This window comes from Paraburkholderia sp. RL17-347-BIC-D, assembly GCF_046027915.1.
Classification (GTDB): domain Bacteria; phylum Pseudomonadota; class Gammaproteobacteria; order Burkholderiales; family Burkholderiaceae; genus Paraburkholderia.
This window is the reverse complement of record NZ_JARESS010000026.1, coordinates 1-57671: the sequence shown is the minus strand read 5'-3', so window position 1 is coordinate 57671 and position 57671 is coordinate 1. Positions and strand designations below refer to the sequence as shown.

The 57671-nt window shown below is 57.0% G+C and carries 47 protein-coding genes (1 of these 47 running past the window's edge); 11 read left to right on the top strand and 36 right to left on the bottom strand.

Translation table 11 applies throughout. The features are described from left to right. Positions 1–1353, top strand: the 3' portion of a protein-coding gene (locus P0D96_RS29185; protein WP_408316931.1) for a SidA/IucD/PvdA family monooxygenase. 102 nt of this gene lie to the left of the window's left edge; 1353 of the gene's 1455 nt are visible here — the last part of the coding sequence; its start codon lies beyond the left edge, outside the window; the stop codon is at positions 1351–1353. A gap of 873 nt (positions 1354–2226) precedes the next feature. Then, positions 2227–3456 (top strand): porin, encoded by a 1230-nt coding sequence (locus tag P0D96_RS29180; RefSeq protein WP_408316929.1) that lies wholly within the window; start codon positions 2227–2229, stop codon positions 3454–3456. Positions 3457–3944: 488 nt separating this feature from the next. Here P0D96_RS29180 and P0D96_RS29175 read toward each other — a convergent pair whose 3' ends face one another. The 9 genes from P0D96_RS29175 to P0D96_RS29135 all read right to left on the bottom strand — a co-directional run bounded on the left by P0D96_RS29175 (position 3945) and on the right by P0D96_RS29135 (position 14170). Beyond that, positions 3945–4187: a hypothetical protein gene (locus P0D96_RS29175; protein ID WP_408316927.1), complete on the bottom strand. Its 243-nt coding sequence runs from the start codon at positions 4185–4187 to the stop codon at positions 3945–3947. 198 nt (positions 4188–4385) lie between these two features. Further along, entirely contained in the window at positions 4386–5207 is an 822-nt protein-coding gene (locus P0D96_RS29170) for a TetR/AcrR family transcriptional regulator (protein WP_408316925.1), read from the bottom strand. Positions 5208–5721: 514 nt separating this feature from the next. Beyond that, complete coding sequence (locus P0D96_RS29165; RefSeq protein WP_408316923.1) at positions 5722–6765, bottom strand: porin; 1044 nt, start codon at positions 6763–6765, stop codon at positions 5722–5724. Between the two features lie 283 nt (positions 6766–7048). Continuing rightward, entirely contained in the window at positions 7049–7972 is a 924-nt protein-coding gene (locus P0D96_RS29160) for an ABC transporter substrate-binding protein (RefSeq protein WP_408316921.1), read from the bottom strand. Positions 7973–7982: 10 nt separating this feature from the next. Then, entirely contained in the window at positions 7983–9722 is a 1740-nt protein-coding gene (locus P0D96_RS29155) for a CocE/NonD family hydrolase (RefSeq protein WP_408316919.1), read from the bottom strand. A gap of 16 nt (positions 9723–9738) precedes the next feature. Then, the gene (locus P0D96_RS29150; protein WP_408316917.1) at positions 9739–10476 is read right to left on the bottom strand and encodes an ABC transporter permease; all 738 of its coding nucleotides are present in this window, start codon (positions 10474–10476) and stop codon (positions 9739–9741) included. Positions 10477–10505: 29 nt separating this feature from the next. Continuing rightward, positions 10506–11063, bottom strand: a complete 558-nt coding sequence (locus P0D96_RS29145) for an ABC transporter permease (RefSeq protein WP_408316915.1) — start codon at positions 11061–11063, stop codon at positions 10506–10508. 196 nt (positions 11064–11259) lie between these two features. Further along, positions 11260–12126 (bottom strand): ABC transporter ATP-binding protein, encoded by an 867-nt coding sequence (locus P0D96_RS29140; RefSeq protein WP_408316913.1) that lies wholly within the window; start codon positions 12124–12126, stop codon positions 11260–11262. Positions 12127–12430: 304 nt separating this feature from the next. Further along, positions 12431–14170, bottom strand: coding sequence for a GMC family oxidoreductase (locus P0D96_RS29135; protein ID WP_408316911.1), 1740 nt, complete (start codon positions 14168–14170; stop codon positions 12431–12433). A 593-nt stretch (positions 14171–14763) separates the two neighbouring features. Here P0D96_RS29135 and P0D96_RS29130 point away from each other — a divergent pair. Beyond that, a complete protein-coding gene (locus tag P0D96_RS29130) occupies positions 14764–15354 on the top strand; it encodes a malonic semialdehyde reductase (protein ID WP_408316909.1) in 591 nt (196 codons plus the stop codon). A gap of 93 nt (positions 15355–15447) precedes the next feature. On the opposite strand, the gene P0D96_RS29125 is transcribed toward P0D96_RS29130, so the two are convergent. From P0D96_RS29125 to P0D96_RS29105, 5 genes are all read right to left on the bottom strand, one after another. Beyond that, positions 15448–16140 (bottom strand): TetR/AcrR family transcriptional regulator, encoded by a 693-nt coding sequence (locus P0D96_RS29125; protein WP_408316907.1) that lies wholly within the window; start codon positions 16138–16140, stop codon positions 15448–15450. A gap of 127 nt (positions 16141–16267) precedes the next feature. Continuing rightward, a complete protein-coding gene (locus tag P0D96_RS29120; RefSeq protein ID WP_408316905.1) occupies positions 16268–17914 on the bottom strand; it encodes a purine-cytosine permease family protein in 1647 nt (548 codons plus the stop codon). Between the two features lie 125 nt (positions 17915–18039). Beyond that, the gene (locus P0D96_RS29115) at positions 18040–18873 is read right to left on the bottom strand and encodes an alpha/beta hydrolase (RefSeq protein ID WP_408316903.1); all 834 of its coding nucleotides are present in this window, start codon (positions 18871–18873) and stop codon (positions 18040–18042) included. Next, on the bottom strand, positions 18870–19265 hold the full coding sequence (locus P0D96_RS29110) for a RidA family protein (RefSeq protein ID WP_408218746.1): 396 nt from the start codon (positions 19263–19265) through the stop codon (positions 18870–18872). Before P0D96_RS29110 ends, P0D96_RS29115 begins: the two co-directional genes overlap by 4 nt. 6 nt (positions 19266–19271) lie before the next feature. Next, positions 19272–20366: a 2,5-dihydroxypyridine 5,6-dioxygenase NicX family protein gene (locus P0D96_RS29105; protein WP_408316901.1), complete on the bottom strand. Its 1095-nt coding sequence runs from the start codon at positions 20364–20366 to the stop codon at positions 19272–19274. Between the two features lie 481 nt (positions 20367–20847). Between P0D96_RS29105 and P0D96_RS29100 the strand changes: the two genes are divergently transcribed. Together P0D96_RS29100 and P0D96_RS29095 are read left to right on the top strand one after the other, a co-directional pair. Beyond that, entirely contained in the window at positions 20848–21264 is a 417-nt protein-coding gene (locus tag P0D96_RS29100; protein WP_408316899.1) for a winged helix-turn-helix transcriptional regulator, read from the top strand. A 325-nt stretch (positions 21265–21589) separates the two neighbouring features. Beyond that, complete coding sequence (locus P0D96_RS29095; protein WP_408218751.1) at positions 21590–21850, top strand: transposase; 261 nt, start codon at positions 21590–21592, stop codon at positions 21848–21850. Positions 21851–22519: 669 nt separating this feature from the next. Here P0D96_RS29095 and P0D96_RS29090 read toward each other — a convergent pair. Beyond that, positions 22520–23788 (bottom strand): MFS transporter, encoded by a 1269-nt coding sequence (locus P0D96_RS29090; protein ID WP_408317028.1) that lies wholly within the window; start codon positions 23786–23788, stop codon positions 22520–22522. Between the two features lie 106 nt (positions 23789–23894). Between P0D96_RS29090 and P0D96_RS29085 the strand changes: the two genes are divergently transcribed. After that, positions 23895–24779 carry a LysR substrate-binding domain-containing protein gene (locus P0D96_RS29085; RefSeq protein ID WP_408218754.1) on the top strand — a complete coding sequence of 295 codons (885 nt, stop codon included), beginning with the start codon at positions 23895–23897 and terminating at the stop codon, positions 24777–24779. Positions 24780–24864: 85 nt separating this feature from the next. On the opposite strand, the gene P0D96_RS29080 is transcribed toward P0D96_RS29085, so the two are convergent. Beyond that, complete coding sequence (locus P0D96_RS29080; protein WP_408316897.1) at positions 24865–25761, bottom strand: LysR family transcriptional regulator; 897 nt, start codon at positions 25759–25761, stop codon at positions 24865–24867. A gap of 110 nt (positions 25762–25871) precedes the next feature. Here P0D96_RS29080 and P0D96_RS29075 point away from each other — a divergent pair, with 110 nt between their 5' ends. Beyond that, the gene (locus P0D96_RS29075; protein WP_408316895.1) at positions 25872–26795 is read left to right on the top strand and encodes an alpha/beta hydrolase; all 924 of its coding nucleotides are present in this window, start codon (positions 25872–25874) and stop codon (positions 26793–26795) included. An 839-nt stretch (positions 26796–27634) separates the two neighbouring features. Here P0D96_RS29075 and P0D96_RS29070 read toward each other — a convergent pair. Together P0D96_RS29070 and P0D96_RS29065 are read right to left on the bottom strand one after the other, a co-directional pair. After that, on the bottom strand, positions 27635–27844 hold the full coding sequence (locus P0D96_RS29070; protein ID WP_408316893.1) for a hypothetical protein: 210 nt from the start codon (positions 27842–27844) through the stop codon (positions 27635–27637). A 94-nt stretch (positions 27845–27938) separates the two neighbouring features. After that, complete coding sequence (locus P0D96_RS29065; RefSeq protein WP_408218765.1) at positions 27939–29024, bottom strand: zinc-binding dehydrogenase; 1086 nt, start codon at positions 29022–29024, stop codon at positions 27939–27941. 380 nt (positions 29025–29404) lie between these two features. Between P0D96_RS29065 and P0D96_RS29060 the strand changes: the two genes are divergently transcribed. Together P0D96_RS29060 and P0D96_RS29055 are read left to right on the top strand one after the other, a co-directional pair. Next, on the top strand, positions 29405–31111 hold the full coding sequence (locus P0D96_RS29060; protein ID WP_408316891.1) for an acetolactate synthase catalytic subunit: 1707 nt from the start codon (positions 29405–29407) through the stop codon (positions 31109–31111). 45 nt (positions 31112–31156) lie between these two features. Beyond that, on the top strand, positions 31157–31930 hold the full coding sequence (locus P0D96_RS29055; RefSeq protein WP_408316889.1) for an IclR family transcriptional regulator: 774 nt from the start codon (positions 31157–31159) through the stop codon (positions 31928–31930). Positions 31931–31979: 49 nt separating this feature from the next. On the opposite strand, the gene P0D96_RS29050 is transcribed toward P0D96_RS29055, so the two are convergent. The 3 genes from P0D96_RS29050 to P0D96_RS29040 all read right to left on the bottom strand — a co-directional run bounded on the left by P0D96_RS29050 (position 31980) and on the right by P0D96_RS29040 (position 34858). Then, the gene (locus P0D96_RS29050; RefSeq protein ID WP_408316887.1) at positions 31980–32582 is read right to left on the bottom strand and encodes a VOC family protein; all 603 of its coding nucleotides are present in this window, start codon (positions 32580–32582) and stop codon (positions 31980–31982) included. A 114-nt stretch (positions 32583–32696) separates the two neighbouring features. Next, positions 32697–33521 (bottom strand): alpha/beta fold hydrolase, encoded by an 825-nt coding sequence (locus P0D96_RS29045; protein ID WP_408316885.1) that lies wholly within the window; start codon positions 33519–33521, stop codon positions 32697–32699. A gap of 938 nt (positions 33522–34459) precedes the next feature. After that, on the bottom strand, positions 34460–34858 hold the full coding sequence (locus P0D96_RS29040; protein WP_408316883.1) for a hypothetical protein: 399 nt from the start codon (positions 34856–34858) through the stop codon (positions 34460–34462). On the opposite strand from P0D96_RS29040, the gene P0D96_RS29035 reads away from it, so the two are divergent. Beyond that, entirely contained in the window at positions 34839–35069 is a 231-nt protein-coding gene (locus tag P0D96_RS29035; protein WP_408316881.1) for a hypothetical protein, read from the top strand. The two genes, P0D96_RS29040 and P0D96_RS29035, sit on opposite strands and share 20 nt — an antisense overlap. A 9-nt stretch (positions 35070–35078) precedes the next feature. Here the strand turns inward: P0D96_RS29035 and P0D96_RS29030 are convergent, their stop codons facing one another. The 6 genes from P0D96_RS29030 to P0D96_RS29005 all read right to left on the bottom strand — a co-directional run bounded on the left by P0D96_RS29030 (position 35079) and on the right by P0D96_RS29005 (position 43898). Next, complete coding sequence (locus tag P0D96_RS29030; protein WP_408218781.1) at positions 35079–36251, bottom strand: porin; 1173 nt, start codon at positions 36249–36251, stop codon at positions 35079–35081. 812 nt (positions 36252–37063) lie between these two features. Continuing rightward, on the bottom strand, positions 37064–38911 hold the full coding sequence (locus P0D96_RS29025) for an ABC transporter ATP-binding protein (RefSeq protein ID WP_408316879.1): 1848 nt from the start codon (positions 38909–38911) through the stop codon (positions 37064–37066). Between the two features lie 11 nt (positions 38912–38922). Then, a complete protein-coding gene (gene argH / locus P0D96_RS29020) occupies positions 38923–40431 on the bottom strand; it encodes an argininosuccinate lyase (protein WP_408316877.1) in 1509 nt (502 codons plus the stop codon). A 7-nt stretch (positions 40432–40438) separates the two neighbouring features. Beyond that, positions 40439–42007, bottom strand: coding sequence for an ABC transporter substrate-binding protein (locus tag P0D96_RS29015; protein ID WP_408316875.1), 1569 nt, complete (start codon positions 42005–42007; stop codon positions 40439–40441). A 96-nt stretch (positions 42008–42103) separates the two neighbouring features. Next, positions 42104–42898: an ABC transporter permease gene (locus P0D96_RS29010; RefSeq protein WP_408316873.1), complete on the bottom strand. Its 795-nt coding sequence runs from the start codon at positions 42896–42898 to the stop codon at positions 42104–42106. 79 nt (positions 42899–42977) lie between these two features. After that, positions 42978–43898, bottom strand: a complete 921-nt coding sequence (locus P0D96_RS29005; protein ID WP_408316871.1) for an ABC transporter permease — start codon at positions 43896–43898, stop codon at positions 42978–42980. Positions 43899–44044: 146 nt separating this feature from the next. Here P0D96_RS29005 and P0D96_RS29000 point away from each other — a divergent pair, with 146 nt between their 5' ends. Continuing rightward, positions 44045–44998 (top strand): LysR substrate-binding domain-containing protein, encoded by a 954-nt coding sequence (locus P0D96_RS29000; protein ID WP_408316869.1) that lies wholly within the window; start codon positions 44045–44047, stop codon positions 44996–44998. Between the two features lie 2073 nt (positions 44999–47071). On the opposite strand, the gene P0D96_RS28995 is transcribed toward P0D96_RS29000, so the two are convergent. From P0D96_RS28995 to P0D96_RS28955, 9 genes are all read right to left on the bottom strand, one after another. Beyond that, complete coding sequence (locus tag P0D96_RS28995) at positions 47072–49687, bottom strand: GAP1-N1 domain-containing protein (RefSeq protein ID WP_408316867.1); 2616 nt, start codon at positions 49685–49687, stop codon at positions 47072–47074. Between the two features lies 1 nt (position 49688). Next, complete coding sequence (locus P0D96_RS28990; protein ID WP_408316865.1) at positions 49689–50654, bottom strand: TRAFAC clade GTPase domain-containing protein; 966 nt, start codon at positions 50652–50654, stop codon at positions 49689–49691. Continuing rightward, the gene (locus tag P0D96_RS28985) at positions 50651–51703 is read right to left on the bottom strand and encodes a TRAFAC clade GTPase domain-containing protein (protein ID WP_408316863.1); all 1053 of its coding nucleotides are present in this window, start codon (positions 51701–51703) and stop codon (positions 50651–50653) included. Before P0D96_RS28985 ends, P0D96_RS28990 begins: the two co-directional genes overlap by 4 nt. Further along, positions 51703–52731, bottom strand: coding sequence for a GTPase-associated system all-helical protein GASH (locus P0D96_RS28980; protein ID WP_408316861.1), 1029 nt, complete (start codon positions 52729–52731; stop codon positions 51703–51705). The genes P0D96_RS28985 and P0D96_RS28980 overlap by 1 nt, the downstream gene beginning before the upstream one ends. Next, positions 52728–54053, bottom strand: coding sequence for a metallophosphoesterase (locus tag P0D96_RS28975; protein WP_408316859.1), 1326 nt, complete (start codon positions 54051–54053; stop codon positions 52728–52730). The genes P0D96_RS28980 and P0D96_RS28975 overlap by 4 nt, the downstream gene beginning before the upstream one ends. Before the next feature lie 1319 nt (positions 54054–55372). Beyond that, the gene (locus P0D96_RS28970; protein ID WP_408317026.1) at positions 55373–55813 is read right to left on the bottom strand and encodes an SET domain-containing protein; all 441 of its coding nucleotides are present in this window, start codon (positions 55811–55813) and stop codon (positions 55373–55375) included. A gap of 182 nt (positions 55814–55995) precedes the next feature. Beyond that, positions 55996–56202, bottom strand: a complete 207-nt coding sequence (locus P0D96_RS28965; protein ID WP_115779613.1) for a hypothetical protein — start codon at positions 56200–56202, stop codon at positions 55996–55998. Between the two features lie 192 nt (positions 56203–56394). Next, the gene (locus tag P0D96_RS28960) at positions 56395–56706 is read right to left on the bottom strand and encodes an HU family DNA-binding protein (protein WP_408316857.1); all 312 of its coding nucleotides are present in this window, start codon (positions 56704–56706) and stop codon (positions 56395–56397) included. A gap of 722 nt (positions 56707–57428) precedes the next feature. Then, positions 57429–57671: hypothetical protein (locus P0D96_RS28955; protein WP_408316855.1), on the bottom strand; the 243-nt coding region annotated here is incomplete at its 5' end.

Here is a 57671-nt window from a genome sequence, read left to right as displayed (position 1 = left end):
GTGGTCGTTGTAGGCGCTGGTCAAAGTGGCGTAGCAGTCGCTGCGTCTTTGCGCAGAGCAGGTGTTCACAACGTCATAATTTTTGACGACTCTGAACCCGATGCTCCGGGAATGTGGCGGGACAAGGCCTATATGTCGACCCTCCGAACGCCGAAAGCCAACATCGGTCCCGAGATCGGGATTCCTAACCTCTCCTACAGGAGCTGGTTCGAAGCGCAGTTTGGTGAGGACGCCTATTCAGCTATCGAGCTGATCGACCGGATCTCCTGGGACAATTATCTCCGTTGGCTCCGTCGACTTCTGGGAGTCGAGATACGCTTCCAGACGAAACTCACCTCGGTCAAAGGGGTCGGCACCGCGCTCGACCTTTCCCTTGATACGCCAGGAGGTCACCGCACGATACGGACGAGGAAGCTCGTGCTTGCTACGGGAGTGGCAGGCATCGGCAAACCCGATATCCCGGACGTCATACGCAAAGGGCTGCGGCCCGATCGTTACGCACATGCCTACTCCGTTCTCGACGCTTCAAAAGTCGCCAATTCCCGGGTAGCCATTCTGGGTGCCGGCTCGTCAGCATTCGACGCTGCTGCTTTCGCTCTCGAGAACGGCGCCGATGAAGTGAAGCTCTTTTGTCGTGCGGAGGACCTGCCAAGGTCAACCAGTCTCAGGGCCATCTCTTACCCAGCCATTGAGCACTTCCACCTTCTTCAAGACAGAGACAAATGGAGCATTGCGCAGTTAATCAAAGCACGCGGCTCGGTACCGACTGCTGCTTCCATTGCTCGCGTCAAAGGTTTCGACAATTTCGGCATCTACCTTAGTTCACCGTGGGACGCGGTATCGGAAGAAGATGGAAGTATCCTAATACGAACTCCGAATAGTTCCTTTTCATTCGATTTCGTTATTCTAGGGACCGGCTTCCGCATTGACCCACAGCTGCCACCCGAACTTTCAGAGATAGCCTCAGAGATTGCAATTTGGCGGGACCGCTTCGATCTTCCTGCGAACGAAAGAGACGCGAATCTGGGTTGCTATCCGTATCTAGGGTCGGGCTATCGGTTCCTGGCTCGCAATCCAGACCGGTCTCGTTTCGTTGAGAATATACACTGCTTCAATGCCGCCGCGCTGCCTAGCTTTGGTCGGCTGCTGGGCGATGTCGCCAGTCTTCGGACAGGTGTTCCGCGCCTCGTTGAAGCGATCTCATCGGATCTCTTTTCCGCTGATGAAGCACTTCACGTTGCCAGATTCAGCGCAACGCCGCCGGATGATCTCACCGGTGAGGAATATCGGCTTCTTGTCCGAGACCCGGTCAACGAAAAAGGGGATAGCGTCTCCACGATGGGAGGCGACTGAGCAGAAACGAATTCCTAAAGATCCTATCTAAATTCGCGAGTGGCGTTCTGGTCTCTCGCTGCGTAATCAGCCTATGAGGCACGGCGATTCGAACCGATACTCTCTCTGGCATGCTGCTTCGAGCCGTGGCATTTCTAAAAGAAGCGCCGCGGAGCCGCCTCACGCACGTGACTCTGCCAATAGAACGGATTGTATCGTTCGCTTGTTTCTACGCCGGGTAGTCGTACCTACACTAGGCTTTCATATGGATACACGCCATAACCTCCGATCGCCCGCCTGATAGGCTCCTTTGAATGGGACCTCTTGTCGAGCAACAACGACACCTGATGACCCAGTGATGCAGGGTCGGACGAATGATTGCGATTGGGCGTAATTACATCATCTCGTGAAATGCATGATTACCAGCCCACAAGTCTCGTGCCATGTCGCGCAAGCCGCGCATAACATCATGCGAATGGTCAAGCTGCCAGAAAATTTCGAGTGTCCGGTTCAGTGCTGGTTTTTGGTTTCGCAAACCTATTGATCGCGGCCAAAACAAGGTCAGCGGCATCTCTCTCTATCGATGGACATCTTCAAGAGCACCTCGCCGCATTGGAAGATAGTTCGTTTCGCATTGATTTTCTAACAACATCAAGCATATGGATATCAGGATCAGATAAATAACCTGACCTTGAATACATTGATCCGATTTACGAAATAGTCTTGACCAAATACGTCAAGGATTAGGAAAATATTATGCAAGCAGCTGCTGACATCTCTGTCGTTAGCGAAATTTGACGTCGTTCAGGACACCAATTCTCCGCTGACGGACCAACTGTCTCATCTGCAAACATTTTATCCCGATCATCTCATTTCCCCTTATTTCGTATTCCTATGAAGAAGATTTTTTTTGCTTTCAGCATTCCCTGTTTCTTGGCCGGAACCGCGAGCGCACAGAGCAGCGTCACGCTATACGGCATCGTAGCCGGCAACGTCACATATGCAAATAACGTACAGATTGGGGCAACGCCCAGCTCGGGGAAGCCCATCGGGGGAGCACAGGTGGCCCAACTCGACGGAAGCTCCTCGGGACTGGGAACAAGCCGTTGGGGTGTGAAGGGCAGCGAGGATCTAGGCAGCGGAATAAACGCAATTTTTCAACTCGAGAGCGGACTTAATATCAACAACGGCACGTTGGGGCAAGGTGGCACCGAATTCGGGCGGCAGGCGTGGGTCGGCTTTTCCGAAAGCCGTTACGGCAGGCTCACTTTGGGACGCCAAGGCGACACGTCCGTCGAATTCGTATCCCCGTTGCTGTACGCATTTTCCTGGGGCAACCTCGCGATCCGTCCGGACGACTATGACAATCTGAACTTTACACATCGCATCAATAATTCGATCAAGTATCTATCAGCCTCATACAACGGCCTTCGGTTTGGCGCGCTGTACAGCTTGGGCGGTGCCGCAGGCAGCCCCGGACAAAATCAGGTGTGGTCGGCGGGTACCAGTTATACCGGTGCTGTCTTTTCGTTTGCAGCGTCAGTCAGTAGCGCCAGGAATCCGAACAACTCACTGTATGGCACCAACGCGAATGCAAGCGCCACAGGCAATAACTTTGGTTCAGCGGGGTCTTCGACGACTGCTGAATCCAACCCAGCGATTGCCGGATTTGCATCTGCCGAGAGGCAGCAGACTATCTCGGTCGCGACGACCTACACGGCAGGCGCGGTAATTTTCGGCGTCAACTACTCGAATACGCAGTTCCGTGGACTTGGCTCCATGGCCTCCCTCAACACGCTTTCCTATAGTGGCTCGACAACGCTCAGCACTGCTGGCATCAACTTACGCTACCAAGCGACGCCGTTCCTGCGCTTCGGGACGTCATTCGATTACACGTACGGTGGGAGCGCCGGTGACAGGACCGGAGCAAAATACGAACAGTGGAATCTCGGCGCCGCCTATTCGTTGTCGAAGGCAACAGACCTATATTTAACCGGTGCGTTCCAACACGCGACTGGCATTGACTCGCTAGGAAGGTCGGCGGTAGCCCAAATCGGTTACCTGTCGCCCTCTTCATCGGATAAACAGGTGGCATTCTCCGCGGGCATCAAGCGTCTTTTCTGAGCAGGGCATTGGACTATGGTACCTCGAGACAGCGAGGTACCATAGTCCGCATGCAGTCGGTCGGCAGCTAAATTTCACCCTGCCACTCCGAGCGCCACACAAAAAATGAGATCGTGGCAATTTATTCGCCGACACGCCTTTTGCGTCTTCTCTGGGCGAACGTCCGCCGGAAGGTTTAGCAGGCTTGACGAGAGACTTGTCCACGCGACGAAGTGCATCGGTGTAGATGCCTCGAGGAAAGTTCGCATCCGTAACGCACGCCTCATGCGCCGCTCGTCACGCGCTTTCCGTCGTAATTTACGGCGTAGTGCGCCCTAACCAACCGTGCAAAAGACATCCACGAGAACGCTCGACACAACCTCGCGGCTGCCAACGGCCTCCCCGACCAATGAGACCGCGCGCGTAAACGGATACCACTTACTTCCTCACCAAGTCTTATCTGCCCATCCAGGGAGCGCAACAATTCCTGGCTCACCTCCCGACAACGATTAGTCGATTGCCATTAATCGGTCGAACGTGTGACGGCTATCGATGTCGGAGGTCATCGCTGCGGGTTCTGTCTGGACACCAAAGAAATCCGGAGCAAGCAATGCCTGATTGCCCAGGAATGCGCATTGTTGTGCACAACCCCAACCAGGCGTACAAAATAGTTCCTTTGGGTTGGCGGACTGGAAGCCGGTGGCGTAGAAGGTCAACGTTTTTGGATTGAGACGATAGCCGGATCGTTGCACCCGCCGACCTGCTTGCCATTTCCATTGAAAAGGCACGTCTCAACGAAGTCCCACAGATAGCAGACGAACAACCGATTGGGGCGAATTTGCACCCGCACCAGAAGCTTGGCCGCGGCGATTCAATACGCATACTGCAGACGCCGCTACCCGGCGAGGGTCTGGCCGGGACGCAAAGGTTTCACATACCCTCCACCGTTGTCATCTCGTCCGCTTTTGGCGCGGAGCTCGCTGCCGGGATAGGTCAGAACCCGGCCGGGGAGCAGTCTGGTTGTTGGGTGCGGAGCACACTGTGGCGTTTGCATGCACGTCGGTGCCCGCGCTCACCGGGAGCAGACCCACCAGTCGCTCCGGCGAGAGCGCAATATCCGGGTATCGGCTCCGGAGATATTGCTCGACAGACGCCAGCGCACCGACCAGACCGTGTCTGATGATGTCACCGGAAGAAACGGTCAGCGTCAGCCCATATACATGCTGCCTGAAAGGGTGATAGTACAGGCCATAATGAAAAAGCCAGAGCAGCTCGATTTCCATATCCGACACCCGCCCGATCAGATTTGAGGAAAAACCGAGTTCCCTTCTGATTTCCCTGGCGATCAGCCTAAGCAGCGGCTCCGTGACTTTTTGAATGTATTGCCGGTTGAAATCTCCGCCCTGCAAAGACGCGTGCATATGGATGCGAATCCACTGGAACGTGTACGTCGAGGCCGAATAGTGTTCGAAGAACAATAGCAGCCTGTCGAAGAGCGGGGTGGAACGGTCGGAGATGATTTTTTCCCATCGGCCCACGTCTTGCTGCGTCGTTAGCCGCTCAAATACTGCCGCAATCAGCGCGTCCTTGCTCTCGAAATGTCGATAAAGGATTGCCTGACTTACACCGACACGCTCCGCGAGCGCCCGAGTGTCCGCAAAAAAACCAACTTCTGCAAAATATGCGATCGCATGATCCAGAATGACTTTGCGCCGCTCCTCCCTAGGCATTCTTCGTGAAGTTGTTGCGCTGGACTCAGGACGCGAAGCCATATTGCGAAATATCCTAATAGCAGGGTCGAAATAAAGATCAAAATATTGAAATTCCCGCCATGTGAACCGCCGGACCGCATCGAAGCACTTCCCAACAGCTGGCGACACGGCAGACGAAACCCATGGAAAGATTGTCAAGCAGCCTTTTGGCCCACTTATACGCTATCGTAGTCCATAAACGATATTTGTAGAACAATCCATGTAGTGAGCGAAGGGAATTTTTGTCGGTCGTCGCACGACGACGGTAGCCCCCAGGGCCCTATCAATGCAGCGCCGCCGCTACCCGACGCCTGGCGAGGAACCAGCGACCTGATAAAACTTCAGGAGTGCCGCGGCAAGGGAGCGGGAAATCCCTCAGAATAGGGCCAGCGCGACGGGTGCCACGAATTTCGGCGCGACACCCAAGATATGGCGATTCCCACTGCTTCATCGCCGCCCTTTGTGCGACATACACAATGATCGGACCGAGCGGCCGGACAGTGGCACTCCGCCCGCAGCACAGTATCACCGTACCCTAGAACAAGTGATTGATACCAATCATTGCGCCCGCCTGATTGAAGCCACCCGGAGAATTAAAGTCATAGGTATTCAGAGTGAACGACGTACCGCCGTGGTTCGCAAGAACACCGGCATAGGCATAAAGGCTGGTGGACTTGGAAAGCAGATACGTCGCACCGGTAAGATACCAGGTTGGTTGTCCCTCATTGTCGCTGGTATGATAGTGGGCGACCTCCCCAGTCACGAAGAGCGCTGGCGTAATCATGTATCTCAAGCCGCCAAAGTAGGTATAACCCGGTGGTGAGAGATGCAAGTCGCCACTCACATGAGTATATGAGGCAAAGAGCGTCGCATCACCAATGGCATAGCGCAACGCAAGGTTCACGCGCCGATCGACCTTGGATGAGAGGTCGCTGCCCGCTGCTTCTGTTCCGTGCGACTGCTCATAGACCACAACTGCGCCGAGCGACGCCCCTTGGTACCTCAGCGCGCCACTGGAAAAACGACCAGCGTTAAAATTTCCGGCAACCTGCTGCCCGAAGCCATACATGGCGACAGCGGATATGCCGGCGTAAGTCGGACTAGTCCACTTAATCGAGTTATTTTGGCTGAAACTCGCCACGGGAACATAGTTCGTGGCGCCAGCCGAGTATTCAGCAACATACGTGGGCTCAAAATCGATCGCCTGCTCGGCCAGAATACTTCGCTGAACTCCCGCTGTCAGAGTCCCGAGGCGCTTGCTGTCCAATCCAACGTACGCGTAACGATCGAAGAGTGTTCCGGCAATGTCGGAACTTCCGTTTGCCATGCTGAACCCCGACTCCAGCCTGAAAATCGCGGTGTAACCATCGCCCAAGTCTTCCCGCCCGACCATACCAAACCGACTAGGTTGCTCGTTGCCCGACTGGAACCCAATGGTTCTGCCACCGTTGCTGCCAGCATGCGTCAGATATTGAACGCCCACGTCGACATCGCCGAACAAGGTCACCGACGACTGTGCATGACCTGCCGCACAGGCCACAATACCAAGTAGTGGCAGAAAATGCTTCAAATTCTTCATCACTTTATCTCCTCTCAAGTATTGCGATTTCGTATGAAATAAATTTCAGGCCGTCATAGACACAAATTTCTTCAATACAGTCACATTTATTTTGTTTTCTACTAATTTATTAGAGTCTCTCAGGTTCTGAAAAATCACCAAGCTGCGACTGTCGGGATGTTGATTCAAATGAAAACCCGACAAACGATCAGAGGAATACCGATCCGGGTTTTCCGTGTCCCGTTATCTTTGATAAGGCATCCGAATCAACACGAACGAATAAACCTGGCTTAATGAAAATATCTCAAGGCGCAACCAGATTTGTCTTTGGCTCTGAGTGGATCTGCCCCTCCTCAAGGTCAAGCTTCACCCAGTAACGCATATCCTCTTCCGTCACTTTCGCGACGTAGTGTGGAAGGACGGTGTTAGCAATGACCTCCGGAGGCAGTTTGGTGTACTTGGCGAGATCCACTTTGGCAGCTTGAGGATTCTTCTCGATGAACTGAATAGCCTCACCGATTGCTGCACGGAATCCCTGTACCGCGGCCGGATTGCGCGCGGCCCATTCCCTGGTCGCAGTGAATGGCGTGATCTGGGTGCCTTCCGGCATGATGCTGTCGAAGTATGCCAGGACGCTCGCCCCGCTATTCTGGACCGCGCGCTGAATGAACGGTGCCGCCGTCACAGACGCTTGAACACTCTTTGACTTCAATGCATCTCCAGCCTGCGGCATTCCAACTTCGATAAAGCTAACCTGATTGGGTGCAAGGCCGCTGTCAGCCACGTACTTGCGAGTCAATACATAGGACATTCCACTAATGGCCGGAACGCCAATCTTCTTCCCAACCAGATCTTTACCATTCTTGATGCCGCTATCGGCGGCGACCACGATACCGAAATTCTTCCCGGCTTTCGACGACACGGACGCTCCAGCGATCGCAACCAGATCGAGCCCTCCCTCGTTCGCGGTAAGCATAGCCGCCGGTGGGACGCCCGCCACTTGCAACGATCCGGACTGAAGGCCAGCAAGGATGGTTGAGCTCATTACCGTCGTAGTTGTCGAGTCAAGGCCATGCTTCCTGAAAAAACCCTCCTCCTGCGCGACCCACGCCGGAAGATAGTCTGCCGAGGGTGATGAGGCGATCGCAACTTTTGTCTGGGCGCAAACAGGTACTACAGAGACGGCGAAGCACATAATCGAACAGACCAGCGAAATGCTCTTGCGCATGATTAATCTCTTACAGGTTGTGGTTGGGAATGACAGGAAGAAGTACCGACGACGGGAACTCGCCGCCGGTATGAATGGTTGTCATGCCGCCGAAGACGTCAGCGGGCCGATCAGAATCGACATCATGCAGATGAATCGAACAACCGTGCATCGGCGTGCCCCACATGGAAGGCAGCGGTTCTGGCAAGCGATGATCGAAGTCCTGCCCAGCGACCGTCAGCGCGAGCCGGTAACCCCGTGGCAGGATGATCGAGGTCGGCCAGATCTCGATATCTAGTTCGTACACGTCGCCCGGGAGCAGCAACTGATCCTCGTCATGGACATGCCACGGGCGGTACGGCAACGACCGAGCCAGGTCGAGCTTCCGTCGTGACGCACGCAGCCACCCGAAGCTCACCGGGTTATTAGGATCGGTCGCTCCCGCGAATAGCACCTCGCGACCGTTCGGACCGAACGCACGCAGAGTCAAGAAAACGTCGGCATTTACGGTCGATGAGGACACAAATAGCGTGGCGGACACGGGCCCAGTGATCTCGCCCTCCTGCTCCTGCTCAGGTCCCCAGAATGTCACCCCATGAGACAAGGCATGGAACGCCGCCTTGGCGGGCGCAGCAGACTGACTTCCCAACGACAGCGATGCGGCATCGAGGAAGCTGCGCGTCCAATCCGTTCGCGCCAACGGCCACTCGTGCTCTGTACGCTGAATGAAACCATCGGGACGCCGCAGGTTCAGCATAAGCGGTGGTTCGCGATCCCACCCGTTGTCCTCATCTTTAAGAAAGTGGTCAAAGAAACGTCGCATCAGCGCACGTCCTCCTGTCGTGTAGAACTCGGTCCAGTGTTCGAAATTGTGCATCTCGAGCCACTTCTTCTTCGAGCCAGACCGCACAAACGCCTCGATGTTTCCGCGCAGATGATTCGCGAGCCCACCCCAGTTTCCACGTGACAGCATAGGCACCTCGATATCCTCCAGCACCGGGGTTCGTTCCAGATAGTACGAGTCGGTGGCATAGACGTTCTCGACCTGTTGCTGCGTCAAGTCAGCACGCCGACCTTTCAGCACCTCTGGAGCCTCGGTTTCCGGGCCAGCGATCGAATCCCCTGTATTGGGGTTGATGGGCGCTCGATCACCCGCCCCATGCTGGATCGATTCGACTTGAATCGGATACCAACGCAACATGAAACTACAGAGAATCCCCCCGTGACGGACTGTGTCTCTGTAGAGATCGGCAAAGCCTTCGAACGGACAAATGGCGTGCAGATGGGGAGGCTTAAGAGCCGCCACTTGCCACTGGTTAACCGCGTAGTAAGAAATGCCCGTCAGGCCGATCTTTCCACTGCTCCACGACTGAACGGCCGCCCATTCGATGCAGTTGTAATAGTCCTTCGTTTCCCGGGCGGAGAGACAGTCCAGATATCCCTGTGAACGGCCGGATCCGCGCGAGTCGACGCGAATGCAAATGTAGCCATATGGCACCCAACACTCCGGATCGGCGACTTCAAAAGATTGGTACTTGTTAGTCGATTCTGCCACTGCATCCGGGTGATCGCGCGTCAATTGCCGCCAAACGGGCGCGTAACCGGTCTGCATCGGAAGGCCCTTCGCATAGGGGCCGTGACTCATCAGAACTGGATAGCGGCCCGGGCCAATTGGTCTATAGACGTCGGCACGTAGAACGATCCCGTCTTCCATGGGAATGGGTACATCCCATTCGATGATCATGTCGTCGCGCTGCTCTGTCTTGTGCATTGTGGGTGCCTTTAAGTTATTGAGGTTGCTGCCACCGCAAGAGTCGCCTCTCGGCCATCCCAAGTATCGCGTTGCTCGCGAGGCCAATCAATGCCACGAGTGCAATTCCCGCGAATAGGTCGTCGGAGCGAAAGTTTCTGGCGGCGTAAAGCATCGACAGGCCGAGACCGTCCTGCGAGGCAATCATTTCTCCCACGACGGAAAGCGTGAGTGATGTCGTCATCGACAACCGCATGCCAGTCAAAATGTCGGGCGTCGCATTAGGGATGCCGATCTTCCAGATGAACGCTTGTTTCGACAGCCGTAGGCAGTCGCCTACTTCGAGTAGACGTGGCTGCACATTCGCAAATCCATGCACGGTAGTCAGTAGTACCGGCCACATGGCGCCGAAGGCCACGACTGAAAGCACCATGTTGGCGTTCAAGCCAAAGATCGCGATAGCGAGAGGCAGCAGTGCTGACGCAGGTAGTGGTCGAACGAACTCGAGCATCGGCTGCAACATACGGCGCGCCCCTGGCGAGATACCGATCACGGCTCCCAGCCCGATACCGACAATCGATGCGAGCAGCCAACCAACCAGCATTCGAATAACCGTAGCCAGCGCCTGCGCGCCCACTGTGCCATCCCGCAATCCCGCGGTCAGGACAAGTATTGTCGCTTCGGGCGTCGGAAGAAACAGTCTGTTCACAGCGCCGGAATGGCTGGCAAACCACCAGATAGCCAGCAGCGCGAACAGGAGCGCCAGCGAGTCCACGCCAGCGAATAGCCTGGAACACCAGACCCTCATATGATCGCTCCCATGCGGCGTGCCAGTGCCGTTTCGAGCCTGATGGTCGCGAGATGAATCGCGTATCCGAGAAGGCCGATCCAAAGGAGCCATGCCTGCATCAAGGACGGATTCAGGCTTTGCTGTGCAAACATCATGGCGAATCCCATTCCGAACGGATTGGCTACGATCTCCACTGTGACCGAAGCGATGAGAGCCATACCGATGGCGAAACGCATTGCCAACAGCAGACGTGGGACGATGGCCGGCAAGATTATCTTCAGGCAACGCTGTAGCGGTCCCAACCGCAACAGCGCGCTCAGTTCAAAAAGCTGGTGATCGATCTGTAACACTGCAGCCGTGGTGAAAATCAACGAAGGCCAGAATGTGGCGAACGCGGCAATGCTAATCTCCATGCCCATGCCGAATCCGAGAAGTAGCATGGAAAGCGGGATCAGCGCGATTGCAGGAATAGCCCGAAAGACCTCCACCGAGAGAAAGGCCGCGCGACGGCCACGGCGCCACATCCCAAGGCACACGCCGGTCGAGACACCGAGGAGCGTTCCGATCGCCATTCCGGCCGAAGCCGTGGCAAGCGTGAACAGCGTGGCACCCCAGAGCGATCCATTCGCTCCTGCCCTAAACAAGGCCCAAACTGCGGTAATTGGCGGTGCCAGGGTGTCGCTGCCGACTCCGAGGGTCCTGCAGTACACCTCCGCCGTCACGAGACTGAGCGTGGGCACTATCCACGGGATTGATAACCGTGTGAACCTAGTCATGGCCGTGCTCCAGAAATGCAAACAGTTCGTGGCGCAGCGAAAGGAACTCAGGGTGCTCCTTGGTAGTAAGTTGATCGCGTGGCCGGGGCAGGTCTACCTCCAGCATCTTCGCGATACTTGGTCTGGTCGGTGTAGGGTTGGCCTGCAGCACGATAACTCGATCGCCTAGATAGATGGCCTCCTCCAGATCGTGCGTCACGAAGATCACCGTCAGACGCTCGTCCTGCACAAGGCGAGCAACTTCGTCCTGCAGGCTTTGTCGCGTGAGCGCGTCCAGCGCGCCGAAAGGCTCATCCATCATGAGGACCGTCGGTCGTTGCGACAGACAACGAGCAATCTGTACTCGTTGCTGCATGCCGCCGGAGAGTTGCGCGGGGAACTTTCCGGCGTGACTCAAGAGTCCGACTCGCTCGAGAACATCCGAAATGCGGCTCTTCCGCTCGCCAGAGCGCACGTTCAGCGCCTCGAGCGCGAAGCTAATGTTGCCCGCGACCGTTCTCCACGGCAGCAACGCCCGTCCGTAATCCTGAAAGACAAAGGCAACATCCGACGAAGGTTCGACCACCTCGCGGCCTGCTATACGAACGACTCCCGCCGACGGCTTCGCGAGACCTGCCGCAATCCGTAGCAACGTCGTTTTGCCGCATCCACTGGGCCCGACCACGCACACGAACTCCCCACGCTTGATGGTGAGGCTCGTTGGTGACACGATCTGACGACCGGCAAGCTCGATCGTTACCTCACGAAGATCCACCAAGACTGACGCCGACTCGGATCCAGGCAAACTGGCTCCGTCTCCAGTGCGGCCGAATCGCGCCAGTCCTTCTCGATTCTTCAGATTTCCAATCTTCGCATTCATATCGGTTTAGGTGCGTGAGCAAAAAAGCAAAATGACAATGCAACTCGAATGCTGACAGCGTCAGTGTGTTACAAGAAAATCTCTCGCTGTTCTTGGCACAGTATCTCCGTGCCATGGATGATTTTCATCGATTCAGCATCCTTGCGCGATCCGACATTTTCATTTGGACTACTTATCGATCGAAATCCGACTATTTTTATATGAAGCTTCGCCGTCCAGTGGCCCTCCGATGCAAGTCAAATTCGAATCGACCTACTCTCTACACAGCAAGGAGGGCTACCCAAAAGATTCACATTCGCCGCTTCTACCCCGGCCGGCGCATGGCAGCGGCTAGCTTCTCCCCTATCATCAATGTTGGAAGATTCGTATTGCCGCGCGGCAGCGAAGGCATGATCGAAGCGTCTGCAACGCGCAAGCCGGTTACTCCCTTAACTTTCCCGTCTGGACCAACAACGGTTCCCGGATCCGACAGGTCACCCATCCTGCAGGTTCCTGCATGGTGGCCCGAAGGCGCAACGTATTCGAGTGCCAGAGCTTGCAAGGCTTCATCGTTCATCGACAGCAATTCCGCAGCCGTTGGCCCTCCGGGCATGGCCCGCTTCAACAATCTGCGAGCAGCGGGAAATGCGTCATACAGGTAACGCGTCGCCCGGCTCAAAGATCTATTGGCCAGCGTCGGCTCATTTAGCCGTCTGAGCCGCGCGGAGAACTTGACTGCAAAGAACTCCGCATTCAGTTGGCGCAATTCACTGGATTCGGCCAACGTCGCCATGTCGCGCAAGCTCCGTACGGCCAGGCGTCGATCTTCCGGGTGAGAAAGGAGATCAAACTCCGCGATCGCAGGCAGTGCCGGGTCCGGACCTCGGAGCGTAATCTTCCCCCGGGAACTTGGTTTTAACAGATAGCTCTGGAGGGCTCCCAGCGCCCGCCCAAGGGGATGGTTTGCAGTTCGGTTTAACGCCAGAACGTAAAGATCGGGCGCATTATCCGACTCCCCGGAACTGTAACGGATACATGAGTGGACCGCGGAAATCGTCGTCTGCTGTTCCCTCGCATGCCTGGGCAGGAATGCGGTTAGGAATAGCATCGGGTGGTTCTGCAAGTTCCGCCCTACCCCTCTCAGGTCATTAACTACAGGAATCCCTTTTGCGTGTAACTGCTCACCCGGTCCGATACCAGCTCGCATCAGGATGGCGGGGGTGAGAAGCGCACCTGCGCACAGAACGACCTCTCCGGCAAACGCGCGCGCCATGTCATTGTTCTCCAGCTTGATGTCGACGCCGTTAAAGCTTGCACCATCACCGACGAGACCAACTACTTCCGCCCGTGTCAGAATTCGCAGATTGAGCCGTCGTCGTACTGCCGCATCCAGATAGCAAATGGAACTCGACTGCCTCCGCGCAAAGGCATGTGCAAGCGGCAATGCCGCAACTCCGGAGCGAAAATCCGCATTCATATCGGCCACATAGGGAAGACCACGTCCGGCAGCGTACGCTGCCATCGCGTTCGACAGCGGCGGCCAGTCCGACCTTGGGTTACGCCTGATACGGACAGGCCCAGTTTTACCATGCAGGGCGTCATCGAAGTCTAGATCACATTCGAGCCTCCGAAACCAAGGCAGGACATCTTCCCACCCCCATCCAGTCGCGCCCCCCTTCTCCCATAGATCGTAGTCGTCCGGCACACCTCTCAGTGAAAGCATGCCCATCAGTGATGATCCTCCGCCTAGCACCCTCGCCTGATGCGCAAGCTCCGTCGCCGTCGCATTTTCGCCGAGGTAGCTTGCCGGCACCCGCCAGCGGTAGCGCGGATTGAACGCGGAGTCGGCGTGGACCGACATTATGTCGGCAGGCTCCTGACCAGGAACGATGTCGTCACCCGCCTCCACCAGTAACACCCGGCATCCATCATCTTCGCTAAGGCGACTTGCCAATACGCAGCCCGAAGTGCCGCCACCAACAATCACGTAGTCGTAATGCCCTAGATCGACGACATCGGATGCTCTACAACCCTGCATGACTTTCGCTCCTTCGGCGCTTTCCACCGACCAACAGTCGGCTACAGCATAAATTGGGGGAGTTCCCCGTCGGCTCAACGTTCAGTCCAGATCAACCGGTTCTCAGTTTTCGCACCAATCCGTTGCCCTGAATTCGCTTTGCAAATCGGCCGACCTATTCTCATGGCAAGACGTCGAATCGCTGTTCGATCATCGCCTCTCTTTTGCTTCGAAATCATATTGTTAGCATTTGCTGACACCGAGTATGCACAGCCGATATCTCAGTGTCAAAATCTTTCTCGAAGGACTAGGGAAAGTCCCGTGAGACCTGTTTCACCTTCAACCAGCAACAATCAGCCTGCACAGGTTGATGTGACACACTCAGGTCATAGCGTCAGGGATTCAGTCCGCGCAGGAATATCGCCCTTCGTACAATAAGTAGTCCGATTGATATAAGCGGTCCGAACTTGGTTACGCGGGCCGATACGACCGCTGACAACCAGCGAGGTTGTCTCAAACGGAGCGGCTTCGTTCCGAAGCCTTGAACCCGACAAGTGATGTGGTATCCCAAAGGTGCCTACTGTTCAGTGGATACGAAAGCTCTTAAACTGACGCGACACACCACGTGAGGATATATTGCTATGACCACGCCGCTCGACAATGAAGTACTTGACCGCGCATTCCGATCAGCCAGAACGTTCAATTCCTATTTGGACAAAGCTGTCGAAGTGGACACGCTGCGCGAGCTTTACGACCTGGTAAAATGGGGACCGACATCAACAAATCAACAACCCATGCGTATCGTATGGTGCACCAGCCCTGAAGCGAAGTCGAAGCTCGCGGACCTCTGCGCAGCCGGAAATGCAGCAAAGGTACGAGCAGCCCCCGTCACCGCGATCATCGGAATGGAAATCAACTTTGTTGAGTTGTTGCCACGACTGTTTCCGCACGCGGACGCACGACCGTGGTATGCCGGAAACCAGGCACTGATTGAGGAATCCGCATTTCGAAATTCCTCTCTCCAAGGGGGGTATTTCATCATCGCCGCGCGCCTTCTTGGTCTGGATACCAACGCTATGTCCGGCTTCGATGAGGAAAAAGTAAACGCCGCGTTCTTCTCGAACACCAGCATTCGTGTCAATTTCATCACGACACTCGGATACGGCGATGCTTCAACGTTGTATCCGCGCGCGCCGAGGCTCACCTTTGACGAGGTGAACCGCGTCATTTGAACATGCGCCAGCCGTAACGTACGACAGAGTGCACGTTTAGTGTACGGCCGATTGCCTGCTGTAGGAACTCGCTCCTACAGCAGGCAATCGTACTCAGGCAACACTAGCTTGATGTTTCTTCAGCTCGAGACGCTTGACGGGTACCTCAGGATATTTCTCGCGGAGATGGGACTCAACTGCAAACAAAGTGCCCGGCAAAGCCTCTTTGATCAGCTCGGAAAAATCGACGGATTGTTGCAGTCCGTAAACGTGCTGTCTGAAAGGATGATAGTAAAGGCCATAGTGGAAGATCCACAGAATCTCGATTTCCATGACAGACGTGTCGCCGATCATATGCGCCGGAAACTTCATCTCCCGCCGTATCTCCTCTGCGATGAGTCTTAAGATCGGTCCGGTGACGTTCTTGATAAATTGACGGTTGAACTGGCCACCGTACAGCGAGGCGTGCATGTGAATTCTGATCCATTGATACGTGTAGGTCGTAGACGCATACTCATGGAAGAACCGCGACAGACGAACCAGCAGGGCTTCGCCACCATTTCGTATCGCGCCCTCCCAAGCCGAAACATCCTGCTGTTCAGTAAGACGTTCGAAGACCGCAGCAATCATTGCGTCTTTGCTAGGGAAATGCTTATACAGGATAGCCTGGGTTACCCCAATCCTCTCCGCCAAAACTCGTGTATCCGCATAAAATCCACAATCCGCAAAATACTCGACTGCGTGATCAACAATGTTCTTCCGCCGTTCGCTTCGTGACATCCGGCGCCCGCTTGAAATGCTCGACACTGTTGCTTGCTCCGTAGCTGATGTGGCCGAAAAGATAACACGGTTGGCTCTGACAGCGCACACCGCGAACATACGCTTGGCCCTTAATCCGCCTCTCAACCCCGAGAATACCTTTGGTCATGGCGCGCTACGCCAAGCCTCTGGCATTACGCACCTGAGCCTCCATTGATTGTGTCTGACAGATCTCGCCACAGGATTTTTCGACGGCACAGCATTTTGAACAGATATATTTGTTTTGATGATATGGGCATTGAACGTAATCGGAGCGGTGATAGTCACCATGACATATTGAGCACGTTTGTTCGACGGCGAGAGCAGCAACCGTCGCAGGCATCCGGGCGAAATATTGCGACACGACCCAATCAGAGTTTCGTCCCAGCGTGATGATGAGCGGAAACAGAAAGGCCATCGATCCGGCAACCGGAACTGCCCAGAGTCTCGCCGTCTGTCCAATCACGCCACTCGCAAGCGCAATTCCGAGAGCTGTCGGTAGCCAGAGTGAAACCAGGCCTATGAAGTTGTAACGCGCCGTGTACGCCCGACGGAACTCCGACCATTGTGGAAGTCCAAAGCGCCGCCGTACGAAGGTCACTTCACCGAAGAAGACCATCGTCCAGTTGAAGAGAAATACACTGATAATGGTCATTATCGTACTGAAGTAATCGAGAAAATGTGACGTTGTAATCAGGAAAACAACCAGCATGAAAGGGGCGAGATACGTCGATCTGTTCCATCGCAGTTTGAGGACCTGCGACGAAAAATTCTCAAGCGCATTGGTTCCAAAATAGGCATTGATCACATTGACTCTCAGCTGTGTTACTACAACAAGCAGAAGTCCGTAGGTCGCCAGCACCCGTACCAACGCGATCCCTGGATCAACAACCTGTCCAGCACTGCATGCCAGCAGATAGATCCCAAGCAGCGGAGTCGCAAGTACGGGTATCGTCGCGCCGATCAGCGAGGTCAGGGTCGCTGCCTTTACAGCTTCTTCGCGACGCGCAAACCGTGCCGTGTCTGTTGAAAGAAGTATCAGGATGGAGCCAAAAAGGCCGCTGTACACGCCAAAAGCACCTAACACGCCTTGCCATGAGAGCGCCACATGATTCGGGCTAACTGTCCACCAGTGGCCGCCGATCAGTGCCGTTTTGACGGTATCGGACCAGCCCTGCGCAAGGCCGACAAATGCGGCAACGATTCCCGCGATATAAATCCAGATGGTAATTGATTGAAACCTTGTGAGAAATTGCATTCCGTATAACGTGAGCGGCACGAACCCAATGCAAATTATCGCCACTCCCATCTGATATCCGATCAAAGGGAAGGCCTCGGTCAACGCCACAGCCATTACGTGGGCTTCGAGTGAGAAATATATGGTTCCCAGCAAACCCAATATTACAAACTGAAATGCCGAGCCCCGGAATCCAAACGTATGCTTACTCATTAGCTCAAGAATGGCGCCTTCCTCCGACGCTTTCCTTGCCATTATCCAGACACCTATACACGTGTAGATCAGCGTGGCTAGCAACGCAAGGATCGTTGCCGGCGCACCAAAATCGTGAGCAAGCAGGGCGGCCGTTAGAGGTGAGGCCATCGCCGTCGACATACCGCTGAATGCCCACAACGTGCTCCACGCACTCCACCGCCACGTCGAAGGTACACGCCGCAATGCATAGTCATCTTGCGCGGTGGCACTCCCCCCCGCACGTTGACGGGGAGACCTCGTGTCCATCACCTGCTCTATCGGAATCTTGCGCAGTTCCTCTATCCTTTCCATCGCCATTGCTCCCAAGCTGTTCTGTATGTTGTGACTACCCTTATGCCCGACGCTATCACGCACCCATGGCGGGTATCGTCGATGCGACCTCTTGCATTCCGAAATGCCTTTGGCGGCCGTGCTACTCAAGCCACGATCGTGTTCATGAAGCTGAGCGCCGAATTAAACCACTGCCCTTTGGTATTTGCAGCCTCATAGGCTGTCTCGAGATGGTCGCAACGCCCCATTTCGAGCGCCTGACACGGGACACCTCGGTATCGAAGTAATTCGACAAACTTGAGCGCTTGCTGACGCAGATGCGCAAAGTCGTTCTCACCCCAGGCAATCATGAATGGCGCTGATTCTCGATCAACGTGAAACAGCGGACTTGCCGCTATTTCATTGTTGATCGCGGTCTGGCCAAGAAACCGTGGACGCATCGATAGGCCGCTACCAGCGGAAAAATCATATGTCGCAGACAGCGGAAGTGCGCCCTTGATAAATCGCTTTGGCAACCCGTTGTCGGTCAGAAATTCTCTTCGCGTTCCGAGCAATGCAGAAAGGTGACCGCCGGCGCTGTGTCCTCCAATGAAAAACTTTTCGCGATGACCTCCGAACTCCCCCACGTTGTCTGATGTCCATTGAAGTGCGGAAACAATATCCATCACATTCGCTGGGAACGTGTAGGCGGGCGCCAAACGATAGCTGATGGCGATTAAGGTGACCCCAGCGGCTATGAGTGGCGGTGCCATGAAGCCCATCATTTCCTTGTAACCGTTTGTCCATCCGCCACCAAACATCCATCCGAGTACGACGCCCGAAGGATTAGGGGATGGATAAACTGTCAGCGATTGATACGGATTCCTACCGAGTTGAAGTTCAATACCGTCGATTCCCTCGCTAAGCGAAAAACATGTCTTTTGGTATCGCTCACCAAATTCCGAGAGCGGTTCTTGGGGCGGATAATCTTCAATCTTCATAGATCCTCCGCCACGACTGCCGTGACCGCAATCTCTACAAGCCATTCGGGACTAACGAGCGCAGCCTGAACGCAGTATCTGGCTGGATACGGTGGCACGAAGTATCGCTTGTACACTTCGTTGACGGCAGCGTAGTCGACCAGGTCACGCAAGAAAATCTGAACGTGGACCACGTCTTCAAGTTTTACGCCTGCTTCGGCCAGTATCGAACGGATCGTCTCAATCACGCGAGTGGTCTGCACCTCTGCGTTTCCTAATCCGATGGTCTGGCCCGCGGCATCGATAGAGACGATACCCGCCGTGAAAATCATTCGACCTTTGGCGGAAGCGGCCAAAGAATAAAGCCCTGTGCGCATCTGCACATCGGTCGGGCTAATCGCGGTCCACGTCATTTTCGATCACCCCGCTATGCGTCGTTCTTCAGTCTGTGCGACTACCATCTGCGGATCCACGATCACGCCGTCTTTGATCACGGTCTTGTCGTCAAACGCGACCGTGCAGTCAAACATGGGCAAATCGAGGTGAGCCGGCGTGCGGTTCGAGCCACCCCCTTGATCGTTGGGCCCCGTGGAGAACAGGAAGACACCCGGCCATGCCCTGGTGTGACTGGCGATACGATCCATCTGATTACCCGTAAGCGTCACCTGGTCGAGAATCGAATTGGGATTCAGACCCCAACCAAGGTGCGAAACAGCATAGGGATCAAGGTCTTCACTATGTTTTTTGTGCCCTTCAAAGAATCGCTCCATGATCCGTCGATCCGCCCCGGTTCCTTCGATTTTTCGGATAAAACCGCGTTCAATCGTGAGTTTCACCGTGCTTTCGAAAGTACGCACGTACGGCAGGATCCAATAGTCACCAGGCTGTAGCACGATCACGCCCTCCGATCCATCCGGGTTCGGCCAGGTAGAGAAGTGAGCTCCACCCCAAGTGTCAACGACACCCGGTTCGTCCGCATAGCCATACTGAATGACGGTACCGAGCTTCCCAAGCTGAGCAGTGAAATCCGTGCCGGCAGGGCTCGTCACTCTCATAACCCGCGACTGTTCCGCGAGCTTTCCAGCATAAATCACCGCTTCCTTAAGACCAGGAGGCGAGATCAGTCGCTTCAGTTCGTCCGGGCCGTCGATGATCAGCAGGAAGCGTGTGCCCTTCTTTCTTCCGTTTTGCAGCCAGTGCGAGCCAAGGGCAACGTGAAAGACCAGAACCAGATCTGCCGCTTCAACGGCAGCGACAATCTCAGGGAGCGCCGAGATCGTGTCACCACCGCCCTGGCTGGCAATCATATGGCTATTGAACGGCTCTGCGATCCGTACCTCATAGATGCTGGCACCCAATTCTTCAGCGGCCGCGAATGAAGCATCGACATAGTTTCGGCTGGTTTTCAAATCGGTAATCAGCACGATCTTGGTTCCAGCCGTGACCTTGCACATTGCCAGCTCTTCGCGAAAGAGGGGTGTGAGGGTGAAAGGGTTGATGTCTTGCGTCTGCATGTCATTCCTCATAAGAAGTAGCAAAGAAAGTAATCATTTGCTAACTCCAAGTATGCAGATGCTCACTTTGAGGGTCAAGCGGTAAATAATGGCTGGGACACCAGGTAAATCCACTACAAAGCGATGCTCAACAACTTGCAAAGCTACGCACTAGCAACGCCCATCTTTCGCTCAATTAGTACGCGTGGCAACGCTAGTGCCGTCGCCTCATCTCTTCATGCGCGCTATGACCGCTGCGCCGCCCCGGAGAGAGGTCCGTCGATTACGTTCGCCCTCTTGCGGGCCAGCCTGCCTGTCACGTCCGCGCTGCGCACTTCACGCGAAAACCAACTTGTCGGCTCCCGTCCCATCCCGTCCCGCGATGCGTTGCCACATCCACAAAAGTCAATTCTGTGCTAGCATTGTAAGCAGTTGCTAACAGCATCCGACGGACGGGTGTTTTTCGTCTCTGGTGGATACCCTTCATTAACCTGTAGCCGGTATGTTGTCGATTACTTTTGGAGACCACAATGCGATGGTACATGCCCTATCTTCTCCTGGAAGTCCCCGATCTTTCACCCCGGGCGCAGCTGCGAGTTGCCCAATAGTGGAGTTTGTTAGCCTCGTTTCTGGGAAGTGGGCGGTTCCGATCCTGTTTCGTCTGATAGGCGCAAGTGGCCCCATGCGCTTTCGCGAGTTGCAACGAGCAGCCGCACCGATTACCCAAAAGGAGCTGACCAAACAACTGCGACTCTTGGAGTCACGCGGCCTTGTCCGTCGGACGGTGTTTGCAGAACTCCCAGCGCGTGTGGAATACGAAGCTGTCGACGCAGCGGCGAGCCTTCTTGAATCACTCGAATCATTTGCTGCGGAGATGCGTCGCCAGGGAGGACTCTTAGATTCCTCTGGTCCGACCTAGGAAAATGCTACTCAGGAAAGCCGTGCTCGCTCGGTATTCCATCGGCGCCAGCATCAGTAAAGATGCAAGTATAGGCATGTTGAGTTGTACGGCGTTTGTTGCGGTGACGCTGGAGGCATTGCCTAGGTCGTATCAGGTTAGGAAAGCCGCAGAACGCCGCTTGCGCGCTGCCTGAGGGCAGCTCTCAGTCTGGTCATTGGACGCCGTGTCCACTCAGTTTAGGTCGAAGTCGATCCGCACCTGTTCGCGGTGCTGGCACTCCGTGCAAGATCCAGCTGAACTTCTGCACCGTGTAGGGCGCGCCTCTACCAATTAGGGGAAACGTATGGACATCCCTCTTTCCGACGAGGATTGGGAGCGTATCAGTCACTTGTTGTACCAAGAGTCGAAACAACGGGGTCGGCCCGCTAGGGATCCGTGCGACCTGCTGAATGCAATTCTCTGGGTCATAACCCACAATGAAAGGTGGCACAGGTTACCGGCTCACTTTCCCCCGTCGCAGACCTGTTATAGCAAATGGCTCCAATGGCGACGCGCCGGCATTATCGCCAAAATAATTGTTGAGCTAGGAATTAAAGAGAGCTGACGAACAGCGTCGATTGTCCGAACAGTTTGTCTGGGCGTAAGATGGGGGGCTGGGCAGTGCAAGATGTTACTGCAGAACGCCGGTGCCAATGGCGACTCAAATGCTACTGTCAACGATGATCCTCGCCACGCATCGCTTTAGCTCAACGTGCCGTGTTCGGCCATTCAATATGCACCCGTTGTCGACGAGTGCCCAGCTGGGTGAAGTAGTCGCGCAGTTCGCGGCGGCGTCAAATAAGTGAGGAAGACGGGCCCAGGCATTAGAGCCGCGAACGGCCCAGAGAATAGATCCGTCGGGGAAGCACAGAAACCGCACTCAATTTGGACGATCCTGGCAGCAAGCGTTATCCCCTTTTGACGGACGTGACTGGCCGCCGCTTATTTGGGCTCGTCAGCCAAGCTGCGACTGTACCGGTGAACTATTCAGATGTACTGTCTTGTACTCCTCACAGCATTACACGAGTGTCGGGCCGAGGGCGCCTGTTTTTTGAATATCACGCTCCTGAATGCGGGGAGGCGCTACTTCTGGTTTTTCGAATACTTGCTAGCTATGGTCCAGTTCGCCGAGCATCGAGTCAGATCTTGAGTGATCAGGTCCCTTCGCGAGAGACCCTTGGGCACTTCGCATCTCAGGAAGGAGTTGCGTTGACCGAGATGCTCGGTTGACTTCTCAGTTATAGTCTGAGGATATCGCAACTGTGCTTGCCGGCTGTGGGCGCCTTTTTTTCGCGGGAAGAAAATACCAAATCCCAGTACAAGACTGAAGAACGGCCAATACGATCCACACGTACTGGTGGTCCACGGCTAGGTGGTGTCCGACCGACGTCGGGACGCGTGCAAGCACGGCACCGATAGCGGCTTGCAGTACGAAGATGGTGAGGAATATCACGAGCGTAAAGGTCGCGTTGACGCGTCCGATCAGCCGTGCCGGGAAGTGATTAGCCAGTACAGAATATGTCAGAACTCCCGTGCCGCCGAACGCCCCGTAAGCAGCCCACAGCACCGGCTCCGGCAGTGGTGCACGCAGTGCAATCGCCAATTGAGTCAGGACGAAGAGTACCATCGCGATGCCTGAGAATACATAGACGGACACACCTCTCTTTTGCACTAACCGCGCCCATGCGCCGAAAGCGATGTTGCCGACGATGAACGCCATTCCCAGCACGGAAATGATTGCAGCGGAGCGTGACGCAGCGACCTGCGTACTAGCGCGGGCGAATACGACATCACGCAGGAAAGCCCCGACCCACAGCGACTGCATTGCGTAGAACACGCCCTGCGTGAGGCCAGAGAACGCGGCGAGCTTCCAGAAGGCGTGACTGCGTAGTACCTGCCAGGTGCCGGCAAACTGTTCGGCAAATGTGGCGCCTTGGGCCTTGTCGTACGCGGGTGGGGCGAACAGCCAGACAGCGGCGGCAGTCACCGCCGTAGTCGCCGCAAGCCCCACGGTTATCGTCCTCCAATCCACAACCGACAATAGCCAGGTAAGTGGCGAGCCGACAACGATGCCGCCGACGCCGCCCGCGGCCATCACGATTCCATTCACGAACGTGAGTTGTCCGGTCGGAAAATGCTGCGAGGTTGCCTTGAATGCGCCACCGAGGCAGGCCGATACGCCAACACCGATCAATAGTCTGCCCGCCAGCATCACGCCGAAACTGTGTGTGAGCCCAGACAACATTGCGCCGGCAGCCGCGACAAGCATGAGCAGGGCCGTTACGCGGCGTGGTCCAAAGTGGTCGAGCATCACACCAGCAGGAATTTGTGCACCTGCGAGCCCGAGAAAGTAGAGGCTGGTCAGAGTGCCTAGATCAACAGTGGACAGGCCGAGTTCGTGGGTCAGGAACGGAGCGAACCCGAGGTTGACGCCTCGGAACAGATAAGACACCAAGTAAGCGAGGGAAAAGACGGCGAGAAGGCGGAATCTGAGGAGCATCATGAGCAGAAAGGTCGCGTGATAATATATGGAGAACCGATTATTCGCGATCGTCGGAGTCGGCGCCAACGAGAAATATCGGCAGCAAATATGAGTAAGATTTGACGCCATGGCAACCAATCTCCCTCCCCTGCAGGCTCTCCGTGCACTCGAAGCTGCTGCAAGGCTGCGTAGTTTCAGCCGAGCTGCAGAAGAACTTCATTTGACGCCTAGTGCTGTCAGTCACCATGTGCGGGCATTGGAGGACCAACTCGGCGTCGGACTGTTTTACCGCGCAGGCGCGCGCATGATCCCGACGCCCGTCGGCGCGCAGCTGGTTGAACGTGTGAGACGAAACCTCGACGATCTCAGTAATGCACTCGACACGTCGCGTCGAGGGGTAGAAGGGGCGGCGCGACTGGAGGTGAGTGCGATGTCCGACCTGCTTTCGGTCTGGTTGATTCCTAGGCTGAGTGGGTTCTACGATGCGCATCCGCAAATCGACCTATCGCTGCGGATGCACTCTGGCGTAGCACTGCCAGACCCCTTTGCGTTCGACATCGGAATCTGGCACCGCCGTGTGGACGAGCCCGGGTTTCAATCCCGCAAGCTACTCGAGGACCAGGTCATCGCGGTTTGCAGTCCTGCACTGCTTGCCCGCTATCCTTCGTTCCGAATCGAAGATCTACCGAGCATGCCGCTTCTGCGTTTTACGCGACGCTCGTGGCGCGACTTCTTCGAGGCAGTAGGAATTCGCGCGGACGAGCCTGAAAGAGGACCGGTGTTTGACGATGCCGGCCTAATATTGCAGGCAACCGTGAGCGGACAGGGGGTTTCAACTGCACGCTTGCAGCTAGCACACGGCTATCTTCGACGCGGGGAGTTGGTCCAGCTTGGGCAGGCGAGGATACCCTCCGCGCTCGATTACTATTTCAGCTGGCGAGAAGGACATCCGCGCGAGGCTGCAATTTTGCAATTCTATCGCTGGTTGAAAACGCAACTTAGTAGCGAGTGAGCGGGCCGACCTATGTCGTCCAGTTATCTAGATAGTCACGTCCACATTTTGAAATACAGTTTCTTGCCATCAAAACCGTCTGAAATTATGCAAGATCGTTACTCCACCGATTTACCAACAGGTCGATAAAGGCGCGAATTCTTGGTGAGAGGTGTCGCCTGCTCGAGTAGATGGCGCAGATGGGCACGATCTCGGTCTCGCGGCTTTTCAGAAGCGGCACAAGATCGCCCTGGGCAATTTCGGCATCGACAAGAAAATGAGGAAGATAGGCGATCCCCATACCCGCGACGGCGGCGTTACAGATCGCCTCACCGCTGTCCAGCCGCATCCGGCTCCGTCCGTTCATTTCAACCCATTCGTCGTCGCTCCGAAAACGCCATGTTTGCCGCCGGGCCTGGCTGCTGAAGACCAGACAATCGTGATTGATCAGGTCGTCGAGCTGTTTAGGTTCGCCGCGCTCGTTGATGTACGAAGGAGATGCGCAAAGGACAGATCGGTGCCGGGCTATCACGCGTGAAATCAAATTCGCATCCACTTCGGCGCCGCCCACGCGTATCGCAAGGTCGAACCCTTCCTCGACTATATCAACTACACGGTCCGTGAAGCTAACGTCTACCTCGACCGCAGGCCAGGCCTTCAGGAAAGCTTGGAGCGCCGGAAGCACGCAACGCCTTCCGAATGCGTCAGGGACTGTCAGCTTCAACAAGCCTCGCGGCGTCATAGAGTTCTCACCGACACCCGCTTCGGCCTCTTCCAGATCGGCAAGAATCTGACTGCACCTTTCATAGAAACCGCGTCCCTCCTCAGTGAGGCTGAGACTGCGTGTCGTCCGATGAATCAATCTTGACCCCAGTCGCGACTCTAGCCGGGTGATTGCCTTTCCAATCGCAGAGCGCGTAAGACCGCGAGCGCGACCCCCAGCTGCGAAACTCCCTGCGTCGACTGCTGCAACAAACGCCATGACTTCATCAAGATTCGCCATTCAAAGTTCTCCACTGTCGCCCAATAGTCACCAGGGTGTAGCCCCCTGTTCACCACCGCATGATCTAGCATTGCTTTTGTCGATTTCTTATCTACAATTGCGAGCAGCATATGACATACAGCAACGAGGTACAAACAGCACTCAAGCACTGGATCGAAGCTTTCGTCGATCTCGCGCCGCACTTGCGAGGTGAGCCAAGTGCCATCAGCATCGATGCGGCACGTGCAGCTTACGTGGAGTTTCTTGCCACCAATAAGCCGCCAGCGGACGTCGTCGTCGAGAATGTCCGCATGGGCTCGATTCCCGGGACGCTTGTGGTTCCCGAGCGTCTGCAAAACGACAGGGTCATGCTGTACCTCCACGGCGGCGGGTATTTCAGCGGCAGTCCGGACGGGTATCACGGCATAGCAGGCCGATATGCAAAACTCCTTCGGGCCCGAGTGTATATGCCGGATTATCGGCTCGCACCCGAGTGTCCGTTTCCAACACCTATCAACGACGCATTCGATTCGTATCGGTGGCTCCTGGAACAAGGACATGATGCGAAATCAATCGTTTTTTCAGGAGATTCGGCGGGCGGCGCCATGGTGGTCTCGCTGATGGTGGCCGCACGAACCGCTGGTTCGCCACTCCCTGCCGGTGGCGTTGCGATCTCGCCTTGGGCCAATCTCGAGCACACAGGCGCGTCGATGAGCAACCGTAACGGCATCGACCCCATCGTTACCAAAGAGGCACTTGACCTCATTGCACGACGTTTCCTGAATGGCGCCCTTCCAAATACCCCCGAGGCGTCGCCCGTATTTGCCGATGTTCGCGGCCTGCCACCGATACTCATACAGATCGGCGAGAACGAAGTTATGCTCAGTGATGCAATGCGGCTCGCTACACATCTGGCTGAGAACCGCGTGCGAACTTCGCTCGAAGTTTGGCCGAACATGTTCCACGTCTGGCCAATCTTCGCTGACATCCTGCCGGACGGCGCAGAGGCGCTGCGCAATGCAGCACGTTTTCTCGAAGATGTGTTACCGCACTGAAGTCTATGGCATCGCCAACACCGCACTTTTTCCCTGCTTCGCAGCCTGGATCTGACGCATTCAAACAGCGAGGCAGTACTCTTTGACACATCCGACAGATACGTGGATAAATTTGCGCTCGCTGGGTGCGTTATCGAGCAACACTCAATGACTTGAGCCGCTCTGAATGTGCCGTGATCATCGTTCTGATGTATGCGTGGAATCAACTGGGATACCCGAGAGGCACGAGAATTTGGGACAGTAAAGACCTCGTGGTTGCTGATGATGATCTCGCGATAACGCGTGGTGCAATGTTGACGGCGTGGGTCACCGGATCGGGCAGCAACGAAACAAACGTGCGATCGGTTCGGTCAGCGGTTGAAGAGTTCAAGACTATTAGGCGTCAGGGTTGCACCAGGCCAGTCACTCGGGCTGGGCTGAACCAAGCAAAGACACAGCATGTCAATTCCTCCGCGCCCGTCGCTTGTCGTAGAACTGCAGTCCCGATGCGAAACCATCAACCGCAGTTGGCGCGGCAAGGCAAGGCGTGCGTGTGTCCTATTGGCCCGCAGCCTTGCAGACAATCGTCGTGTGGATGCCGGACACCGCCGTACTAGACGTTTTATCATGACGAGCATTGACGGATAGGCGGACGCGCGACGTCACCATTGTCGAGTTCGCTGCGCAGTTCGAATCAGTTCTCCGGTGCCGCCGCGTGTCCGCCGGCTTCAAGCCGGACCGCCAAAAGGAGGACGCAGCCCAGACAACCTCTGCGATCATTCGGACGGATCACGCGCCGGGCAGCACCTCAAACCCCAGACCCGCAGCCCGAACCGGGGCCCACTGACCGCGCCGGGCCGCTATCCGCCCCCCGTATAGAGGGGCGCCGTTACCCAGTCGAGCGGGAAAACGCCCGAAGATTTCTTGTGTTCGGCATCCAACATTTTCGCAATCCGCTCCTCGTCGCGTCGTTTCGGCTCGTCAGCCGTATCCTGCATCTCGCTGCCGCGTGCATAGTTGTTTCCGAGCACCGCTCGCCGGGCCTCGACGGTGTTCTCGAACGACTTCATGCCAGAAAAACCGCGGCTGAGCGAAACCAATGGAAGTGCACGGTCGGGATCAACGGAACACCTAGAGATACAGACGGCCCCTTTGTCAACCCACCTATTCCGCACACAATCCCCTTGCCGGATTGATCAGATACTTCTCGCCGGTACTTCGCTTAGCGTATTTATTGACCGCCATTGGCGTCAATGCGTCCGCTAACGAGATCTCGGCCTTGTATTGACTCGCAAACGTCGTCCGCAGCCCCTTATTGACACGCTCGCGTAGTTTCTGCGCTGCCTGTGGCCCGATTTTTTCGAGAAAATCAAACACCAACCACCCTCCTACACTCCACGCCATACCCACGCGCGGGAGCTCGATGGGCCTGGGATCCAACACTCCGTACATGTAAATCTGCTTGTGCACAGTCGAGCCATAGCGCTTGTACTCCTTGGCTGTGCGTCCGAGCGCCTTTTCCATGCACGACAAAATCGCTCCGGCGACGGGTCCCCCAGCTAAGGCATCGAAACACAACGTCGCACGGGTCGCCGCAAGAGTATCGGTGAGATCGGCCTCGAACGTCGGGGAAGTGCTATTTAGCACATGCAGTGCACCCAAGTTCCGGAGTACTTGGACCTGTGCCTCGCTACGTACGACATTTACCAACTCTATGCCCTCCTCCTTGCACAGCTTGACGAGCATCTGTCCGACACTGGACGCGGCAGCAGTATGCACGATCGCGCGGTGTCCTTCGCGCCGCATGGTCTCGACCATGCCTAGCACGGTCAGCGGATTGACGAAGGCGGCAGCGCCCTCCGCAGGTGTGACGCTTTCGTCGAGAACGAAACAAGCGTCCCGGCTGATTCGGCGATATTGCGCGTACATCCCACCGCCCACCATTGAAACGGTCTTGCCGAGAAGATCTGATGCGCGGGCACCCGTCCGGATCACCACGCCGGCACCTTCGTTGCCGACAGGCAGCGAACTATCCATGCGCGAAACTAATTGACCCATTGCAGCGGCGGGAACAGGCGCTGTCAGAGTCGGACGATTAGCCGTTCCGCCGCCGGTCGCTTTGTCGATCTCGGCAGCTCCAAACAGCAGGCCAATGTCTGACGGGTTGAGCGGGCTAGCCTCCACGCGAACGATCACTTCATCATCGGTGGGGTTACCCGGCTCCACCTCCACCAGGGACAATTCCAGCATACCTTGACTCGTAATACGCGACCGCAACTCAAGACCTACTAGCGGCTCAGCATCGTGAACGGACGTTCGATCTGTGGCGTTCGATTGATGTTCTCTCATATGACTACTCCATCGATTTCAATGACAAAAAACGGCTGAAAGTCTCCAGCCTCGCGGCACGCCCCACAAGCTGAGGAAAGCAACTTGGTGAGTGGCCTCAGGACGATTCCGCCACATGCCAGGTCGGGTAGCTTCAGCCTGGCTGAGTACACCGTCTCTCACAGGTGACGGAGAACCATCACTTGAGAAGTAGACACCCAAGCATCATCCTCATTTCAATATTTGCATTGTATTTCATATATCGAATTCATGTTATAAACGCAATTCCCACTGGAGGTGACATGATGACAACCGTAGCTGACACTATCGCCTCGGCACTGAGCCGACACGGCGTCACAATGATTTTTGGTCAAAGCAACCCCACGGCACTAATGCTGGCTGCCGAGAAGATCGGCATCAGACAGGTCTTCTATCGAACGGAGAACGCCGGTGGCGTGATGGCTGACGGCTTTTCGCGTATCTCGAACCAGATCGGCGTAGTCGCCGCTCAGAACGGGCCCGCAGCGACACTCTTCGTCGCGCCGATGGCCGAAGCAATGAAAGCGTCTATTCCGATGCTGGTTTTGGTCCAGGAGGTACCTGCCGCCCAACGCGACCGAAATGCGTTTCAGGAACTCGATCATTTCGCGCTGTTTGCCGGCGTTTCAAAATGGACACGGCGCATCGACGATCCAGAGCGTGCGGAAGACTATGTAGATCTGGCCATCACGGTGGCGAACAGCGGCCGCCCTGGGCCTGTGGTTCTCATGCTGCCCAAAGACGTGCTCAACCTACCGGCGAAACCGAGTCGCTTCGTACGAACACAGAATCTCGGCAAATTTCCGCTAGACCGCGTGCGTCCAGATTCGGCAGCAGTACACCGCGCCGCCGTACTGCTGGCAAACGCCCGGTCGCCGCTGATTATTGCCGGCGGAGGCGTCCATCTCTCACAGGCAGTAGAAGAACTCCGAACGTTGCAAGAAACTGCTTATCTTCCGATCGCCACAACCAATATGGGAAAAGGCGCAATCGACGAAAAAGCACCCCTCTCTTTAGGGGTGGCGGCAAATATCACCGGTAAAAACGGCCCGGCTCACCATCATCTGCCACTTATTTCGGAGGCAGACGTCGTATTGCTAGTGGGGACCCGCACCAATGAAAACGGTACGGATGGGTGGACCTTGACGTCCTCCGAGGCAACCTATATCCACATTGACGTCGATAGTCTGGAAGTAGGCAGAAACTATGAGGCAGTGCGTCTGGTCGGAGACGCGCGTTGCGCTCTCACCGATCTGACCGTCGCCCTACAAGGTGAGGACCTGTCCAAGAGAGAGTCGAACCATGCTGGCCTCATCGCAACCATCGAGAAAGGACGGCGAGAACACGCGGAACACGTAGAATCTATCATCACCACAGAGACTTCTCCGATTGCTCCACAACGCCTGCTCGCGGAACTGGATGCACTGCTCACTCCAGACGATATCGTGGTTGCGGACGCAAGCTACGCATCGATATGGGTAACCAGTTACCTCACCTCAAAATACGCTGGACAACGATTTCTTGTGCCTCGGGGACTCGCTGGCCTCGGGTGGGGATTCCCGCTAGGAATTGGCGCTAAATTGGCCAATCCGTCCGCTCGCGTGGTTGCCATCGTTGGCGATGGCGGATTTGCACACGTTTGGTCCGAGATCGAAACTGCGGTTAGGGAAAAGACGCCTGTCGTCGTCGTGATTCTGAACAACACAATTCTTGGCTATCAACGTCATGCCGAAAACTACTTCTTCGGAGAGACTACGAGCGCCATCGAGTTCGTCGACGTCGACCACGCTGCAATGGCGCGCTCTGCCGGGGCGATTGGCGTGACGATCAGGAACGCTGAGGACATCAGTGCCGCGCTTCGCAGCGCATTCGCCTCTGAGCAAACAACGGTGCTCGACGTACTCGTCGATCCCGACGCATACGCACCGGTGAAGGCATGGGATGCAGCGGCGGATCGAATCAATGCATAATGGTGGCACTTAGGCTTCGCCCCACTCCCTTCTAAAGCACCTGGAATGTCGAACTCGCCCACCCTCCAAACCGTAGAACGCGCACTTAGCTTTTTGGAATATGTTGCTTCAGTACAGGATGCACCGACGGTTCAAGAGGTTGCAGTCGCACTGGAACTGAACATCACCACCTGCTATCACCTGATGCGTACTCTGCTGGCCAGGGACTATCTGGAGCGCCGGGAAGATGCAACTCTCGTTCTTGGTAGTCGGGTGGGCTTGTTGTTTGGCTCGTATCAACAGAAATTCAACGTAGACCAAGGTTTAGCCGCACTGGTGAGCAACCTCGCCGAACAGACGTTGGAAACAGCGTTCCTATCTGTTTTGGAAGACGGCAAAGTCATACTGAAAGTGCTGGCCGAGGGATCTTCTCAGCCGTTGCGAGTGACCGGCTTGTATGTAGGTCACTCCGGCAACGAACATCGCCGCGCATCGGGTCGCGCCGTCCTTGCGTACGTCAGCACGGTGGATAGGGATGCCATCTTGTCTAGGAGTCTCGCCGATCTATCGAGCAGGGAACGCAATGCCGTGCTCAAAAGGCTAAAACCGGAGCTGGAGATCACACGCGAGCGCGGTTGGTCGATGGACGGTGAAGAGTCCGAACATGGAATTTCAAGTGTTGGGGCACCAGTATTCGACGCGGCAGGAAAGGTTTATGGGGCCGTGGGTATTGTTACCCCCACTTTCCGTATGGATCGCTCAAGGGATGTCTATATCAATTCCGTGATTTCCGTCTCACGCGAAGCGACTACGCTCCTCAGGCGAGCCAAGCTTGGCTGAACGGAAAACCCGCGTTCAGAAACGCGCAACCCTTTGGCACGAGTCTCAGCTAGTCGAATGACGGCAGAGCCTGACTAAAGACTAGTTCTCTCCTGTCCCAGCGCATGGCCTCCAGTCGCATGAAAGCGTAAAAATTTTCGCTAGAGGGTATTAACTCAATATATTCCTCGATCACCCCAAGCGGTTCACGCCCCTGCACCATGACCACTCGTGCGCCACGAGGCGTCGTACTGGTAGTCAGCCTCTCAAGTCCTGAGGTATCTATTGCATCGATCGTGGCATTAAAGTCGGTAACCAGAAAACCGAAATGATGCAATCCGAAGCCGTATCGATCCGCCCACTCTTTGAAGATAGAACGGGAATCGGGCCGGGGACACACCAGTTCGTACATAAGGTCACCCGAATAACCCAGTGCAATTCCTGCGCCAAGTGGAGTGGGTACCCCCCTGTAGGTCGTCCGGTCCATATGAGCGGGAATTTCAGGCAGGATAAACCAGGGTCCGGCACCGAACATCGCCGAAAACTGCGGTAGCGCCTCATCAAGATTTTCAACGGTAAAGCAGAGCTGTGCAAATCGACAGTCGATGCGTTGGGACGAACGATTCAGGTGTTGCGATACCGATGTCATAAGAATAGTCTGCGATCGAAACAAGAACGAATCCGAGATGGCCCCTTCGACGTACGGGACAGAACCACATCGGAGAAGATGCGTGGGGAGATAGATTTTCTCTCCCGTGATGTACGGGAGAGGTGATCAATACGCAGTTCACTCGACGTGGGGTTGATCAAAAAAGGCAAGAATCTGCGGGATAACAATCGCCGGAGCTTCGATAATGGGGCTATGACCAATCCCCGCCAGCCTGATCAATTTCGCCCTCGGAAGACCTCCTACCACCTCGTCGGCCCATGCCGGCGGCCGTGGCATATCCTCTTGCCCGGAAAATATAAGCGCTGGTGTGGTCACGACGGGCAGCAAAGGGACCGCGCTCTTGCGTTCAATCACTCCAATGATCGCCGGCCACAACGACAGGGGAGACGCTTCCATCTTCGCCCGCCAGTGTGCCAATACAGGCTGCATAGCAGGATTCGCTCGTGTCGTCTTGCCGAACATCACCTCCATAAGCAGGTCCAGACTTTCACCCACAAATCCGGTGGCCGACGCATCGTCGAGCCACTTATGTACCCAGGTAATCTGCTCCGGCGGTTCTTCGCGAGCCGATGAACCGAGCATTACGAGTGATCTGAAAAGCTCAGGTCTGCGAGCAGCCAACCGCAACGCGACGTCGCCCCCCATCGATTGCACAAGAAGATTGACTGACTTCAATTCGAGGTTGTCTATCAGCGCTTCGATATCTTCAGCACAGGTTTCCATGCTGATGGCCTTTGTTGTGGGCGGCGCACTTTTACCTTGCCCCCTAAAGTCCGGGCGAATCAACCGGAATTTGCCGTTCGCTGCCTTCACGAAGTCGTCAAACATTGTCCGATCGAGCCATAGTGAGTGCAGACACAAGACCACCGGCAGACCAGTTTCCCCGGTGTCCTCCACCCACAGGACTGTGTCACGCACGCTCACGCCAATAGCTGTGGCCATTCTTCTGTCTCCTCTAATGTTCGGATATGCGCCATCAACGGCTCTTCCACACAAGAGAATTTAGCCCTGCCCACGAACCGTGTCAATATTTGATATTGATTTCTATATTTGAAATGTAAGCACCCTTGTGATCGAAATCGCCTGAAAGTAGGGAGATGCGCGACCGAATACCTTAAATATCCACCACGTTTCTGCTTGGGGTCGCTTCAGACAACGGAAATAATGCACGTTAAACGGGCAGCACCCAGTCTGGCTTGGGCTTCGCGCTGCCGTGCTGCAAAGACCTGAGTCATCTGACGTATCTCGCTTGACCTCATCATTTTGGAGCCAGATGGGGATGGTCGTGATCGAGATCGTGACACCGGTTATCCTGAACTATCGTCAGTTCCGCGCCGCGGGCCACCGCATAAGTGGCATGGGCGCGCCTCGTCCAGTGGGAGATCGCACGCCGCGCAGATTTCGGTATCCGGCACGGTCGGCAGCGATGACACCGCGACCTGCTTGTGTGCTGCGGCTAACGTGCGATATTTTCCGAATCCTTAAGGCATCGCAGATAGAGCGACGCCATCCAGATCCGGCAGAGAAAATATCTGAATCACATCAATGAACGCCATCCGCTCTACTTTTACCAAACTGTTTCATTGAACTCGACACGAGCAGCGGCTGAATACTTTGAGGTCGAGTCCCCCGTCGTCACCCCGTAGATCCAGTAGTTGGAGATCGAGCTTGGCTGCAACCGCCTGAGCGGAGTGGCCGAAACGTCGCCTCTGCAGAAGCCGCCGCTCTGGTTCCCGACCGTTGACGTGAACGCTGGGCAAGCGAAGAGCCTCTGCGTGCTGGCTCAGCGAACTGAAAGGCTTGCAACGTGGCGACATTAGTCGTCGTCGCGGGAGAAGGGTTTCTTGACAGACTGCGTCGCACGATTAGTTTCGAGTCCTTCACCAAACCCGAACATCAATGTGACAGTCGGCCAGGTCAGCAGTCGTGAAGTGGTTCGGATGGTTGCGCAACGTGCGGTGCACACCGGAATAGCCTATTGCGCGCCGCAAGAAAGTTTGATCTTGCCGCGACAGAACCACCTTGGCTGCAGTTGCATCACAGAAGTCGCGAGTGCTCAGCCCATGCGACAAAAAAGCCGACAAACGCGCGAAGCGGCGCTGGAACGAGACGACTTCCAGAGTAGAATTGAAACGACCGTGAAAGCGCCTCGATGATTCAAGGACTGTTTCGAGGACACCTCTGTCAAATGGCGCGTATCCAGCTCTCGAAGCGGTTGCGATATCCATAGCGGCGATCATCGCATCGACTGCAAAGTCGATGGTTGTTCCTGAAAGCACGATCAGTGGTCCCGTGGGGCCGGCCTTCACCGCCCGGCCCGCGCTCGAACTCGAACTCGAACTCGAACTCGAACTCGAACTCGAACTCGCAACGCTGTATCGCGCCGCTGGCAACGCGTTCGGGCAGCCTGTTGTATGTCTGCGGCGACCCCGCATAACCAGCAAAGAACGTCACAACGACGCCCCTTGCCGCAACCTAACTGGGCCTTAAACAGCGTCGTTAGAACTTGGTGCGAATACCTACGCGTGCGACCACTTGATTTTGATTCGTTGACGCACTGAGACCATTAATTGCGGCAACGGCCGGTACGATCGACGTGCCGGTGGTAGCCAATGTATCCCCAGACGCATGTTGGTAGACGCCAACCGCGTAGACATCCGTGCGCTTCGAAAGGAAGTAGTCCACGCCCAGCGCTCCTTGGTGATACTGTGCAGCCGACCGGCCGTTGATCTGACTTCCGCGGGTATAGTCATACGTTGCACCGAGCACCAAAGCTGGATTGAACTGATACAGGAAGCTGATTTCGCCGTTGTTGAATGTTCCCGTCTGACCGGCGAACGGAGACGCGTAGGAAGTGCCGAGGTTCGAGAACTTTACATTCGAGTACGTTGCCCCAACCGTCGCCGCACCCAGCCTATAGGTGCCGCCCGCACCGACGACCTGATAGGTGTTTGCGGAGCCAAAACCGGCATAAACGGGAGAGGACACGTTGGATGTCGTGGCCGAGGCCGTACCAGAAGTGCTATTTCCGAAGAAGCTCACGTTCGGGTTACGCACATTGAGGTATCCGACACCCAGCACTAGCGGTCCGTTCGTATAACCCGCGCCCACCGAATAAATCTGATTACGGCCGGTTTGACCAGCGACACCCCCAAGACTGTACAGCCCGCCGAAGTTGAAACCGCTGTAATTTGCGCTCTGAAATTTGACCGCGTTGTTTACGCGATAGCTGTTGTTGAAGTTATCGATGTCGCCTGCGTGCGCATTGATCGACGCTCCAAAAGTATCAGCGAATGCGAGCCTCCCGACAAAATCGACTACCGAGTCGTACTGCCGACCTAGCGTCAACGAGCCATAGGCGCTCGAGATCCCCACGTTAGCCTGGCGTCCGAACTCGAGGCCACCCTGCCCGAATTTTCCAGTGTTCAGATCAAAACCGTTCTCGAGCCTGAATGTCGCCTGAAGTCCACCACCCAGATCTTCGACTCCACGAAGCCCCCAACGGTTAGCCTGCATCGGTCCACTCGCTAACGCATATTGGTGTTTACCACCGGAGTTCGTGACGTAGCTGACGCCATCGTCGACGATTCCGTATAACGTGACGCTACTCTGCGCGCATGCTATCCCAGCATGCGTTGCTAACACTGCTGCACCGAGTATTACCTTTTTCATTGAATAACTCCTCCAAACGATTTGAATGCTTCCGAAAAAGCTGATCGTGCCGCTATCTTTTGTGCGGTCAATTACTTCTCTTGGTACAAGCACTTCCTGAACTAGATCTGCTGGCCCAATCGCAGCACTAGTGCGCTGTCAGGACTCCATCGTCGTCACGACTGCAACGCTCAACTCCCAACGCTAGTTCCATATTACGTAACGCTCTTTCTCACCTCATATCATTAGTTATACGAACTTACTGGTATGACCATCACTTGCCGATCGACAGGACCTCGCGATCACCTTATTCGAACAGCAAGATTAGATCGATGTTGTCTCCAATGATGTCTGGCGCGTATTCCGCATTTGTTACGATGGCGGGATGGATTCGCAAAGCGATCGTCGCCTGGCGTCCGCGCCATGTCGAATCGAATTTTCGGCGTCAAGAATGTTCAAATGTGATGCCTGCCACAAACTGACGGTTGAATTCCAATGACGATTGGCCGTACCCTCAACTTCCGTCATCGCCGCGATACCGTAGCCTCCCTGGCAGGAAGACATCGGTCTGCACGACAGTCGGATTGCCCGTTCCGCCTTCGTAGCGGCACTTGCGTCCGATAGGACGGAAGTCCTGCGTGAAGGCATGGATTCATGCCAAACCCAATCTCGTTGGCGTTGTCGCCGATGGCAAACATAGCCGGGCTCCGCTAGGAGGTCATTCACAGCACACGTTTTTCCGGGATGGCCGTTGGCGCTAACCGCTCATTAATGTGGAGTCGACATCTCTGCGGGAGGGCGGGTTGCTGTTGCTCATTTATTGGGTGAGCCCCTTACATGCAGGCGTGCAAGGGCTCGGCCACGAAATGTCCGGGCGCAATCTGATTGAGTCGCTGACGCTTAGGCTTGTACGCCACGTCGAAAATACGGCTTGGCATTTCGGCGTCTGTCGGTAATTTATTGGTTTTGCGCTGATCTGGATCAGCAATTGGCACTGCCTCCAGAAGCTTCTTTGTATAGGGATGATATGGTGTCTCGAAAACTTGACGACGCGTGCCTATCTCCACGATACGGCCTTGGCACATGACAGCGACACGGTGACTGATACGCTCGACTACAGCCATATCGTGCGAAATAAAGAGGAACGCGATGCCCATCTCCCTTTGCAGATCCTGCAACAGATTGACGATCTGTGCCTGAATCGACACGTCGAGAGCCGAAACGGATTCATCCGCCACGACCAGCTTCGGAGATGATGCGAGAGCCCGCGCGATGCAGATACGCTGTCGCTGGCCACCCGAAAACTGGTGCGGGTACCGTTGAGCGTGACTCGCCGCCAGCCCAACCCGCTCGAGTAGTTCGCCGACCCGCTTACGGGCCGCCGCGCCGTCGAGAATGCCGTGCACCCGCAGAGGCTCGACGAGGCTGTCTTCAATGCTGCGGCGCGGGTCCAGAGAAGCGTACGGATCCTGGAAGACAACCTGAATATCCCGACGTAGCCGTTTGCGCCCGGCTCCTTTCAGATCGCCGATGGATTGGCCTTCGAATTCAATCACGCCGCCCTGCCTGTCGATCAGACCCGCCACGGCACGGGCCGTGGTCGACTTTCCGCAACCTGATTCGCCGACGAGTGCGAGGGTTTCTCCAGCATAAAGATTGAAGTCCACACCTTCCACGGCGTGTACGCGTCGCTGTACCCTTCCCAGTATCCCTCCGCGCAGGTCATAATGGATCACCAAATCCTCGACATGCAGCAGCGGCCCCGTGGCATAGTCGGGCCTCGAACCAGTCGATGTTCGCGGCTGCAAAGCAGCAGGAACTTCCGCTATCAACGGAAACTTTGCAGGGAAGTCCGTCCCGGTCATTGCGCCCAATCTCGGTACGGCCGCGAGCAGTGCTCGCGTATAGTCATGTTCGGGCGACGCAAACACTTTCGTCACCGCCCCACGTTCGACCGTCTCGCCACGCTTCATTACCATGACTTCATCGGCTACCTGCGCGACGACACCCATATCGTGCGTAATGATAACCACGCCCATGTCCATGTCGTCCTGCAAGTTGCGGATCAGTTGGAGTATCTGAGCCTGGACGGTCACGTCCAGAGCAGTGGTCGGCTCGTCGGCGATCAGCAAAGCCGGTTCACACGCCAGGGCCATCGCGATCATGACGCGTTGACGCATGCCTCCCGAAAGTTGGTGCGAATAGCGGCCCATGACCTGGCACGCGTCAGGGATTCGGACCAGGTCCAGCATCCGCAACGCCTGCGCCTCCGCCGATCTGAAGCTACCGGGCTGGTGGAGTCTGATAGCCTCGACGATCTGTGTGCCGATTTTGAAAACGGGATTCAGTGAGGTCATCGGCTCCTGAAATATCATTCCCATCGCAGAGCCTCGCAACCGGCGCAGCGCGTCCTCTTTCGCCTGCACGAGATCGATAACGCCCTTTGACCTCGTATGCAGCTCGATACTTCCCGAAACAATCCGCCCGCCTCCCAGCTCAACCAGACGCATCAAGGACAGGGATGTCACTGATTTCCCTGATCCGGATTCGCCGACGATCGCCAGTGTTTGCCCGCGGCACACATCAAAAGACACATCCCGCACAACCGGACTCTGACCCGATACATCGCTACCGAACGCGACGCTCAGGTTCTTGACTCTTGCAACGAGGTTCTCCGCCATGCCTTACTCCGTCATTCCACGATTGCAGCGACGGCGCTGTCGAGCGCCGATTGTGCGGCCGCCAGCTTTCGCCGGGCCGCCACAATCCATTCACCGTCCGCCTCCCGCTCCGCTTCAGCACGCGCCAGCAGCCGGTCGACCTCGGCGGGCGCGACACTACCGGTGGTCACCCGGGTCTCGACAAAGCGCTGCGGGTCGAGGGCATCGCGCACCGTCGCGTCCATCAAGCCAAGAGCGACTCCCGCGGTTTCGACTGCGGCCGCGTCCAGCATCGCTCCCGTCACCCTGTCCGCCTTGATGTTCCCCTTCACACAATTGCGCACCAGACGGGCAACAATGTGATGTACCTGTCGGAACGACATCCCACTCTCGCGCACGATGACATCGGCGAGATTGCTTGACGTACACCAGCTTCCGCTGAGCAGTGCCGCCATGCGGTCTTCGTGAACGATCAGCGTTTCGATCACCCCGGCGAACAGATCAAGCATGTCCTCTGTCGTTTGCAACGCGGTATGGATCAGAGGGAGATCGCGCATGGCCTGGTCCCCCGTGCCTTCTGCGCGGAACGTAGCGAGTGCGGTGCCCAGCCATGTGACGGCGCCACCGGCCGCCTTCTTGATAGTCTCCAGGCCCGCTGGGTTCTTCTTCTGCGGGAAGATACTGCTGGTACTGCAGTAGCTGTCGTCACTCTCCACCAGGCCGAATTCGATACTCGACCATAGATGCAGATCCGTGGCGAGATCATTTAGATCGGCCATCACGAAAGAAAGCGCACCAATTGTTTCTGCCGCGTACCAGGCCTCGCGTCCGAGCTTAGAGTTTTCTAGTACCGCGTCGAAGCCGAGCAAATGCGTCGTGCGCTCCCTGTTAAGGGGCCACGACGTACCGGCGAGACCAACGGCGCCAAGTGGATTGCGATTGACCCGCGCATACGCCTGCGCGAGCCGGTCAAAGCTATCATGCAAACGCGTACTGAAGCTGAGAAGATAGTGACCGAACACCCACGGTTGAGCGTGCTGCATGTGGGTATAGCCGGGCATGATCGTCCTCGCATGTCGAGCCGCCTGCTTCGCGATCGCGGCCTGAAATACATTCAGACGATCCATCACGTCCAGCATCCGGTTACGATCGTATAGGCGCCTGACCGTCGCGCCCTGGTCGATGCGGCTGCGTCCCGTGTGCATCCGGCCGGCAAAATCCTCGCCGATCGCATCAAACAGGTAGGACTCAACCTGCAGGAGGAAGCTACCCTTGTGCACGTCCACGGGGAAGTCCTGTGCTTGCATGCTCCTCATCCGCAATAGCTGCTTAAGGATCGACTGGCCGACCGGGCGGCTGACAATGCCCGTTTCGACAAGCATTGCGGTATGCGCGAGGTCAACGGCCACGAACTCGCGATATTGGCGCTTCTCCGAGTCCAGAGCGGGCACGTCGTGATATCTGACGAGGCGGTCCGCCGGTGGGGCGCTCAGGCGAGCTTCGGTCAGCAGCATTTCATTTTGTACAGTCTGTGTTGTCATGGTTTTCTCACTTGGTCAGCGTGGCCCGATTGAAATCAACGACTCCATCGTCGTAAATAACGAGCCCTCTCAGGTTCTTTCGCATTGCGAACATTTGCACTTGATCGAATAGCGGAATGGTCACGGGATCATCTTGCCAAAGAATGCGCTGGATCTCGCCGTAATAACCCATCCGTTTGTCGTAATCCATCTCCACTGCGGCCAACCGGAGCAACTGGTCGACCTTGGGATTGCTATAGCCTGTGAGATTTGACGGATCCCCGCTCATGAGCTTGCGTCGCAGCCGGATATCTGCGTTAGTCAGGCCGGTCCCCAACAGCCACAGGTTTGCATCATTGCTTCCTTTTCCAGTACCGGTTCCGGGTAGAGGCCTGTACAGGTTCTTCTGGTAGGAGGCCCACTCCCACACCTTGAATTCCGTCTTCAGTCCGACCGCATTGAGGTAGCTCTGAACGACTTCTGCCGTTTGCCTATCCTTCGTGTATCGACCCGACGTGGTCCATATCACCACGGTGCCTGAATATCCGTTGGGATACACCTGTTTGATCAGCTTCTTCGCACCATCCGGGTCATATGGGATAGGCTCGAACGCCCGTCTGCCTTGCACGCCCTGCGGAAACGGGCTGGTGGGTACACTGCCATATCCCAACAGCACCTTGTTCACGATGGCTTGCCTGTCGACTGCCATATTGACCGCTCGCCGCATCCGTGCGTCGCTAAAAGGCGGCTTCGCGACATTCATCTCGAAGAAAACCTGGAACGAACTCGGCACACGCGAAAGCACCACCTTCCCGGAGTTCCTGATTGCATTGGCCGACTCGGGCGACAGATTGCTCACCAGATCGGCGTTGCCTGTCTGCAGCTCGATCACGCGGGCGGAATCCTCCGGCACCGGTCGAAAAATAAGGTTCTCAAGCCGCGATGGCGGACCGAAATACGTCGGACTGCGCTTCAGGACGGCACTATCGTTGGGTATCCAGCTAACGAATTCGTATGGACCGGTACCGACAGGATGATGTCCATAAGCCCGGCCATACTTCTGAACGGCAGTGGGACTACTGATTGCGGACCATTCAGACGCCAGAACCTCGAGCAATGTCGGCGACGGTTGCCGCGTCGTGATGGTCACAACCAGCGGTGCGGTTGCGACCACTGATTCGATGCTTCCGTAATACGAACGATTCGGCGACCCCAGTCTCGGATCGCGAATGCGGTCCAGATTGAACTTCACTGCCTGCGCGTTGAACGGCGTCCCATCCTGAAACTTCACGTTCTTGCGCAGGTTGAAGGTCCACGTCTTGCCATCGGGTGATGTAGACCATGATTCCGCAAGATCTGGGACAATCTTTTCCAAACCGGGTCCGTCCCATTTGACCAACTGGTTAAAGACGTGCGAAATCACGATATGCGATGGCGTGCTTCGCTCCACCGCCGGATCGAGGGTATCGATATCCGCGCCTTCGACGTAGGTCAGGCTGTCGGGCATCTGTGCTCTCGCCATGTCAGCCGCAACGACGGTGATAGCCACTATCGCGATGAGCGTCCGGCAACACGCTGCTTTACTACGTTGCTTCATACGTAACCTGTCCTTGGTGCCTGGAAGAAAACTTATTCCTTGACGAGAAACCACATTGATCACCCGCGGTACGCGTTCGGATACAAAGAATCGTGATCAACGGGCCAACCTGGTTTTGGGATCGACGTAATCACGCAGTGCGTCGCCCACCAGATTGAAGCTAAGAATGACCAGGAACAACGCACCGCCTGGCGCAGCGACCACATAAGGATGGCTGATGAGAAGCGGCCGCGACTCCGCGATCATGGCGCCCCATTCGGGCGTGGGCGGCGGAGGCCCCAGTCCGAGGAAGCTCAGACCCGAGCCAATCAGAATCGCCTCGGCAATGGAAACGGTGGCCTGCACGATCACAAGCGACGCGACATTAGGCAGGATGTGAGTGATGAGCAGACCCCAATCACTGACACCGATCGATTTCGATGCCAGTACGAACTCACGCTGCTTTAGCGCCTTGACCGGGGCGGCAAAAAACCGCACGTACACCGGAATGGTGGAAATCGCTATTGCAAGGGTGAGGCTGAGAACACTGTTGCCGGCCACCGCGATCACCATGATTGCAACGAGCGTGCGAGGAAATGCGATCATGAAGTCGGTCAGCCGCATGATCGCGCTCGGCACGACACCCGAGTAGTAGCCACATATCGCGCCTAGCCCAACTCCCGCCAGAACAGCGATCGCCACGCTTCCGAACGCGACGGTCAAGGTAATCCGCGCTCCCCAGATAATGCGCCCCAGAAGGTCCCGCCCCATCTGATCTGTACCGAGCCAGAAGGATGAATCCGGCGACGTGAGAGACCGGGACAGATGGACCTCTGTGACCGCCTTCCAGTCAAAAAGCCATGGCGCCGCTGCCGCGGCCAGCACAAATACGATGATGATCGACAGCGCCACGATTGCGACCCAACGTCGACGCGTAGTCAGGAAGCGAATAAATCCACCGCGTGGCGAGCGCAACTCCAGGCCCGCCGTGTCAGGCGTATGCGATACGAGGGTCGAGGATTCCATACACAAGGTCCACAAGCAGGTTAACAAGAACTACCAACGTGGCGAAAGCGAGAATCGTCCCTTGCACCACGTATATGTCGCGAGCAACGATCGCGTCGATCATGAACCGCCCCATCCCAGGCCAGGCAAACACGGTCTCAACGATCACCGCCCCACCTAGCAACCGGCCAAAGTCCATACCAAACACCGTGACAAGCGGGATAGCCGCATTCGACAGCGCATGCCTGAACACGACATTTAATGGAGACACGCCTTTGGCATAGGCGGTGCGGATGTAGTCCTCGCCCAGCACGTCCAGCATGGTCGACCGAGTGAGACGTGAGAAGGTCGCGACATACGGCAGACCCAAGGTCAGTGCGGGCATGAAAAGGTGCGACCAGCCTCCTCGGCCGGTCGGAGGCAACCATTCCAGCTGTACGGAAAAAAACAGCATGAGGAGCAGGCCAAGGAAGAACCCTGGCAGGGAAATCCCCAAGACAGCCAGTGTCGTGAGACAGTTGTCGATAAGCCCTCGCGGTCGAACCGACGCCGCGATTCCCAACGGCACGCCAAGCAGCACCGCTATCAACATACCGGCCGCGGTCAGCTCGAGGGTTGCGGGCAAAGTCCGGGCGATGCCTTCGCTAACAGGGGTATAGGTCTGGAACGAATCGCCGAGATCTCCATGTGAGAGTTTGCGGAGATAGATGAAGTACTGCGTCATCAGTGGGCGATCCAGGCCGTAGTTCTCCCGGATCTGCTGCACGTCCGCCTCCGTCGCATCCGGGCCGGCTGCCAGCCGAGCCGGATCGCCGGGTATGAAGTGCAGCATCATGAATACCGAGAGCGATACTCCCACCAGCATGAGTGGCAGCAGCAACAGGCGGCGAATGGCGTAGTTCAGCAAGGCGTCTCCCGATTTGTTTATTCAACGAGCTATGGCACAGATGATTGCCGTCCAATATGCCTTTCGCAAACCCCCAAAACGTTGGACGCGCATAAGGGAATGTTATGCTTCCATTTTCGCGCTCTCGAACTTGATGTCACCCGCTCATGCAACTGAATCCCCGACAACTTGAGGCCTTTCGTAAAGTCATGGTGACCGGCAGCATGACGATCGCCGCAGAGATGCTGAAGATCAGCCAGCCTGCCGTCAGCCGGCTGATCAAGGACTTCGAGCATTCGTTAGGTTTGCGCCTGTTTCGCCGGGAAGGCAACCGTTTGATACCGGGCGCAGAAGCTTTACGTCTGTTTAGCGAGGTGGACCGCTTTTACCAGGGTATCGAACACATCGAGCGCGTGGCGGGCGACCTGAAGGCGCTACGTACCGGCACCCTGCGGATCGCCTCGATGACCGCATTAGGTCTCAGCGTCCTCGCGGAAGGGGTGTGCCGTTTTTCCCGCAGCCGCCCAGGCGTTACCACATCGCTGAGCATGATGCCTTCGTTAAGCATTCTGGAACTGACCGCCGCTAACCAGGTGGATATCGGTTTTGTGCAACTCATGGGGGGCGAATATCCAGGGATCGATATCATCCCGTTCCCTGCTGTCGAAGCGGTGTGTGTGCTTCCCAGCACCCACGCGCTTGCAAGAAAAAAAATCATCAGGATCGACGATTTGCATGGCCAGCCTCTGATCTCTCTTAGCGTCAATAGTCCTATACGGATGCGACTGGAGATGGCGATGGACGCAGCCGGAGTGATCTGTGAACGGCCGGTCGAAAGTACCCTGGCACATTCAGCCTGCCGAATGGTGGCGGGCGGCCTAGGGTTGACGGTATGTGACCCATTCTCCGCCACTTACACGCGGTACCCCGGGACGGTATGCCGCCGGCTGGAACCCGCAGTGTCGTATGAGGTTGCCATGGTGCTTCCAGCGCATCAGCCGCGCTCGACCATCGTGACAGAATTTATGAACGTCATACGCAATCTATTCAAGGAAGAGTTCATTCCTCAAATCGATGGCAAGATCAAGGCTCGCAGGCGCGTACCAATCGCGAGCCGTTAATTGGCGAACCTTGTCGCGCTAGCATGTTTTTTGCGCCGCGACATTGCACGGCATCTTTGTCTTCGATGCGCCAAGCCACTTCTGCGTTTGCATCTGCGGGCAATTGTCACTCATCGGGGATACGGAAGATCGTTCGTCAGGTGTCAGCCGGTTGCGCGAAGCCCCAATAGGTTCGCACTCTTGGGTTACCCGGCGAAGAACAGCGGGCGACGGTGTCCGCGTTGCTGCACTGCATCCTTCGGGTTGGCGGGGCAGGACTCGGCGAATGCGCATGTTGCTCGGGAGCAAGGCGACGATAGGTGCACCTTTCTGGACGAGAGGTCGACCGTGTGGTCTGAGATCGAACCGAATCAGTGCTCTTTCTGTTGGCGCCCACAATGGGCGCTAGCAATGTTCACAGAGGCGCTAGCAAGTTCAATAACGTCGCTAGCGTAGCCATCCATTGCTGGGAAATCGAGGAGTTCGATAGCGAGATATCGCGCGCAGTGCAGCACCGAAGTTGGCGACTTTTCCAAATATCGATGCAGGGACCGTTTCCGGCAGGCTATGATGCGCCGTGCAGTATTCAGCTTCGGGATCAAGCCATTCGCTCTTCCACCGTGGGGCCGACACGTCGACACCCGCGAGGACAGCGACCGTATCGCGCGCCCCGCGGTGTTGAACGGATAATCGGCGGCCGTCAAGCCCAGTTGCCGGCACTCCTGCAGAAATCTCTCGTGCAAAGCCCGCAAACCGTGCTACCGGATCCGGATGCCGTCGTTCGAAGGCATCTGCCTGAGTGTCACGCGGTGCTGTCTGATCTGCAGCACGAGCCAAGCAGTGAGCCTGGGGTAACGCTCAAACAGCTGTTGAAGATCGCTAATTCTGCTAGCGGTGCCCATAAGGGCGCTAATGGCGTCCGTTAATTCCGCTAGCGTGGCTTTTCCATCGGAACATGAACGCACTGCCCGGAACGACTAACGAGACGCAGCACGACACTTCGGTTGTCGACGTCCAAGCACGCATTTGATAAGGAATCCGACACAAAGCAAAAGTTACGACTCGTATGGCGTTTTCGTTCACCTCAAAAGATTGGCACCGCCCGAATATCGAAATAAATGACCTTCGTCAATATTGCTTGCCGCCGCCTGTGGCTCGCGAACCTGTCGCGTCGATCGGCAGGCACATTAGCCGAATTAGAGAACACGCCGAACGCGCTAGCAGAATTAACGAACATCCTCCTGCTCGCCCGTTGCCGGAACGCAACGGATGACACCACTGGCAATCTTACCTCGTCGCCATGCCTGGCGGGCCCTGCGGCTCATCTCCCATTAGCAAATGCTGTGGACATCGCTAGCAGAATTAACGGACACCAACAGCTGTATCGGCGACCACGACCTTCCCCTCCGCAGCTTGCGCTGGCGGCGTTTCTGGAAATGCGTCTGGGCTGGCGGGACTGTTGGTGCTCTGGCCGTTGGCGCATTTGCGGAAAGGGCAGCGTCCGCGCTGCGTCCGAGGCAGCCCTACGTGACCTGCCTGCTGCTGTTGAAGATCGCTAATTCTGCTAGCGGTGCCCATAAGGGCGCCAATGGTGTCCATTAATTCTGCTAGCGTGGCTTTTCCAGCGGTACAGAAACACTCTGCCCGGAATGACTAACTAGGCGCACACCGCACTTCGGTTGTCGCCGTCCAAGCAGGCATTTAATTGGTACTCCGATATAATGCAAAAAGTCCAGCCCTGTATGGCGTTTTCGTTCACCTCAAAAGAATGGGACCGCCTGAATATCGAAATAAATGATCTTCGTCAATCTCCCTTGCCGCCGCTTGTGGCTCGCGGACCTGTCGCGTCGATCGGCAGCCACATTCGCCGAATTAGAGAACATGACGAACGCGCTAGCAGAATTAACGAACATCCTCCCGCTCACCCGTTGCGGGAACGCAACGGGTGACACTACTGGCAATCTTCCCTCGTCGCCATGCCTGGCGGGCTTTGTGGCTCATCTCCCATTAGCAAATTCTGTGGACATCGCTAGCAGAATTAACGGACTGCAACAACAGCTTCCTTAACCGCCCCTAAGCAGGGATGTGTCAGACTCAGCTCAGCCCGAGCTCCTTGAGAGCCGCGCGGATGAGCTCACGCACTTCATCCGGGACGTGCTTTAAGTTGTCACCCAGATCCCGAAGCACCCGCTTTCCGCCTTGCTCCCGAGCAATTCTGCCCAAGATGCGGACAGGATCGCCGGCCCGCGCGGCTGCAATGGCGATGTCGGATATCCGCCATTCCGATTGGAAGTAGGCGTCAACAAGGCGCCGTCGCGCGCTCTTGCACTTGTCCCAATCGAGGAAAACGAACATTAAGCTCAGCAGAGCGAGCGCACTATCCTTTGTGAGTTCACGATACACAGGCGGAAACGCTGCTGCGATCAAGGGTGAAGCGACCTCGCGCTTTTCATCGAGTGCGATTGGCAGAAGCGTGGCCGACGCCCGCATAAAACCATTCGCTGTCACCGATCCGGATTCCCACAGAAGGTTTGCGACGATTTCAGCCGCCTCCTTGGATATGTCCAACTGGCGGCGACCCGCCAAGGCATTCGCCATCTCCTCGACACCATTAAACATGGGCCTGCGAGCAGCGTTGGGGGCGCGGCCGAAGGCCATGAGATTTCGCGACGCGGCGGCCGACGAAACTCCTCGCTGCAACCCTGCACGCATTGCCCTTACGCCGTTCAGCTTGTCACCGGCCGCCGACAGCAGTCGATCCAGAATGGCGGACGAAACCTCGTTCGGCTCTTGCGGCAAGGCGAGTTCGATCGCCTTGTTGACGAGTTCCGTGCTGGTGCCGACCTTCAGCGTCGGGAGCAGCGCAACCACAAGAGTGACGTAGTCGCGACTCGGCATGGCTACGTTGCAGACAATGCGGGTGAGGAGCTCCGCGTCCGATTCGTCCGAAGCATTCAGCAAGGCGATGGACCTAGTCAACATGCGCTGGTCGGCCAGCATGCCACGCAGCTCCAGTAAATTAGCCTCGGCGAGCAGGAAGCGAATCAACTCGTTCCGCCGGCTGTCCTTCAGTGCGGGACTGGTAACGAGCCAATCCATATCCGCCGGTATCGGACGCAACATCGCCTCCAAAAGCGCGTCTCTTCCAGCGCTCGCGCCCATCTCACTCACAGCGTCGCGAAAGACAGCGTCCGCTCGAAGTGCCCTTGCGCGTTCGACGAGGACGCCCCGGATTTCAGTCGAGCTCAGTCCGTTGACGGCGTGGAGGTGTCGGGCTTCCTTAACCAAACCATCGGCGTCCAGGTCGTTAATAAGCATCCGCGCGGGCTCGACTTGGCAATCGTCGACAAGAAGCCCAAGCAGCAGCCGAATTGCCTCCGCACGCACACAGTCGTCGGCGGTCCGGAGCGCTGCCGCCAGCGCAGAGGAGAAGATCGGGTACCTCCCTAGCGTCCCCTTCGCCAATGAAGCACTAGCGAACATCAGATCAAGAAGATTCTTCGCATCAAGACGACTAAGCATTTGAGCGACGTCGACATTTAGGGATCGCGAGAGTCCATCCGCAGCCGCGCTCACCAGCAGCGCTTTCTGAGGCTCAAGGTTCAGTGCCGAGATCACATCCAAGGTCTCAATCGGATGGCGCGATGCGAGATCGACAGCGGCATCCCGAATGGGCTTCTCGAGCGACAACGTCGGGAGAAGGCCCTCAAGCTTCTGAATGAGCGCGCCCAGAAATCGCCAAGCATCCTCCGCCTGCATAGTAGTCGCCGCCATAGCGGCCGACCGGGCGAGCGCGGGCTCAAGTTCACGTATTAGATCGACCTGTCGGACCCTGCGAGTGTTCGCAATATCGAGCATGCCCAAGGCCGCAGTCGGCGATTTCGGCAGCTTGCGGCGCAGATCATCCCACAGCATCGAGACCCGCAGCGCCGACTCGCTGCCAACGCCGTCCGATGACATCTCGCCGAGCGCGTCTAGGCTCTTGAGCGACGGAACCGGCGCGCTGAGGATCTTGTCGACAATGGGCGCGGACCACGGATGCCGTGCTTGTTCGCGCTTTCTTCCGTCAATTCGACGCCCCTTCCAGTCGGCGAACCGGGCCCTAGCTTCCTTAGATGCAAACACGAGATCGAAGCTTTTACGGCCGATCGTCCGCGGCGATCGGGCGAAGGTCGACATACTGAAGGTTCGGCGAAAACCGGGCCAGAGTGCGGTCGTCAAGCGGAGCGCAAGCGGCTCGGGTGCCTCCGCGTCGAACACGACTATCGGTGCGCGCTCCTCGAGAAACAACGCCTCAATCAGTTCTATCCCGTGCGACGGTTCGATCGGCGGAAGCAGGGACGCGACGGCCGCAGACGCTCGACGCTCGGCCGGGTTGTCCGAACCGGCCTCGGTCGCCACTGCGACGATCGACGCTATGTCCTGCAACTCCTGCCACTCAGACATCGGCACCAAAACGCTACGGGTGCGTACGCATCCCGCCCGCGGCGCCTCCAAGTCCTGCCAAGTACGGGCCACAACATAGTGCGTCTCGCTCGGCAGGGGGTACAGCGTGAGATAAGGCGAGAAGCGTTCGCCCGGCGAAAGTGGGCCGGCGACGTCGGACAGACGGTCGATCAGATCCTGATCGGGTTTGGGAAGCCGGATGGTGCTTGACAGGAGCTGATGCCCCTGCCGATAGCCATGAAGCTGCTGGTCGAATCCGGTCAATCTACTCCCCCATCGCCCAAGCTATAGGCAACATCACGTCCTCATCGGTCCTCAGGCCGTCCCCGTCGTTGACGACGACCCAGCCCTGCTCCGAGATGTCACGTTCAAGGAAGCGGTTGCGAAACTCCTCGTCATCCTCGAGATCCCCTCCGACCACCGAGAGTCCGAACAGCCGCACGTCCAACCGGCCGGTATCCGCGAGGCGGCCGGCGAACAACGGGAACTCCCGCTTGAGATACGCCATGGGCCCAGCGGCGCGAACCTCGGGGTCAAGCAGGTCCCATGCGGCCACAACGACGGCTACGTGCGGGCGCCCTCCATCAACACGGTCAGCAAGATATAAATAAAGATAGCGCAGCAGTTCGCAGAGGACGACTTGGGTCGGCAGATCGGGTTCCGATGGCACTTCCACAACGTTCGAGGCGTCGTCACCAGAAAGGGACTGCTCGGCTTCCACCGCGGCCATTTGTTCGTCGCCGACCGCCGCCTCTGGTCCGGCGACGGATTCATCATCCTCCGCATCCAATCGCAGGATGTTGCGCGCGGTCACCCAGTCAAGCGGCTGGACGATCTGATCGGAACGCGCCCGCACGAAGACCACGGCGCCCTCGGCCTCGTTCAGAACGTCGAGCCATTCTTGAGAAATCTCAAACGTAGCAACGGTTCGCGTCCACAACTCGCCCGAGATGTCCGGCACCATCAGCTCAGTCAGATTGCCTTGGCCGTTCGCACCTCGCACGCTGATCGAGAAGTCCGCGCGGCCGACCTCCAGATTTCTGTCGGAACGGGGCGCGAAACTACCCTGCATCAGGTGTTCGACGGCCCCGTCGACATAGGCGATGTCGTCCGGAAGCCGTTCGGCCCGCAGAACGCCTTTGCGCTTCTTGAACGACGGCCAGAGCCGCCCGATGTAATTGGTCTTGCCCGAATCCGGGCCGCCCAATAACACTATCGACCTCCGTGTCATGCGGCGCTCCTGAAGCAGCTAAGCGTTCTCGTACCCGCGCTTTGATCGTCCGGCCAGAAATCGGGCGGCGGCCGATCGTGGCTCAGCGTCATGTCGATGAGGGATGCCACACCGGAGCCGGGCGGAATCTCCCCAAAGGAAAACGAAGCGATTGGCGCGAGCGCGATCTTCATGTCGTACCTAAGGCCCTCCTCGCATATGCTTTGATATGCATCCGTCGGGAATGCACCGATGTCCCGCCAGCTAGGGACGAGGATGATCCGTGGCCGAGGCGTAGGAAGAATCGCGGACAGGCGTTCTACAAGCGTCTCGGCCCGATATGTCGCATACCTCTTCTTCTTTGGATCAGCGAACGCACGGCCGTCAACCATCAGCCAGATCACTGACACGGATCCCAAGAATGCGAAGCGGTCACTGTCAGTCTTGTCGATCAGCGCCCTCGACCATTCGCCCGGGAGATCTGGCATCAACATGTCGAAGAATCGGCCGTCCTTCTGGCGGCGCAACCTGAAGTGGAGGAATCCCGCCTGCCTATCGTCGGCCATCTCGGTATGCGTTGTCAGCTGCGCCGGTTCGTCCCCCTTCGTCCAGAGACGGCTGCCGCGCGCGATCTGCTCGAACGCCATCAACGAGGCGCTGTCGGCATAGTCGTACCCCTCGAACTTACCCCTGGCGAGAAGCAGATACGCGCTAACCAAGCAGGCAGTCTTGCCAGAATCAGGCAGCCCCAAGATGCCGACCATCGTCGTGTGCCGCCTCGACATGAGGGACGTTGCCTCCTCAAGTCCCATCGTCAGGCTCGATGGTAACCTTGGCATCTCGTCCGGGCGACTCAGGACCGCGCTGCCCAGATCGGCCGGGGATCGCCCTGTCGTCGAAGGACTTGCTGCACGACCGCTCTCGTCGATCTCGTCGCCTTCCTTGATGTCACCCCCAGTCTCGCCTGGATCACTCCGGTTCGGGCATTGCTCGACCGGATGGTTTAGCACACACGCACCTGTCACGTTGAACGTGCATTCGCCTAGTCGGCATGCGCCCAGCTCCATCATCAACCGCCTCCCAGCATTTTGACTTGGAGGATCCCGCTCTCCAGGAGTGCCCGCGCGCCCCATTCACGCGCGTCGCGCTCAATGTCCGCGCCCGAACGGTTGGCGTGCCCGCTTGCGATCCCCGCAAGCAACGGAAACACTGAGGGCGATTGACCGACCCGATCCGCGTTAATCGATTTTGCCAGGGTCGAGCGATAATCCTCGAGCGCAGTAAGCAGAGCGGTCAAAGCGGCGGCGCTGCCGGCCGGCACACCGCGCAGCACGACGTTGCGGTGGCCCGATGCCGGCAAACGCCGCAGCTTCGAGGCGCCGTCGATGCCGGCGACCACGGCACGGACGAGTGGATTGGCATCCGAGAGACGGCCGTCAAGTGCGTCGCTCCAGTCCTCGATTGTCCACCACAGGAACTCGAGCTCCTCCCGGTCCAGCTCGGCATTCTCCCGCAAGGCTTTGACCAGCGGCTCAGTAGCTTTGCGGTAGACAGCGTTCGCCCGCGAACCCGTAGGCTGAGCCTCCGGCAGCACGAGCGGTCCAATCTCCGGGACCGGCACCCGCTTGCGAGACCGCTCAGCGATCAGCATCGTCCGCTCGCGCGCCGCGACGAGCACTTCCTGACGCAGAAGCTCAATCGGTTCCTGCAAGATGGTGGGCTGGAACGACAGCGCTGACCAGAGTGCTGCCGCCAAGGCGTCAACCGGGGCTCCGACAGTTTCATCCGGCTCTCGTCGAACGAGGTCTAAGGCGGACACCAGCGCCACAACGACGATTTCGAGATCGCTGTTGTCGCGCACGAACGCGGCGCTCCCTGCATCCACGATCGCCTGCTCCACTTTGAGCGCAAACGTATCACAGGCCTGCCCATCGGCGACACTATCAGCCAGCGCCGAGGCCAATCGGATAGCTGCCCACGAATCGTCCAACGCCGATATCCACGCCTGGATCGTCGCAACGGCAGCGTTACGACGATGGACATCTTCGTCCTTGGGATCGGGCCAGAAAATCCTGACGTACTTCGCCATCACGCTCATTCAGTATCCCCCTGCTTCTGTTCTAGAATCGCCGCGTCTATCGCGGCCGACAATTTATCCAACTGCCCTCGCGAGACTAGCTTCGCGAAAAACCGTTGCTCGGTGGTGTGATCAAGACGGTCCGTCAGATCGGCGGGTATCGCGTCTAGTTCGACTAGGATGCGCCTACGGCGCTCTTCCGGTATATCCCGGAAAAAGCGCAGACGGACCAGGCGAACGTCGTTGGGCATCGACAAGTCAGCCTCCTTCGATCCTGTGACCCGGTTCGCGACCGGTCGAACCTGCGGCGGCTCGAACATCCGGGTCTGCATCGACACGACCGGCGGCCCCCCCCTACGGAAGTAGGGTGACCCAAGGACATTGCGCTCCGACCTGCCTTCGAGAAAAATGGCATCCCGCTCGAAGCGCTTCATCTCCGGATTCCAGGTTCGCGGGTTGATGGTTACAGCCAGAGCGTCCGCGGCCTCGTCCCAGTCGAACGTTATGATGTTGTACTTGTAAGTGTACTTTTCGTCGATGTCGTCTGGCGCAGTTGCGCCGGCGGCAAGCATAAGGAGATCGCAGCGTTCCTCAACCGGCTTGATGTCCAACGATGGGAAGTGCTCGTGCCCTGAGATGATCACGCGAGCGCGCGACTTGAAGTACCGAGCTGCCTCGTTAGAATCCTGGAGCCAGTTGAGCGGGTGGTGGACGAGTACAACCATCTCCTCGCCGTCTATCGCGTCGAACACACGCTGGCGCGCGCCCAATATCAGCCTCCCCCTGTCGTCCTTGCGCGAGCAGATCAACGCCGAGTTCAGTCGTACGAAGCGGACGGTACGGCCCGGAGCCACGGCGACCGCAACGTCTGCCGAGTAAACACCGCCCACGTCGAGATCGCATCCATAACCGCTCGAAAAGTCCCTGTACGCGGCGAAGCGCTCGTATAGCGCCTCGCGCTGTCCATCGTCGTCCAGGAGCATGTCCAGCATCTTGTCGCCATGCTCGCGGATCGCGTCAAGATGGAACTTCACCACGGGGGTGATGGCGTCACGATCAATGTCGTGGTTGCCGGGGACCATCTGAATGGCAAGGCGGCTGCAACCGACGCGCTCCGCCAGCTGGTCCAGCCACTCGCCCGCCTTCACATATTCCTCATACTTCGCAGAATAGGCGATGTCCCCGGTCAAGATGATGCCGGATGCACTTGTCCCGAGCTTGGCGATCTCCTCAGCGGCGTCGTCAAGCAACCGTTTCTTCGCGTCGTCGTTCGTGAAGACAAGCCCTCCATCCTTTTCCTGACCGAAATGAATGTCCGACAAGTGTATGAAAACTGCTGCCACTTTCCCCCCTCTGCGCTCACTGTAGACACTCGATCAAGTCATAAAACGGGCATCGTGCGCGAGCAAAGCTATTCTCTGGCGACCGCCGCTTTTGTTTGAACGTCTGACAGCATCAATTCCAAATTTAATGAAGGCGTGCTGCTTGGGTGCTTGCCAAGATTGAACAATCTGCCGCCACGTCTGTTTCCCCTGCGAACCGGAAATTCAGCTTTTCAGGTGAACCCCGTGATCGGTCGATAATCCCCTACCGCGACGTGGTCCACCGGGCACACGAAAAAAGTGAACGCCGATCCATTGGCCTCGGACATCGGTGCGACTAACGTTTGTTGACTTCGTGAAGCCCACCTACAGACCGGCGCCCTCCGCAGTTGCGCAGTTGCGCAGTTGCGCAATTGCGCAACTGCGGCACTGCGTGACGCTGCCTTGATCGCAGCGTCGGCGCTCTATCCAAAGTCGGTGGTCGCCGCCGCGGAATATTAACTGTTTATTGACTTCATTAGGTTGTGACGTGGCTTACATCGTCGAGAGCGGGAAGCTGGCGGGAACGGAATAGCAATATCGGCACCTGCTTTCGCCGACGGACCAAACACGACGCAAGTGAGGGCAAGGCTCGATGCGCAGCCCAAAATTGACCGCGGTTTCGGTCACCCCACCGCCGAAGTGAGCTGTAGTTAAAGAGCCAAATTGAAAATCGAGATCGAAATTCGTTTCACAAGTCCAGCGCCGCGCTCCGGCGATTTGCCAAAATCGCGGGGTGGAATGGCGCAACAATCCGTTTCTGGGATTCTGGCCTCCACAGTTGCCCGACTGGATCAGGAACCCAGCCGAAAACGACTGCCAACGTTCGCGCAGTACCTTAAGCCCCACGCAACGGTCGACCGTCTGCTCTCATCCGGGTGCGCCGCTTCCGCTCCGCGGAACCCGAAGCGCGCCAAGTCACCTACCGCTGCCCGTCGGCTTCTCCCCGCCCGACTTCCCAAGGCAACGTTCCTCAGGCGCCGCCTCAGAAACCTCCCAGAAACTCCCAGAAGGCAGCCGGACTGCCAACGCGTGGCCTGTCCGCGTTTGGTTATTGCTGACGGCGTCACCGCAAGCCGACGACGGTGCACCGGGCTGCGCAAGTGCCCTCCTCGCCTCTCCGCGTGCACGAGTGTGCCTCGCCGGCGACGAAAACTCGCGGACTGACGCCTCAGACTAGGAATCGCCACTTCTGATAACTTCGGGTATCAGGAGTGTGCATTTCCGGATGGAGGCGGGCACCTCAGCCCTTTTCGATCATCGCAAATGGGGAACTGGCGACCGCCCAGCTTGGCTTCCCATCACGCCACGACAGCCAGCATCGACCGACGACACCCGACAGACGCACAAGCGCATGCATACTGAGCACGAGCCGCTTCGTCTACGGTGCTGTCGATTGCCAGCAGATAGTCGATGAAAAGCTCTTCGCCTGCGTCGACTGGCCGGAGCGTGTAGATGAAAATCCGTCCCTCATCCTCGACGGTCTCGCAGTTCGGCGCACAGGCGTGATTGAGCCACCGCGCGCTGTTGCCGCCAAGGCTGCCGTCGATCACCCGCCCATCCGACAGGCCAAAAAGAAATGTGTGTCCTTCGACGCCTTCATGCTGGTGACGGCGCACCGCATTGCGCCACGAGGTGATTTCACCCTTGTATTCAAGCACCCGTTCGACCGCCGCGAGCGCGTGCAAGGCGAACACGCCTTTGCCGTGAACTGGAGACCGCCGGACAACTACGCGCCTCATACACTTTCCTTTCCCGATGTCAGCGCCAGTATACGAGTAGCAAATTTCCGCATCCAGTGTGATGGGATGAGCACGCGCTTGCCACGATCGGGCGTCGGCGGCCATATCGATGCTGGAGAGTCGAGGTATCTGATCCGCAGGCATCCCGGAATGACTGACCGATCGCACGAGGATATCCAGCTTCAGAAAAGCTGATTACCCAGTTCACGCAGGCTGACCCACTTCACCGTGCTCACGAAGGTCCTGCCTGTGGTGTCGAGCGACTCGATCATCGCGCGTTGCCCGCGGGCTTCCGCAATGACGCGCACGATGCGCGTCCGGTAGCGCAGTAACGCGCCGATCGTTGGGCACGAGATTTCGCGCCCGGTCCGCGATCGTTTCTTTTCCATACGGCGATCTATATAGATGTGCAGCGAATCGCAGGGGCCGCAGTAGTCGCGGCATCTCGCACTGATCCTACCAGGCCGGCCGACCGGGGTCCAGGCGTTGCCCGATCACGCCGTGCCGTTGCTGGCACCACCACCTGTAGCTGCGACCCTGCCGCCAGCGGCAGAAATCCGGCCGACGGCTTGTGCGCGATGTTAGCCGCCGTTCACGGCGTCCTTGAACGCCTTGCCCGCCGTGAACTTCACTGTCTTCGCCGCCGCGATCTGGATTTCGGCGCCGGTTGCCGGATTGCGGCCGACGCGCGCGGCGCGCGCCCCCGTCGAAAACGAGCCAAAGCCGATCAGCTGCACGGTGTCACCTTTCGTGACGGCTGCGGTGACCGTGCCGATAAACGCATCGATCGCCTCGCCGGCGGCCGCCTTGCTTGCGCCGGTCTTCGCGGCGACTGCATCCACCAGTTCCTGCTTGTTCATTGTGACCTCTCGTTGTGGTTGAAATCTCGTCACCCTACCTGATCGGCGCGCCTCCGCGCAATCGGCACGCAGCGGCAAGTGGTCCGCGACAGGCCCGTCTTCCTGTCGTGCCGGGCACGCACCGGGAGAATTCGTCTGGGGCCGTGCACGGGTCCAAGACGCTGACGGAGAAACGTCAACTTCCGGGTTCTGCGCCGGAGGTCCAGTCTTTCCCGAGGGTCGCACGTCTCTGCGTTGTCAACGTCTTCCATTGCGCGTGGCCGCGCGCTTCGCGCCTGCGGACTACTACAGCGATCCAGTCCCGCGTCCTCAGTTCACAGTCGGCGCACCGCGTCCATCACCACATGATGCGATCCGGCGACGCCGTCCGGCTCCTACTCGGACTACCGTCCGCAAACGAAGGGGTAGATAGCTCTGACTATCGATCCCTCTCGATTCACTGCTGGCGGTGAGAACGGCTGCGCGTCATTCATTCCGGCGTTTTCCGGCCGTTTCAATCCTGATAAGTCGTATTAGCTGCGTTGCGTTTAATGATCCGGCGGCCCGCAGACCGCTCCGGACACGCAAAGTCGAAATACGGCCGCCCCTCTGCAACCATGCACACCGGCGACAACCGCGCCGACGGCTTGATCTAGGTCGACAGATTCACGATCTGCGATGCAGTGCCGCTGAAAATTGCGCCAGGCGCGACCGCAACCGGGCCGTCGCGGTCGATGTGTGCAAGCTGGTTCATTTTCTTCTCTCAGTTTGATGATTCATCGGTCAATATCTGGCCCACCGTCGGGTGCGTCCGGATCAGCGGGCGATGCCGCATCCTGGTCTGGATTGGACGGATCTTGCGGGGCGGGTGGCTCCGGATTGCGCACGGCATGGCGCAGCGCGTCGCGCTCCCATGTGTCGCGATCACGCTGCGCCGCCCGACGTTCCAGCGCCTCGGCATCGAGTTCCGCTACCCGGACCTGCTGGATACTCTCCAGCTCCGGCTGCTCGAACACGAC

What these genes read in the sequence shown, in the direction of transcription:
- P0D96_RS29180 (WP_408316929.1), top strand. Translation starts at nt 2,227, where the DNA reads ATGAAGAAGATTTTTTTTGCTTTCAGCATTCCCTGTTTCTTGGCCGGA.
- P0D96_RS29170 (WP_408316925.1), bottom strand. Translation starts at nt 5,207, where the DNA reads ATGGCTTCGCGTCCTGAGTCCAGCGCAACAACTTCACGAAGAATGCCT.
- P0D96_RS29165 (WP_408316923.1), bottom strand. Translation starts at nt 6,765, where the DNA reads ATGAAGAATTTGAAGCATTTTCTGCCACTACTTGGTATTGTGGCCTGT.
- P0D96_RS29160 (WP_408316921.1), bottom strand. Translation starts at nt 7,972, where the DNA reads ATGCGCAAGAGCATTTCGCTGGTCTGTTCGATTATGTGCTTCGCCGTC.
- P0D96_RS29155 (WP_408316919.1), bottom strand. Translation starts at nt 9,722, where the DNA reads ATGCACAAGACAGAGCAGCGCGACGACATGATCATCGAATGGGATGTA.
- P0D96_RS29145 (WP_408316915.1), bottom strand. Translation starts at nt 11,063, where the DNA reads ATGGCGATCGGAACGCTCCTCGGTGTCTCGACCGGCGTGTGCCTTGGG.
- P0D96_RS29140 (WP_408316913.1), bottom strand. Translation starts at nt 12,126, where the DNA reads ATGAATGCGAAGATTGGAAATCTGAAGAATCGAGAAGGACTGGCGCGA.
- P0D96_RS29130 (WP_408316909.1), top strand. Translation starts at nt 14,764, where the DNA reads ATGACCACGCCGCTCGACAATGAAGTACTTGACCGCGCATTCCGATCA.
- P0D96_RS29120 (WP_408316905.1), bottom strand. Translation starts at nt 17,914, where the DNA reads ATGGAAAGGATAGAGGAACTGCGCAAGATTCCGATAGAGCAGGTGATG.
- P0D96_RS29115 (WP_408316903.1), bottom strand. Translation starts at nt 18,873, where the DNA reads ATGAAGATTGAAGATTATCCGCCCCAAGAACCGCTCTCGGAATTTGGT.
- P0D96_RS29110 (WP_408218746.1), bottom strand. Translation starts at nt 19,265, where the DNA reads ATGACGTGGACCGCGATTAGCCCGACCGATGTGCAGATGCGCACAGGG.
- P0D96_RS29105 (WP_408316901.1), bottom strand. Translation starts at nt 20,366, where the DNA reads ATGCAGACGCAAGACATCAACCCTTTCACCCTCACACCCCTCTTTCGC.
- P0D96_RS29100 (WP_408316899.1), top strand. Translation starts at nt 20,848, where the DNA reads ATGTTGTCGATTACTTTTGGAGACCACAATGCGATGGTACATGCCCTA.
- P0D96_RS29095 (WP_408218751.1), top strand. Translation starts at nt 21,590, where the DNA reads ATGGACATCCCTCTTTCCGACGAGGATTGGGAGCGTATCAGTCACTTG.
- P0D96_RS29090 (WP_408317028.1), bottom strand. Translation starts at nt 23,788, where the DNA reads ATGATGCTCCTCAGATTCCGCCTTCTCGCCGTCTTTTCCCTCGCTTAC.
- P0D96_RS29085 (WP_408218754.1), top strand. Translation starts at nt 23,895, where the DNA reads ATGGCAACCAATCTCCCTCCCCTGCAGGCTCTCCGTGCACTCGAAGCT.
- P0D96_RS29080 (WP_408316897.1), bottom strand. Translation starts at nt 25,761, where the DNA reads ATGGCGAATCTTGATGAAGTCATGGCGTTTGTTGCAGCAGTCGACGCA.
- P0D96_RS29075 (WP_408316895.1), top strand. Translation starts at nt 25,872, where the DNA reads ATGACATACAGCAACGAGGTACAAACAGCACTCAAGCACTGGATCGAA.
- P0D96_RS29070 (WP_408316893.1), bottom strand. Translation starts at nt 27,844, where the DNA reads ATGAAGTCGTTCGAGAACACCGTCGAGGCCCGGCGAGCGGTGCTCGGA.
- P0D96_RS29065 (WP_408218765.1), bottom strand. Translation starts at nt 29,024, where the DNA reads ATGCTGGAATTGTCCCTGGTGGAGGTGGAGCCGGGTAACCCCACCGAT.
- P0D96_RS29060 (WP_408316891.1), top strand. Translation starts at nt 29,405, where the DNA reads ATGATGACAACCGTAGCTGACACTATCGCCTCGGCACTGAGCCGACAC.
- P0D96_RS29055 (WP_408316889.1), top strand. Translation starts at nt 31,157, where the DNA reads ATGTCGAACTCGCCCACCCTCCAAACCGTAGAACGCGCACTTAGCTTT.
- P0D96_RS29045 (WP_408316885.1), bottom strand. Translation starts at nt 33,521, where the DNA reads ATGGCCACAGCTATTGGCGTGAGCGTGCGTGACACAGTCCTGTGGGTG.
- P0D96_RS29035 (WP_408316881.1), top strand. Translation starts at nt 34,839, where the DNA reads ATGGTTGTTCCTGAAAGCACGATCAGTGGTCCCGTGGGGCCGGCCTTC.
- P0D96_RS29030 (WP_408218781.1), bottom strand. Translation starts at nt 36,251, where the DNA reads ATGAAAAAGGTAATACTCGGTGCAGCAGTGTTAGCAACGCATGCTGGG.
- P0D96_RS29025 (WP_408316879.1), bottom strand. Translation starts at nt 38,911, where the DNA reads ATGGCGGAGAACCTCGTTGCAAGAGTCAAGAACCTGAGCGTCGCGTTC.
- argH (WP_408316877.1), bottom strand. Translation starts at nt 40,431, where the DNA reads ATGACAACACAGACTGTACAAAATGAAATGCTGCTGACCGAAGCTCGC.
- P0D96_RS29015 (WP_408316875.1), bottom strand. Translation starts at nt 42,007, where the DNA reads ATGAAGCAACGTAGTAAAGCAGCGTGTTGCCGGACGCTCATCGCGATA.
- P0D96_RS29000 (WP_408316869.1), top strand. Translation starts at nt 44,045, where the DNA reads ATGCAACTGAATCCCCGACAACTTGAGGCCTTTCGTAAAGTCATGGTG.
- P0D96_RS28990 (WP_408316865.1), bottom strand. Translation starts at nt 50,654, where the DNA reads ATGACACGGAGGTCGATAGTGTTATTGGGCGGCCCGGATTCGGGCAAG.
- P0D96_RS28985 (WP_408316863.1), bottom strand. Translation starts at nt 51,703, where the DNA reads ATGATGGAGCTGGGCGCATGCCGACTAGGCGAATGCACGTTCAACGTG.
- P0D96_RS28980 (WP_408316861.1), bottom strand. Translation starts at nt 52,731, where the DNA reads ATGAGCGTGATGGCGAAGTACGTCAGGATTTTCTGGCCCGATCCCAAG.
- P0D96_RS28970 (WP_408317026.1), bottom strand. Translation starts at nt 55,813, where the DNA reads ATGAGGCGCGTAGTTGTCCGGCGGTCTCCAGTTCACGGCAAAGGCGTG.
- P0D96_RS28965 (WP_115779613.1), bottom strand. Translation starts at nt 56,202, where the DNA reads ATGGAAAAGAAACGATCGCGGACCGGGCGCGAAATCTCGTGCCCAACG.